Origin of the sequence: Streptomyces sp. NPDC005728, from assembly GCF_040630895.1 — a bacterium.
Classification (GTDB): Bacteria; Actinomycetota; Actinomycetes; order Streptomycetales; family Streptomycetaceae; genus Streptomyces.
In genome coordinates this window covers 1-57,208 of record NZ_JBEXYL010000057.1, presented here as the reverse complement: position 1 = coordinate 57,208, position 57,208 = coordinate 1, and the positions used below count along the sequence as shown (strand labels likewise).

General features: G+C 70.6%; 48 protein-coding genes and 5 pseudogenes (1 of these 53 cut by a window edge). 27 read left to right on the top strand and 26 right to left on the bottom strand.

Annotated features, from left to right (window positions below; genetic code table 11):
• The 4 genes and pseudogenes from sulP to ABZ471_RS31090 all read left to right on the top strand — a co-directional run.
• On the top strand, positions 1-1,196 hold the 3' portion of the coding sequence (gene sulP, locus ABZ471_RS31105; protein WP_359071034.1) for a sulfate permease. The gene continues 472 nt to the left of window position 1, outside the view; only the last 1,196 of its 1,668 coding nucleotides appear in the window; its start codon lies beyond the left edge, outside the window; its stop codon occupies positions 1,194-1,196.
• A gap of 127 nt (positions 1,197-1,323) precedes the next feature.
• A complete protein-coding gene (locus tag ABZ471_RS31100) occupies positions 1,324-1,983 on the top strand; it encodes a CBS domain-containing protein (protein WP_359071033.1) in 660 nt (219 codons plus the stop codon).
• 353 nt (positions 1,984-2,336) lie between these two features.
• A pseudogene (locus ABZ471_RS31095) lies at positions 2,337-2,519 on the top strand (DUF1918 domain-containing protein); the annotation flags it as partial.
• Positions 2,520-2,595: 76 nt separating this feature from the next.
• The gene (locus ABZ471_RS31090) at positions 2,596-2,937 is read left to right on the top strand and encodes a hypothetical protein (RefSeq protein WP_359071032.1); all 342 of its coding nucleotides are present in this window, start codon (positions 2,596-2,598) and stop codon (positions 2,935-2,937) included.
• Positions 2,938-3,261: 324 nt separating this feature from the next.
• Here ABZ471_RS31090 and ABZ471_RS31085 read toward each other — a convergent pair whose 3' ends face one another.
• Positions 3,262-4,113, bottom strand: coding sequence for a LysR substrate-binding domain-containing protein (locus ABZ471_RS31085; RefSeq protein WP_359071030.1), 852 nt, complete (start codon positions 4,111-4,113; stop codon positions 3,262-3,264).
• A gap of 80 nt (positions 4,114-4,193) precedes the next feature.
• Here ABZ471_RS31085 and ABZ471_RS31080 point away from each other — a divergent pair, with 80 nt between their 5' ends.
• Complete coding sequence (locus ABZ471_RS31080) at positions 4,194-4,688, top strand: cupin domain-containing protein (RefSeq protein ID WP_359071028.1); 495 nt, start codon at positions 4,194-4,196, stop codon at positions 4,686-4,688.
• Positions 4,689-4,809: 121 nt separating this feature from the next.
• Positions 4,810-5,169, top strand: coding sequence for a DoxX family protein (locus ABZ471_RS31075; protein ID WP_359071027.1), 360 nt, complete (start codon positions 4,810-4,812; stop codon positions 5,167-5,169).
• A gap of 374 nt (positions 5,170-5,543) precedes the next feature.
• Here the strand turns inward: ABZ471_RS31075 and ABZ471_RS31070 are convergent, their stop codons facing one another.
• Positions 5,544-6,722 (bottom strand): acyl-CoA dehydrogenase family protein, encoded by a 1,179-nt coding sequence (locus ABZ471_RS31070; RefSeq protein ID WP_359071026.1) that lies wholly within the window; start codon positions 6,720-6,722, stop codon positions 5,544-5,546.
• A 193-nt stretch (positions 6,723-6,915) separates the two neighbouring features.
• Here ABZ471_RS31070 and ABZ471_RS31065 point away from each other — a divergent pair, with 193 nt between their 5' ends.
• Positions 6,916-7,281, top strand: coding sequence for a DUF6479 family protein (locus tag ABZ471_RS31065; RefSeq protein ID WP_359071024.1), 366 nt, complete (start codon positions 6,916-6,918; stop codon positions 7,279-7,281).
• A gap of 100 nt (positions 7,282-7,381) precedes the next feature.
• On the opposite strand, the gene ABZ471_RS31060 is transcribed toward ABZ471_RS31065, so the two are convergent.
• From ABZ471_RS31060 to ABZ471_RS31035, 6 genes are all read right to left on the bottom strand, one after another.
• A complete protein-coding gene (locus ABZ471_RS31060) occupies positions 7,382-7,837 on the bottom strand; it encodes an RpiB/LacA/LacB family sugar-phosphate isomerase (RefSeq protein WP_359071023.1) in 456 nt (151 codons plus the stop codon).
• A 113-nt stretch (positions 7,838-7,950) separates the two neighbouring features.
• Positions 7,951-9,630 carry a SpoIIE family protein phosphatase gene (locus ABZ471_RS31055; RefSeq protein ID WP_359071022.1) on the bottom strand — a complete coding sequence of 560 codons (1,680 nt, stop codon included), beginning with the start codon at positions 9,628-9,630 and terminating at the stop codon, positions 7,951-7,953.
• Positions 9,631-9,859: 229 nt separating this feature from the next.
• Entirely contained in the window at positions 9,860-10,267 is a 408-nt protein-coding gene (locus ABZ471_RS31050) for a hypothetical protein (protein ID WP_359071020.1), read from the bottom strand.
• Positions 10,251-15,950 (bottom strand): amino acid adenylation domain-containing protein, encoded by a 5,700-nt coding sequence (locus ABZ471_RS31045; RefSeq protein WP_359071018.1) that lies wholly within the window; start codon positions 15,948-15,950, stop codon positions 10,251-10,253. The genes ABZ471_RS31050 and ABZ471_RS31045 overlap by 17 nt, the downstream gene beginning before the upstream one ends.
• Before the next feature lie 134 nt (positions 15,951-16,084).
• Positions 16,085-18,370, bottom strand: coding sequence for an ATP-binding cassette domain-containing protein (locus ABZ471_RS31040; RefSeq protein ID WP_359071016.1), 2,286 nt, complete (start codon positions 18,368-18,370; stop codon positions 16,085-16,087).
• A gap of 209 nt (positions 18,371-18,579) precedes the next feature.
• Positions 18,580-18,840, bottom strand: coding sequence for a DUF5132 domain-containing protein (locus ABZ471_RS31035; RefSeq protein WP_359071015.1), 261 nt, complete (start codon positions 18,838-18,840; stop codon positions 18,580-18,582).
• Positions 18,841-20,110: 1,270 nt separating this feature from the next.
• Between ABZ471_RS31035 and ABZ471_RS31030 the strand changes: the two genes are divergently transcribed.
• The 3 genes and pseudogenes from ABZ471_RS31030 to ABZ471_RS31020 all read left to right on the top strand — a co-directional run bounded on the left by ABZ471_RS31030 (position 20,111) and on the right by ABZ471_RS31020 (position 22,341).
• Positions 20,111-21,208 (top strand): hypothetical protein, encoded by a 1,098-nt coding sequence (locus tag ABZ471_RS31030; protein WP_359071014.1) that lies wholly within the window; start codon positions 20,111-20,113, stop codon positions 21,206-21,208.
• Between the two features lie 130 nt (positions 21,209-21,338).
• Positions 21,339-21,611, top strand: a pseudogene (locus ABZ471_RS31025) (hypothetical protein); the annotation flags it as partial.
• 85 nt (positions 21,612-21,696) lie between these two features.
• Positions 21,697-22,341 (top strand): protein-L-isoaspartate(D-aspartate) O-methyltransferase, encoded by a 645-nt coding sequence (locus tag ABZ471_RS31020; protein ID WP_359071012.1) that lies wholly within the window; start codon positions 21,697-21,699, stop codon positions 22,339-22,341.
• 5 nt (positions 22,342-22,346) lie between these two features.
• Here ABZ471_RS31020 and ABZ471_RS31015 read toward each other — a convergent pair whose 3' ends face one another.
• Positions 22,347-22,799 (bottom strand): YbhB/YbcL family Raf kinase inhibitor-like protein, encoded by a 453-nt coding sequence (locus tag ABZ471_RS31015; protein WP_359071011.1) that lies wholly within the window; start codon positions 22,797-22,799, stop codon positions 22,347-22,349.
• Positions 22,800-22,909: 110 nt separating this feature from the next.
• On the opposite strand from ABZ471_RS31015, the gene ABZ471_RS31010 reads away from it, so the two are divergent.
• Together ABZ471_RS31010 and ABZ471_RS31005 are read left to right on the top strand one after the other, a co-directional pair.
• Entirely contained in the window at positions 22,910-23,470 is a 561-nt protein-coding gene (locus ABZ471_RS31010; protein ID WP_359071009.1) for a nucleoside-triphosphatase, read from the top strand.
• Positions 23,471-23,555: 85 nt separating this feature from the next.
• A pseudogene (locus ABZ471_RS31005) lies at positions 23,556-23,976 on the top strand (IS5/IS1182 family transposase); the annotation flags it as partial.
• Between the two features lie 43 nt (positions 23,977-24,019).
• Here ABZ471_RS31005 and ABZ471_RS31000 read toward each other — a convergent pair.
• The 5 genes and pseudogenes from ABZ471_RS31000 to ABZ471_RS30980 form a co-directional block, all read right to left on the bottom strand.
• Positions 24,020-24,442 carry a hypothetical protein gene (locus tag ABZ471_RS31000; RefSeq protein WP_359071046.1) on the bottom strand — a complete coding sequence of 141 codons (423 nt, stop codon included), beginning with the start codon at positions 24,440-24,442 and terminating at the stop codon, positions 24,020-24,022.
• A gap of 262 nt (positions 24,443-24,704) precedes the next feature.
• Positions 24,705-25,868: an NAD-dependent formate dehydrogenase gene (locus ABZ471_RS30995; protein WP_359071007.1), complete on the bottom strand. Its 1,164-nt coding sequence runs from the start codon at positions 25,866-25,868 to the stop codon at positions 24,705-24,707.
• A gap of 242 nt (positions 25,869-26,110) precedes the next feature.
• Positions 26,111-26,484 (bottom strand): annotated as a pseudogene (gene crcB, locus ABZ471_RS30990) (fluoride efflux transporter CrcB).
• Positions 26,481-26,828 carry a DUF190 domain-containing protein gene (locus tag ABZ471_RS30985; RefSeq protein WP_359071006.1) on the bottom strand — a complete coding sequence of 116 codons (348 nt, stop codon included), beginning with the start codon at positions 26,826-26,828 and terminating at the stop codon, positions 26,481-26,483. The pseudogene crcB and the gene ABZ471_RS30985 overlap by 4 nt, the downstream one beginning before the upstream one ends.
• Positions 26,825-27,031 (bottom strand): CrcB family protein, encoded by a 207-nt coding sequence (locus tag ABZ471_RS30980; RefSeq protein ID WP_359071045.1) that lies wholly within the window; start codon positions 27,029-27,031, stop codon positions 26,825-26,827. Before ABZ471_RS30980 ends, ABZ471_RS30985 begins: the two co-directional genes overlap by 4 nt.
• Positions 27,032-27,329: 298 nt before the next feature.
• Between ABZ471_RS30980 and ABZ471_RS30975 the strand changes: the two genes are divergently transcribed.
• From ABZ471_RS30975 to ABZ471_RS30950, 6 genes are all read left to right on the top strand, one after another.
• Complete coding sequence (locus ABZ471_RS30975; protein WP_359071004.1) at positions 27,330-27,890, top strand: FmdB family zinc ribbon protein; 561 nt, start codon at positions 27,330-27,332, stop codon at positions 27,888-27,890.
• 179 nt (positions 27,891-28,069) lie between these two features.
• A complete protein-coding gene (locus tag ABZ471_RS30970) occupies positions 28,070-28,696 on the top strand; it encodes an AmiS/UreI family transporter (protein ID WP_359071002.1) in 627 nt (208 codons plus the stop codon).
• Positions 28,697-28,720: 24 nt separating this feature from the next.
• A complete protein-coding gene (gene fmdA / locus ABZ471_RS30965) occupies positions 28,721-29,968 on the top strand; it encodes a formamidase (RefSeq protein ID WP_359071000.1) in 1,248 nt (415 codons plus the stop codon).
• Positions 29,969-30,568: 600 nt separating this feature from the next.
• Entirely contained in the window at positions 30,569-31,561 is a 993-nt protein-coding gene (dhaK, locus tag ABZ471_RS30960) for a dihydroxyacetone kinase subunit DhaK (protein ID WP_359070999.1), read from the top strand.
• A gap of 46 nt (positions 31,562-31,607) precedes the next feature.
• On the top strand, positions 31,608-32,210 hold the full coding sequence (gene dhaL / locus ABZ471_RS30955; RefSeq protein WP_359070997.1) for a dihydroxyacetone kinase subunit DhaL: 603 nt from the start codon (positions 31,608-31,610) through the stop codon (positions 32,208-32,210).
• 1 nt (position 32,211) lies between these two features.
• Positions 32,212-32,622 (top strand): PTS fructose transporter subunit IIA, encoded by a 411-nt coding sequence (locus ABZ471_RS30950; protein ID WP_359070996.1) that lies wholly within the window; start codon positions 32,212-32,214, stop codon positions 32,620-32,622.
• Between the two features lie 359 nt (positions 32,623-32,981).
• Here the strand turns inward: ABZ471_RS30950 and ABZ471_RS30945 are convergent, their stop codons facing one another.
• Complete coding sequence (locus ABZ471_RS30945; RefSeq protein WP_359070994.1) at positions 32,982-33,674, bottom strand: glycoside hydrolase family 75 protein; 693 nt, start codon at positions 33,672-33,674, stop codon at positions 32,982-32,984.
• Positions 33,675-34,052: 378 nt separating this feature from the next.
• On the opposite strand from ABZ471_RS30945, the gene ABZ471_RS30940 reads away from it, so the two are divergent.
• Positions 34,053-35,036 (top strand): fibronectin type III domain-containing protein, encoded by a 984-nt coding sequence (locus tag ABZ471_RS30940; RefSeq protein WP_359070992.1) that lies wholly within the window; start codon positions 34,053-34,055, stop codon positions 35,034-35,036.
• Positions 35,037-35,217: 181 nt separating this feature from the next.
• Positions 35,218-35,760: a hypothetical protein gene (locus ABZ471_RS30935; RefSeq protein ID WP_359070991.1), complete on the top strand. Its 543-nt coding sequence runs from the start codon at positions 35,218-35,220 to the stop codon at positions 35,758-35,760.
• 76 nt (positions 35,761-35,836) lie between these two features.
• Here ABZ471_RS30935 and ABZ471_RS30930 read toward each other — a convergent pair whose 3' ends face one another.
• From ABZ471_RS30930 to ABZ471_RS30915, 4 genes are all read right to left on the bottom strand, one after another.
• Entirely contained in the window at positions 35,837-36,424 is a 588-nt protein-coding gene (locus ABZ471_RS30930) for a PadR family transcriptional regulator (protein WP_359070988.1), read from the bottom strand.
• 30 nt (positions 36,425-36,454) lie between these two features.
• Positions 36,455-38,470: an NADPH-dependent 2,4-dienoyl-CoA reductase gene (locus ABZ471_RS30925; RefSeq protein ID WP_359070987.1), complete on the bottom strand. Its 2,016-nt coding sequence runs from the start codon at positions 38,468-38,470 to the stop codon at positions 36,455-36,457.
• Between the two features lie 234 nt (positions 38,471-38,704).
• Positions 38,705-39,073: a hypothetical protein gene (locus ABZ471_RS30920; RefSeq protein WP_359070985.1), complete on the bottom strand. Its 369-nt coding sequence runs from the start codon at positions 39,071-39,073 to the stop codon at positions 38,705-38,707.
• Between the two features lie 126 nt (positions 39,074-39,199).
• Entirely contained in the window at positions 39,200-40,084 is an 885-nt protein-coding gene (locus tag ABZ471_RS30915; protein ID WP_359070984.1) for a hypothetical protein, read from the bottom strand.
• Positions 40,085-40,417: 333 nt separating this feature from the next.
• On the opposite strand from ABZ471_RS30915, the gene ABZ471_RS30910 reads away from it, so the two are divergent.
• Positions 40,418-42,496 (top strand): SpoIIE family protein phosphatase, encoded by a 2,079-nt coding sequence (locus tag ABZ471_RS30910; RefSeq protein WP_359070982.1) that lies wholly within the window; start codon positions 40,418-40,420, stop codon positions 42,494-42,496.
• 1 nt (position 42,497) lies between these two features.
• Here the strand turns inward: ABZ471_RS30910 and ABZ471_RS30905 are convergent, their stop codons facing one another.
• A complete protein-coding gene (locus ABZ471_RS30905; RefSeq protein WP_359070980.1) occupies positions 42,498-43,286 on the bottom strand; it encodes a putative protein N(5)-glutamine methyltransferase in 789 nt (262 codons plus the stop codon).
• Between the two features lie 367 nt (positions 43,287-43,653).
• Between ABZ471_RS30905 and ABZ471_RS30900 the strand changes: the two genes are divergently transcribed.
• From ABZ471_RS30900 to ABZ471_RS30880, 5 genes and pseudogenes are all read left to right on the top strand, one after another.
• Entirely contained in the window at positions 43,654-45,039 is a 1,386-nt protein-coding gene (locus tag ABZ471_RS30900) for a hypothetical protein (protein WP_359070978.1), read from the top strand.
• A gap of 104 nt (positions 45,040-45,143) precedes the next feature.
• Complete coding sequence (locus ABZ471_RS30895; protein WP_359070976.1) at positions 45,144-46,397, top strand: MoxR family ATPase; 1,254 nt, start codon at positions 45,144-45,146, stop codon at positions 46,395-46,397.
• Complete coding sequence (locus ABZ471_RS30890; protein ID WP_359070975.1) at positions 46,394-47,647, top strand: VWA-like domain-containing protein; 1,254 nt, start codon at positions 46,394-46,396, stop codon at positions 47,645-47,647. The genes ABZ471_RS30895 and ABZ471_RS30890 overlap by 4 nt, the downstream gene beginning before the upstream one ends.
• 62 nt (positions 47,648-47,709) lie before the next feature.
• A pseudogene (locus ABZ471_RS30885) lies at positions 47,710-48,279 on the top strand (helix-turn-helix domain-containing protein); the annotation flags it as partial.
• Between the two features lie 239 nt (positions 48,280-48,518).
• A complete protein-coding gene (locus ABZ471_RS30880) occupies positions 48,519-49,403 on the top strand; it encodes a nuclease (protein ID WP_359070974.1) in 885 nt (294 codons plus the stop codon).
• A gap of 274 nt (positions 49,404-49,677) precedes the next feature.
• Here the strand turns inward: ABZ471_RS30880 and ppk2 are convergent, their stop codons facing one another.
• From ppk2 to ABZ471_RS30850, 6 genes are all read right to left on the bottom strand, one after another.
• Complete coding sequence (gene ppk2, locus ABZ471_RS30875) at positions 49,678-50,481, bottom strand: polyphosphate kinase 2 (protein WP_359070972.1); 804 nt, start codon at positions 50,479-50,481, stop codon at positions 49,678-49,680.
• Between the two features lie 488 nt (positions 50,482-50,969).
• On the bottom strand, positions 50,970-51,671 hold the full coding sequence (locus ABZ471_RS30870; RefSeq protein WP_359070970.1) for a hypothetical protein: 702 nt from the start codon (positions 51,669-51,671) through the stop codon (positions 50,970-50,972).
• Positions 51,672-51,808: 137 nt separating this feature from the next.
• Positions 51,809-52,201: a hypothetical protein gene (locus ABZ471_RS30865; RefSeq protein ID WP_359070969.1), complete on the bottom strand. Its 393-nt coding sequence runs from the start codon at positions 52,199-52,201 to the stop codon at positions 51,809-51,811.
• Complete coding sequence (locus tag ABZ471_RS30860; protein ID WP_359070968.1) at positions 52,201-54,696, bottom strand: DUF4132 domain-containing protein; 2,496 nt, start codon at positions 54,694-54,696, stop codon at positions 52,201-52,203. Before ABZ471_RS30860 ends, ABZ471_RS30865 begins: the two co-directional genes overlap by 1 nt.
• Positions 54,697-54,835: 139 nt before the next feature.
• Positions 54,836-55,510, bottom strand: a complete 675-nt coding sequence (locus ABZ471_RS30855; RefSeq protein WP_359070966.1) for a serine/arginine repetitive matrix protein 2 — start codon at positions 55,508-55,510, stop codon at positions 54,836-54,838.
• A 113-nt stretch (positions 55,511-55,623) separates the two neighbouring features.
• Entirely contained in the window at positions 55,624-56,700 is a 1,077-nt protein-coding gene (locus ABZ471_RS30850; protein ID WP_359070964.1) for a hypothetical protein, read from the bottom strand.
• An 83-nt stretch (positions 56,701-56,783) separates the two neighbouring features.
• On the opposite strand from ABZ471_RS30850, the gene ABZ471_RS30845 reads away from it, so the two are divergent.
• The gene (locus ABZ471_RS30845; RefSeq protein WP_359070962.1) at positions 56,784-57,197 is read left to right on the top strand and encodes a MarR family winged helix-turn-helix transcriptional regulator; all 414 of its coding nucleotides are present in this window, start codon (positions 56,784-56,786) and stop codon (positions 57,195-57,197) included.
• The last annotated feature ends 11 nt before the right edge of the window (positions 57,198-57,208 follow it).

Below are 57,208 nucleotides of genomic sequence, written 5' to 3'. Positions count from 1 at the left end.
TCTTTCCCCAACTGTGGTCGTTCTTCACGCATCTGTCGCAGGTTCACGCCGCGACCCTGGCCCTGTCCGCCACCGCGCTGGCCTTCCTCGTGGCCACGGCCCGCTTCGTCCCCGCGCTGCCCGGGCCCCTGATCGCCGTGGTTCTGGGTACGGCGGCCGTGGTCGCCTTCGACCTCGACGGCCGCTACGGCGTCACGGTGATCGGCCCGGTACCGTCCGGTCTGCCGTCTCTCGCCGTGCCCGACCTGGCCGAGCTACCACGCCTGGTGCTTCCCGCGGTCGGTGTGCTTCTCGTGGCGTACACCGACTTCATCCTCACCGCGCGGGCGTTCGCGGACCCTGGCGACCACGGGAACACACTTGATGCCGACCGTGAGTTCCTGGCCCTGGGCGCGGCCAATCTGGGCGCCGGCGTGCTGCACGGCTTCCCCGTCAGCAGCAGCGCCAGCCGGACCGCGCTCGCCTCGTCCGCGGGTGCCCGCAGCCAGGCGTACTCGCTGGTCGCGGGGGTGGTCGTCCTGGCCGTCCTGCTGTTCCTCAGCCCGCTGCTGACCCGCACCCCCGCTGCTGTCCTCGGCGCGCTCGTCGTCTACGCCGCGGCTCGCATGACCGACCTCGCGGGCTTTCGCCGGCTCGCCTCGTTCCGGCGCCGCGAGCTGCTCCTCGCCCTGGGCTGCCTCGCAGGCGTGCTCGCCCTGAACATCCTCTACGGAGTGCTCGTCGCCGTCGGCCTGTCGGTGGCCGAGTTGCTCACCCGGGTGGCGCGGCCGCACGACGCGATCCAGGGACTGGTGCCCGGGCTCGCGGGCATGCACGACGTCGACGACTACCCGCAGGCGCGCACGGTTCCGGGTCTGCTGGTGTACCGCTACGACTCGCCCCTGTTCTTCGCCAACGCGGAGGACTTCCGGCGCCGGGCCCTGGTTTCGGTCGACGAACAGACCGAGCCGGTCCGCTGGTTCGTCCTGAACACCGAGGCCAACGTGGAGGTCGACATCACGGCCCTGGACGCCGTGGACGGCTTGCGCCGGGAGCTCACGGGCCGCGGCATCGTGTTCGCCCTCGCCCGGGTCAAGCAGGACCTGTTGGACGACCTACAGGCGTACGGCCTCGCAGACTCCGTGGGTGCGGACCGCATCTTCCCGACGCTGCCGACAGCAGTGGCCGCATACCAGGCCTGGTGCCGCGACCAGTGACCTCATGTACCAGGCCAGCGAGAGGCCGAACGGCCCGGCCGGGGGACGAGGAGCCCCTGTCCCGCCCCTTCCGTACCGGCACATGCTGGAAGCGGCAGGACTGCACCGACGACCATACGGAGTGATCATGTACGGCTCCCCGCACATCGTCAGCGATGTCATGACCCACACGGTCGCCGCCGTCGGCCGCTGGGCCTCGTTCAAGGACATAGTGGGCATGATGCAGGACTGGCGGGTCAGCGCCCTGCCCGTGCTCGAGGGCGAGGGCCGGGTCGTCGGCGTGGTCTCCGAGGCCGACCTGCTGCCCACGGAGGAACTCCGGGACAGCCCCGAGAAGGGCTACGCACTGCTGCACCCGGCCGACGTGGCGAAGGTCGGCGCGGTGACCGCGGGGGACCTGATGTCCTCGCCCGCCATCACCGTCCACGCGAACGCCACCCTGGCCGAGGCCGCGCGCATCATGGCCCGCGAGAAGGTCAAGCGGCTGCCCGTGGTCGACGAAACCGGTCTGCTGGAGGGCGTCATCAGCCGCGCAGACCTGCTCAAGGTCTTTCTGCGCGACGACGAGGACATCGCCGAGGAGGTCCGCCGCGAAATCGTGTCGTACCTCTTCCCGCCACCGGCATCCACTATTCACGTGGACGTGCACGACGGTGTCGCCACTCTGACAGGCAGGGTCCGCGACACCTCCCTGGTACCGGTGGCCGCCCGTCTGGTGCGGGCCGTCGAGGGAGTGGTGGACGTCGAGTTCGACCTTGCCCAGGGCGCGGGCACGCGCCCGTCGTGAGTAGCGTCCGGTCCCCGGCCCTTGAGGGGCTGACCACCACGGTGCGCGTCGGCATCGGAGCCCGACTGGCCTGCGGCATCACGTCGCACCCTCGGGGAAGACGGCTCCCGCACCTCGGCGCTCGCGGAACGCACACGGTGAGCCACAGCCCCCGCGCCGCGGGGGCCGCCGGAACCGGCCCGGGGACCAACGGCCTCTGGCGGGTCACTCGTGCCGCGGCCGGCAATGGAATCGGCGGCAGCACTCGTCGGCGCAGGCACAGGGAGGAGGCGAGGGCAATGTCCGCTCCCGCACCAGCGAAGAAGAACGACCAGGCCGTGCCCAGTGCCGGCCCAGAGGCGACCGGTACCTCCATGCGCGCCCACCTCGGCGACGAACTCGTCGTACGCGGCACCACGGCCGGAGTCGTCGCACGAGACGGCGAGATCGTCGGACTCCACCATCCTGACGGCAGCCCGCCCTATGACGTGCGATGGGAGGACAACGGACGGGTGACGCTGTACTTCCCCGGCCCGGACGCCTGCATAAGGCACCTGACGGCTGTACCGCACCCCGCAGGCGCGTCGGCGGGCGCCCGGCCGACCCCCGACGGGTCGGAGACCGGAGGCGGCCATGACCCGGACCACTGACCACCGGCCGATCGTGGTGGATGCCGATCCCGATCCCGCCCACCGGACGGCGCCGGCGTGGGCGGCCGAAGAGGCCACTCGCCGTCGGCTGCCGTTCACCGGTCACACCGGCCCGGTGGAGGCGGTGGCGATCTCACCCGACGGCACCTGGCTCGCCGGCGTGAGCCAGAACGGGGAGATCTGTGTGGGGAACGTCCGCAGCAGACGAATCGCGACACTTGTGCGCACCGATGACTCCTTGACGACATGCAAGTGGGCGAGCCACGACCGGACCTTCGTAGCCGCTGGCACCCGTGGACTGCACCTCTTCGAGCGACGCACCTGACAGCACAACTGAGGAAGGCTGCCGCCGCACGGTATACGGAGCACACCAGGCCGCACTCACTACACAGCCGGCAACGCCTGTTCTCCGACGACCACTACGCCCTCTCCGAGGCCGCGCTCAACAGCCTTCGCCCCCTGCGCTGGCATCCCGCCACCGAATGCCACGACTAAAGACCCATCACTGGCTCTGTACGCGAGAAGGGGCTCTGGCGAGAAGTGGACCAGAGCCAGAAGGGACAGCAGATGTTCACCACATCGGAAGGCAGTCCCGAGGGTCGCAGCGCTCGAATTGTTCACGAACTGCGGCAGCACCGGCTGCCGGCGCTCAATGACGGTACGCGGCTGTGGCGATCTCGATGAAGGATCTGATCAACGGGTTGGCATCACCTTCGTTCCACACCGCCACCACTCGGCTCGGCGTCATGTCGATCAGCGGTACCACGGCCAACTCCGCGGGCAGGTCGTGTCCGAGCGGGGCCAGGCCGACCGTGCCGTTCCACAGCACGGCCTGCAGGCATTCCTGGACGGCGCGCACCACGGGGCCCTCGCGCGGCCTGCCGCCGTTCCAGAACGACTGCCAGACGGGGTCGGTGCCCTGGGGGAACTGGAACCAGCGGCGGTCGTTCAGGTCGGCCAGCCGCAGCCGGTCGCGGCTGGCCAGCGGATCGTCGGCGCGCAGAACCACGCCGACCGGATCGCTCCGCAGCGCACGCACCGTCAGGGCGGTCTCGTCGAAAGGCGCCCGAGTCAGGGCGACGTCGACCAGTCCGGCGCGCAACCCGCACGTCGGGTCGGTCAGATCGGTGTCGCGGATGCGGATGTCGATGCCGGGGTGGCTTCGGCGGTAAGCGGCGGCCAGCCTGGTCACTCCCGGGTCGGTGCCGTCACCCAGGATGCCGACGGTGATGGTCGCGACGCCGGCCGCCGCGCTCACGCGTACACGGACGCGGTCGGCATGGTCGAGCAGGGCCCGCGCCTCGTTGAGCAGCACCGTGCCCACCGGAGTGAGCACGACGCCGGCAGGCGAGCGGGCGAACAGCAGGGCCCCGACATCGGCCTCCAGCTGCTTGACCGCCCGGCTCAGCGGCGGCTGACTCATGTGCAGTCGGGTGGCGGCCCGGCCGAAGTGGAGTTCCTCAGCGACCGCCACGAAGTAGCGCAGGGTACGTAGCTCCACGCTGCAACGATACCCGCAGGGTATCGGCCTGGCGAAAGATGTCTTGGACACTCCCAGGGCCCTGACGGTGGACTCGGAGCATGACCGGAGAAGCAAAGACCAACGCACCGCAGGTCGCCCCCGCCGTATCGGTGGTGGGTCCCGACGACGGCGAGATGATCGTCCTGGGCGCCACGCGCATGCGCGTCCTGGAGGACGGCAGCCACACCGGGCACCGCCTCGCGATCGCCGAGTCCGTCCTCGCTCCGCACACCCAGGGACCGCCGCAGCACCGCCACGCCCAACACGATGAGGGCTTCTACATCCTCTCCGGCACCGTGCGGTTCACCGTCGGGGACGAGGACTACGACGCCACCGTCGGCACGCTCGTGATGGTTCCGCCCGGTACCCCGCACACCTTCGCCAACCTGACCGACCGACCCGCCGTCATGCTCAGCACGTTCACTCCCGACCTGTACGTGCAGTACTTCCGAGACCTCCAGGATGTGCTCGCCGGCGGTCGGCCGCTGACGCCACAGGCCAACATCGACGCGATGAGCCGCTACGCGACCGAGCCCGCCACCGACCTCGCCTGAAGCCGGCGAGACGGTGCGGCCCGGCCGCCCTCCTCTCGACCGGCGGGCCGTGGGGGCCTGCTCCAAGGCTCTTCTGGCAATCGACGGGTCCCCGGGAACCGGTGGCCCATGAACGGGAACTATGAACATCGCCTATTGGATCGTCGCGGGACTGCTCGCCCTCTTCTACTTCTACGCAGGCGCGCTGAAGGTGATCCGCAGCCGCGATCAGCTCCGACCGATGATGGCCTGGGTTGACCGCATGCCCTTGCCCGCCGTCAGGGCGTTGGGGACGGTCGAAATACTCGGTGCGACCGGCCTGATCCTGCCGCCGCTGACCGGCATCGCTCCCTCGCTGGTACCGGCTGCGGCCATCGGCTTCGTACTCCTGCAGACCGGTGCGATCGCCGTCCATCTGACCGGCGAAGACCGCCGGATCACACTCAATGTCGGGCTCACCGCCACCGCGGCCGTGACCATCTGGCTGGCCACCGGGCTGTGATCGAGCACAGCCCTCGACCGGTGGATGCGCCTGAGGGCCGGTCGCCCCACGGCCGCTGTCGTTTCTCATGAACATCGAACACGCCGCTACCCACACGCCGCCCGGCAAGGTGTACATCTGCTGTCGCAACTCGTGAACAAAGCCACATCACCCACGGACATGCCCGCGGTCCGGCCCCCAACCGACAAAGACTCTGCCGACCCACTGTCACCGCGTTGCCGTTCCCACCGACACCTGCGCTGCCGCTCGCAGGTGGCAACCAGCTCGATCCGAAGTCATCTGTCTCGAAAAGTCGCATCCCAGGAGGTCAGGCCAACCGGCTGGTGCCGACTACCTTGCTCATGCGCCAACCAAGATGCTTGGTCACAAGAGGGTCACCGCCGTACGCGAGGCATCCCCAGCCCGATCCACGAGATGATCTCGCGCTGGATCTCGTTGTTGCCGCCGCCGAAGGTGAAGATCACCGCCGAGCGGTAGCCGCGCTCCAGGTCCCCGTGCAGGACGGCGCCGGCGGAGCCCTCCTTCAGCGGGCCGGCGGCGGCGACGGCCTCCATGAGCCAGGCGTAGGCGTCCCGGCGGGCCTCGGAGCCGTAGACCTTGACGGCGGAGGCGTCCTGCGGGGTCAGCGTGCCCTCCTGGACGGCCGTCACCATCTGCCAGTTGAGGAGCTTCATCGCGTCGAGGCGGGTGTGGGTCCGGGCGAGCAGCCGGCGCACCCAGGGCAGGTCGACCACCCGGCGGCCGTCGGCCAGCTTGGTCTCCATCGCCCAGCGCTGCACGTCGTGCAGGGCGCGGATGGCCATGGTGCCGTGGGCGGCGAGGGTGACGCGTTCGTGGTTGAGCTGGTTGGTGATCAGCCGCCAGCCCTGGTTCTCCTCGCCGACCCGGCGGGTGACGGGGACACGGATGTCCTCGTAGTAGCTGGCCGTGGTGTCGTGCGAGGCGAGGGTGTTGATGAGGGTGCAGGAGTAGCCGGGGTCGGAGGTCGGTACCAGGAGCATGGTGATGCCCTTGTGCGGCGGTGCCCCGGGGTCGGTGCGCACGGCCAGCCACACCCAGTCCGCGGTGTCGCCGTTCGTGGTCCAGATCTTCTGCCCGTTGACGACGTACTCGTCGCCGTCTCGTACGGCACGTGTCTTCAGGGAGGCGAGGTCGGTGCCGGCGTCGGGCTCGCTGTAGCCGATGGCGAAGTCGATCTCCCCGGAGAGGATGCGCGGCAGGAAGTACGCCTTCTGCTCCTCGGTGCCGAACTGCATGATGGTCGGCCCGACGGTGTTCAGCGCCATCAGCGGCAGCGGTACCCCGGCCTGCGCGGCCTCGTCGAAGAAGATGAACTGCTCCATCGCCGACATGCCGCGCCCGCCGTACTCCTTGGGCCAGCCCACGCCGAGCCAGCCGTCCACCCCGAGCCGCCGGACGGTCTCGCGGTAGAACCGCTTCTGCGCGGCCGGGTCGGTGTACCGGGCATAGGCGCCCGCGGGCACCAGCTCGGCGAAGTAGGCGCGCAGTTCGCTGCGCAGTCGCTGCTGCTCGGGTGTGTGGTCGAGGTGCACGGCGCCTCCAGGGTCCCCAAGGCCGGTCCTGACGGCGCACACCGTAGAACGTGTTTCAGAAATAGGGAATGGCACACCCGGGTCGCGCAGGACGAATCCGATTCATGTCGCTGTCCGTAGCCAAGACATCACCCAAGGCTCCTCGTTCAGTTATGTCCGATTCATTCCGGTCTGGGTGGGGTATTCCTGTGCTATGAGTACCGCACAGATGCAGCTGGCCGCGGCGAGCGGTCTGTTGAGCCTTGTGCTCTTCGTGGTGGCCATGGGCGTCCTGGCGCTGCTCGCCGGCGGCTTCTGGATGAACTCCCGCATCAAGTACCGCGAGCCCCCTCGGCCGCGTCCCGAGGAGCAGCCTCACCTGCCACCGGAGGGCGCGGTGCGCGAGATCCGGGAGAACAGGGAGCCCGACGAGATTCCGCACATTCCCAAGGGCGGTCGCCCGCTCACTCCGTACGAGCTGACCAACATGCACACCAGGCCGAGCGCCTCCAAGGACCGCCCGCGCTGGAGCAAGGGGTCGAGCGGCTCGTTCGGCGGCGGCGGACTGGGCGCCCACTGACATCCGGCCGAAAACCGAGACAGCGCACGAACACCGAGCGCCCCACAGACCACAGCGAGCGGACGATCGGACCTGGCCCGCGCCGGGTCGCCGAGCGCCTCTAGGGGAGATTCCCGGCGGCGTCGAGGCGACCGACGCGGGCCACGTTCTGCAGGTCCTCAGGGTCCTGGCTCGGCTCGGCCGCGAACCACGCGTCGAGGATCTCCGTCAGCACCGGCGCGGAGGTGAGCCGCAGGCTGAGCGCCAGGACGTTGGCGTCGTTCCAGCGCCGCGCACCCTCGGCCGTGCCGGCGTCCGTGCACAGGGCCGCGCGGACGCCCGGCACCTTGTTCGCGGCGATGGAGGCGCCGGTGCCGGTCCAGCAGCACACGACCGCCTGCTCGGCCTCTCCGTCGGCGACGTCCCGGGCGGCCGCTACCGAGCAGACCGCCCACTGCGGATCGTCACCGGCCCGCAGCGCGCCGTACGCACGCACCTCGTGACCGCGTCGAATCAGCTCCTCGACGAGCAGCCGGGCCACGGGTTCGTCCATGTCGGAGGAGACGGAGATCTTCATGGTTCTCTCTCTTCTCCCCCGCTCAGAGGGCCAAACTCCCCGTGTTGAGCGAATGATCCGCAGACCCGACTTCTTCCAGAGCCGCTTGAAGACACCCGCCAAAGTCTCCTGGTTCAGCATGCGCGCTGGCGAGCGGCGAGGATCGCGACGTCGTCCTCGTACGCACCGTTCGCCAGGCGGGCCAGGAACGTGTCCAGCATGTCGTCGAGAGGGCCGTCTGTCGGCAGGCTCAGCGTCTCAAGCGCCTGCACCGAGATGTCGATGTCTGTGCCGCGTCGTTCCACCAGGCCGTCGGTGTAGAGCAGCAGAGTGGTGCCACGGCCCATTCGTACGGTGAGCGATTCGTAGCCACCGAGTCCGGTGCCGATGGGCGGGCCGGCCGGGAGCCACCAGACCTCGATGCTGCCGTCCGGTCGCACGGCGGCGGGCGGCAGATGCCCGGCGCTGGCCGTCGTACAGGTGCCCGCACCGGGATCCATGACCGCGAGAAGACAGGTGGCGAGGCGGTCAAGGCCGAGGTGCGTGACCTGGCGGTCGAACTCACCGAGGATCTTGTCGACGCCCGCGCCGGAGGCGGCAATGGTGCGCAGCAGGGAGCGGTACTGGCTCATGGCGACAGCGGCCTGGAAGCCGTGGCCCATCACATCGCCCATGACCAGCAAGGTGCGGGAGTCCGGCAGCGGAATCGAGTCGTACCAGTCCCCACCGACGAGGACGCTGCGGCCGGAGGGAAGGTAGCGGGCGGCCACTTCCACAGCGGGGTGGGGCGTGCGAGGTTCGGACAGCAGGGCCCGCTGGAGTTCCAGCGCCATGGTGTGTTCGTAGCTGTAGCGGCGCGCGCTGTCGATGGAGACGGCGGCCCGGCTGGCCAGCGCCTGGAGCGTCACGAGGTCGTCGTCGTCGAACGGCTGCGATGCTGCGGCCCGACCCAGAAGGACGACGCCGACCGGGCGACCTGCCGTGATCAGCGGGGTGATGAGAAGCGAGTGGATGCCGGCCGCGCGGAAGATCTTGGTCCGTTCAGGGTCCACGGTCACCTTCTGGAACAGCTCGTCCGAGGCCAGGTTGCCCAGCCATGGCCGCCCGCTGTCCAAGCAATGCCGTGTCGCGACGCCGCGGGGAACGTCGACGTACGGTCCTGGTCCGCCCAGCTGGTGCAGCACCCACTCCATCCCAGGGGGCGCCGAGCCCCTCACCTTGCGCAGCCGCAGGAAGCCAGGAGGAGGCGGGGGAGCACCGGTGAACTCGTCTTCGACGATTCCCACCGCGGCCATGTCGGCGAGCGAGGGGGCCAGGAAGTCGACCAGCTCCTGGCAGGTGGTTTCCATGTCGAGTGTGGTGCCGACGCGGGCAGCCGCGGCATCCAGCAGGGCGAGCCTCTGATGCGCGGTCTCCAGGTCGTCCAGATAGCGGCGCAGATTGCTGATCTCCACACCGATCCCGCACAGACACGCGTCCCGTCCCGGCAGATCCACCCGGTGATAGACCGCTCGCCAGAGCCTCTGCCCCAGCGGAGAGGAGACCCCTGTCGTCCCTGCGATGGTTGCCTCCCGAGGTTGCCCGTCCGCGAGTACCTCGAACAGGACGTCGTCCGGCCTCTGGAGGTCCGGCAGCACTTCCCCGAGCGTTCGTCCCAGGAACTGAGCGGCAGGCACGCCGCTGACCCGGACCCATGCCGGGTTTACGTACAGATGGCGCAGCTGCGCGTCGAGAACGACGATGGGGGCCAAGGTCCCCTCTACAAGCTGACGCGCCGGAAGGCCATCACCCTCCGGAAGCGGCCACTGCGGCATGGGGCCCTCACCGTTCACCGTTCACCGTTTCCCTCTCGCTGTCTTCACCGGAGCCCATGCATACCCCGTCGATGAAGTGACGTCCCGCGGTGAGTTTGGGCGCAGTGACGTTGCCGACAGCTGCCGGGGTGGGCACGCCGCCGCTTCGTCCCGCTGCCCGTCGCGGCGGGCCCCGCCCCGGGCCCGCCGGGTCCCCGAAGCCGGGTGACGGACGCTGCCTGCGGGTCCGTCAGATGCGTACCCGCAGGTGGGGCAGGCGCGGGGCCGCCCCCGGGATGGCGGTGCGGAGCAGGCTCTCGGGGCCGTCGGCCAGGCGCAGGCCGGGGTGGCGTGCCAGCAGGGCCGTCAGCGCGATCTCGCACTGGAGCCGGGACAGGGCGGCGCCGACGCAGTAGTGGATGCCGTGGCCGAAACCCATGTGGCCCTCGGTGCCGTCCTGGGAGCGGCGGGCGTCGTCGGCGCGGTCCTGCCGGGCCAGTACGGCGACCTGGGCGACCTCCGGCCGGGCGACGAGGGCGGCCTCGATCTCGCCCGGCTCGATCCGGACGCCACGCACCTTCACCTGGTCGTCGGCACGGCCCGCGTACTCCAGGGCACCGTCGGCCCGCCGCCGGGCCAGGTCACCCGTGCGGTACATACGGGTCCCCGGGACCCCGTAGGGGTCGGAGACGAAGCGCGCGGCGGTCAGACCGGGGCCGGTTCAGATAGCCGCGGGCGAGGCCGGGGCCGGCCACGTACAGCTCACCGACCACACCGGGCGGGACCACGCGCAGCCGGCGGTCGAGGACGTACGTCCGCAGGTCCGGGATGGCCGTACCGATCGCACCGGCCGGCTCCTCGGCCGCCGACGCGTCCAGCGCGGTGTGGGTGACGTGGACGGTGGTCTCCGTGATGCCGTACATGTTCACCAGCACCGGCGCATCGTCCGCGTGCCGCGTGAACCAGTCCGCCAGCCGGGCCGGTTCGAGAGCCTCACCACCGAAAATCACCGTACGCAGAGCGAGTTCGCCACCCGGATCCTCACGATCGGCCTGCGCGAGCTGATAGAAGGCCGACGGCGTCTGGTTCAGCACCGTCACCCGCTCACGTGCCAGCAACCGAAGAAACTCCCCCGGCGCCCGCGAAACCTCGAAGGGAACCACGACCAACCGGCCCCCGTGCAGCAACGGACCCCACAACTCCCACACCGAGAAGTCGAAGGCGTACGAGTGGAACAGCGTCCACACATCCCCACGACCGAACCCGAACCAGTGATCCGTGGCCGAGAACAACCGGACCACATTGCCGTGCGGAACCACCACACCCTTCGGCCGACCCGTCGAACCCGACGTGTAGATCACATACGCGGGATGCTGCGGGCTGAGCCGCACGCCCGGGTCCGTGTCCGGGAACGTGGGCCCCGGATCGACCGCGGCCGGATCGTCCAGCACCAGCACCGGCCGGGCGTCCTCAACCATGAACCGACGGCGCGCCGCCGGATACTCCGGGTCGAGAGGCAGGTAAGCCGCACCGGCCTTCAAGACGCCCAGGATCGCCACGACGAGGTCCGCCGAACGGGGCAGGGCGAGAGCGACCACGTCCTCCGGCCCCACCCCACGCCCGATCAGCCAGTGGGCGAGCCGGTTGGCACGGGCATTCAGCTCGCCATACGTGAGCCGGGCCTCTTCCGACACCACCGCCACCGCGTCCGGGCGCTCACGCGCATGTCCCTCGAACACCGCCGGAATGCACTCGGCGGGTAGGTCCGGCGCGCAGGGGGCGGGCAGCAGTTCGGCACGCTCGGCCTCCGAGAGCACGTCCGCCCGGCTCAGCCGCAGGTGCGGATCCGCGACCACCGTCCGTAGCAGCCGCTCCCAGCGGGCCACGATCTGCTCGACCGTGGCCGGGTCGAACAGGTCGGTGCTGTACTCCACCAGGCCCGCGAGGCCGGCCGGAGTGCCGTCCGTGCCGGTGCTCTCGGCGAGGTTGAAGGTGAGGTCGCACTTGGCGGTGCGGGTGGCGGCCAGACCGGCCGTGACCTGCAGCCCGGGCAGTTCGAACGTGCCGAGCGGCGCGCTCTGCAGGGCGAGCATGGTCTGGAAGAGCGGGTGGTGCGCAAGGGTCCGGGTGGGATTCAGCTCCTCCACCAGGTGCTCGAACGGGAGGTCCTGATAGGTGTAGGCGGCCAGGGCGTTGCGCCGGACGCGGTGCAGCAGCCCGGCGAAGTCCGGGTCTCCGGACAGATCGGTGCGCAGGACCAGGGTGTTGACGAAGAAGCCGACCAGGTCGTCGGCTGCCTCGTCGGTGCGGCCGGCGACGGGGGTTCCGATGGCGACGTCCTGTCCCGCGCCGAGCTTGCCGAGGAGGGCGGCGAGCGCGGCCTGGAGCACCATGAACAGGCTCGCCCCGTGCCTGCGTGCGAGGTCCCGCAGGCCCTGGTGGAGGTCGGCGTCCAGACGCAACGGGAGCTGGTCACCGCGGTAGGTCGTGGCGGCGGGCCGCGGGCGGTCGAAGGGCAGCTCGGTCTGCTCGGGCAGACCGGCCAGGTTCTCGGTCCAGAAGGCCAGTTGGCGGGCGGCGAGGCTGTCGGGGTCGGCGGCGTCGCCGAGGAGTTCCCGCTGCCAGAGAGTGTAATCGGCGTACTGCACGGGCAGCGGTGCCCACTCCGGTTCCGTACCGCGGCAGCGGGCCGCGTAGGCACGCGTCACGTCGTCGGCCAGCACCCCGACGGACCAGCCGTCCCCGACGATGTGGTGCAGGACGAGGAGCAGTACGTGCTCGTCCGCCGCCGACTGGAACAGCTGGGCCCGGAAGGGCAGTTCGACGGCCAGGTCGAAGGTGCCGCGGGCCGCGTCGAGCAGCCGCTCGGGCAGCTCGGCCTCGGTGGTGCGGGTGTGGGGCAGGGGCACCCGGTCCACGTCGAGGATCCGCTGGCAGGGCACTCCGCGGTCGTCGGGGAACACGGTGCGCAGGCTCTCGTGCCGGGTGGCCACGTCGGCGATGGCCTGTCCCAGGGCCGTACGGTCCAGGGTGCCGGACATCCGCAGGGCGAGCGGGATGTTGTAGGTGGGGCCGGTGCCCTCCATGCGCTGGAGGAACCACAGGCGGCGCTGGGCCGAGGACAGCGGCACCGTGGCGGGCCGCTCGTACGGGGTGAGGGCGGGCCGGGCGCGACGGTGGCCGCTCGCCGCCCGGGCGTCCGCGGCCGCGGCCAGTCCGGTCGGCGTCGGCGCGTCGAACAGGTCGGCGAGTCGCAGTTCGACGTCGAAGGCCGGCCGGATGCGGGCCAGCAGGCGCATCGCGAGCAGTGAGTGTCCGCCGAGGGTGAAGAAGTCGTCGTCCGCGCCGACGTCGCGCACGCCGAGTACGTCGGCGAACAGGCCGCACAGCAGCTCTTCCGCGGGCGTGCGGGGCGTCCGGGCCGCCGGACCTGCCGCGGGTGCGGGTGCGGGCAGCGCGGCGCGGTCCAGCTTGCCGGAGGTCGTGAGCGGCAGCGCGTCCAACGTCACGAAGGCGGCCGGGACCATGTGGTCCGGCAGGCGCTCGCGCAGCTGCCCGCGCAGCTCTTCCGGTTGCGGGCGGGCATCGTCCGCCGGGACGACGTAGGCCACCAGCCGGTCGGCGCCGCCCTCGTCGGCGACGGCCACGACGGCCGCCTCGGCGAGCGTGGCGAGGGCGGTCAACTGTGCCTCGATCTCGCCGGGTTCGATGCGGAAGCCGCGAATCTTGACCTGGTCGTCGGCGCGGCCGAGGTACGCCAGGACGCCGTCCGGTGTCCGCCGCACCACGTCGCCGGTGCGGTACATGCGGTCGCCGGGCTCCCCGTGGGGATCGGCGACGAAGCGTCCGGCCGTGAGCGCCGGCCGGTCGAGGTAGCCGCGGGTCAGTCCGGCACCGGTGAGGTACAGCTCGCCGGGTACGCCGTCCGGGACGGGCTGCAGGGCGCTGTCCAGCACGTGGGCGCCGGCGCCCGGGACGGGGTGTCCGACGGCGGGGCGTGCGGCGGCGGTGACGGCGGTCGTGAGGGCGTCGACGGTGCACTCGGTGGGGCCGTAGAAGTTGAGGCAGCGGACCCCCTCTGCGGCCCTCAGCTCCGCCCACAGCCGCTCCGGCACGGCTTCGCCGCCCGTGACGACGACGGACGGCCGCGGCCGCTCCGGGTCGAGCAGCCCGTGGTCCAGCAGGGCCCGCAGGTACGACGGCGTGGCGTTGACGAAGTCCAGCCGGTGCCTGCGCAGATACGTCACGAAGGCCTCGGGGTCGGCCCAGGTGGCACGGTCGAGGACGTGCAGTTCGTGGCCGGTGAGCAGGCAGCCGAGCTGGTCCCAGGAGGCGTCGAACGACGCCGACGTCGTGAGCGGTACCCGCATCCGACGCTCCGTCTCCGGTGGGAACAGGACGTCCCGCTGATGGCGGACGAGGTTGAGCAGGCCGCCGTGGGTGGCCACCACGCCCTTGGGCCGCCCGGTGGAGCCGGAGGTGTGGATGACGTATGCGGTCTGGCGCGGGTCGACGGACACGCGAGGGGCGTCCGCAGGGCTTCCGGCGAGGCGGGCCGCGGTGTGCGGCGTGTCCAGGACGAGGGTGCCGGCCGACAGGTCGTGCGGCAGTCGCCCGTCCGTGGTGGCGTCCGTGACGAGAACGGCCGGGCGGGTGTCGTCGAGCAGCTGGGTGAGGCGGGCGGCCGGGTGGTCGGGGTCGAGCGGGACATAGCCCGCACCGGCCTTCAGGGTGGCGAGGATCGCCGTCACCAGGTCCGTCGTACGGGGCAGGGCGAGCGCCACGAGCCGCTCCGGAGCGGCGCCGTGGGCGATCAGCAGGTGGGAGAGGCGGTTGGCGCGGGCGTCGAGTTCGGCATAGGTGAGGGTGGTGTCCGGGCCGACGAGGGCCACGGCGTCGGGGGTGCGGTGCGCCTGCTGCTCGAACAGGGCGGCGATGTGGGACGCGGTGGTGGGAGCCGAGGTGGCCGAGACGGTGGGGGCCGTGGCGGGCGACGGTGAGGGACGCCTGTGCCGCGGGGCGGCGAGCAGGGGGGAGCGGCCGAGGAGTTGCCCGCCGTCGGTGTCCGCCAGGTTGTCCAGGAGGGTGGCCAGACCCCGGGCGTGGGCGTGGTGCTCGTCCTCGTCCCACCGGTCGGCCGCGGTGAGCAGCGCGACCTGCGTGCCCCTGCCGTCCTGCCGGTTCACGGCCCACAGGGCCACGTCGGCCGCGGGACTTTCCGACAGGTCCTGGACAACGGCCCGGTGTCCGGCGAAGGTCACGTCGCGGGCGAAGGAACGCGTGTTGACGACGGCGGACCAGGCGGAACCGGGAGCACCGGGCAGGCCCAGGTCGCGGTGGATGTCCTCGCCGCGGTAGCGCTGGTGCCGCAGCGCCTCGCCCACTGCCGTGTCGACCTGTCCCAGAAGAGCGGTCCAGCTCTGGGCCGGACGGAGCGCGAGCCGCAGGGGTACGACGTTGGCGACCACGCCGGGCGTGGACTTGAGGACCGGGTCGGCGGGGTCCCGGCCGGTGACGGGGAGGCCGAGCACCAGGTCCTGTTCACCCGTGATGCGGTGCAGGTACAGCGCGGTCGCCGCGAGCAGCACCCGGGAGCTGCGCACGCCCGCACGTTCGGCCGCCGCCTCGAGTGACCTGCGGCCGCTCTCGAAGGTGACGGGTGTCCGGCGGGGCCTTGCGGTGGGATCGCCGGTCGCCCGGCCCAGCCGGACGGGCGTGGGGGCACCGGCGAGTCGGTCCGCCCAGTAGGCGCGGTCCTCGGCGAACCGCGCGGAGGAACGGTAGGCCGTGTCGCTCGCCACCAGGTCCGCCGTCGGTGCGAAGGTCGTGCCCGGCACGGTGCGTCCCTCGGTCAGCGCCGTGTAGACCTCGGCGACCCGCCGTGCCACGAGGACGAAGCCGAGCCCGTCGCACACCAGGTGGTGGTAGGTCTGGTACCAGAGCCAGCGATCGTCGGCCAGCCTGATCAGCGCGTGGCCGAACAGGGGGTCGCCGGCCAGGTCCAGGGTCCGGAGCCGGTGGGCGTGCATCCATGCCGTGGCGGCTCCGACCGGGTCGGGTTCGGCACCGAGGTCGTGCCGGTGCAGGCTCCACTCCACCGTCTCCCGCAGGACTTGCCGCGGTCCGTCGCCGCCGTCGGTGAACCCCATGTGCGCGGCCTCGTTCTCGACCACGACCTGCCGCAGCGCGGTCTCGAACAGGTCGGGGTCCACGGGCCCGCGGATGTCCAGGTACTCGCCGATGCGGTAGGTCGGCAGCAGGCCGTCCGTCCGCTGCTCGGCGAGCCAGATTTCGCGCTGGGCCGCCGTGAGGGACAGAGCGGCTCCGTCGCGAGAAGACATGGGGGTACCTCCGAAAGGTGCAGGAAGGGTGCGGCCGGCTGCCGACGGCGGCGGGGCCGGGGCATGCGCGGGCCTCGTCCGGCCGGGGAGCGGCTGCCGGACGACGGGGATTCAGCAGATGAGGTGGTGAGGGGCTACGCGGCCTTCTCGCCGGCCTGGAGATCCCACAGGGACGCGTACAGTCCGTCGCGGGCGAGCAGTTCGGCGTGGGTGCCCTGTTCGGCCATGACGCCGCCCTTGTCCAGGACGTAGATCCGGTCGGCGTTGCGAATGGTGGACAGGCGGTGCGCGATCACGATGAGGGTGCGGTCCTCGGCGAAGCTGCGCAGGGCACGCTGGATGGCCGCCTCGGTCTCGTTGTCCACGGCCGAGGTCGCCTCGTCGAGGATGACGACGGGCGAGTCCTTCAGGACGGCGCGGGCCAGGGCGATGCGCTGCTTCTGCCCGCCGGAGAGGGCGGCGCCGCGCTCGCCGATCATGGTGTCGTAGCCCTGGGGCAGGGCCGCGACGAAGGCGTGGGCCTCGGCCGTGCGGGCGGCGCGCTCCACCTGTTCGTCGGTGGCGTCGAAGCTGCCGTAGCGGATGTTGTCGGCGATCGTGCCGTCGAACAGGAAGGGGTCCTGGGCGACGAAGCCGACGGCGGTGCGCAGGTCGTTGCGGGCGAGGTCGCGAACGTCCTGCCCGTCCAGCAGCACTCGCCCGGACTGGGCGTCCTGGAACCGCATGAGGAGTTTGGCGATGGTGGTCTTGCCGGAGCCGGTGGCGCCGACGACACCGGTCACCCTGCCGGGGGCGATGTCCAGGGAGAAGTCGTCGAGCACGGGGGGCCGGCCGGGGTAGGCGAAGGTGACCTTGTCCAGGGTGATGGCGCCCTGGACGGTGCCGGTCTCGAGGGGCGTCTCCTCGCCGACGGGTTCGGCGGGCAGGGCGTGCAGGTGGCGGACCCGGTCGTAGGCGGTCAGGGTGCGCTGGTACTGGTCGACGACCGCGCCCAGCCGGGTGAGCCGGAGCAGGACCTGCTGGGGCAGGCCGATGAGCGGGCTGAACACCTCGAAGGGGAGCGCACCGTCGAGGACGGAGCGGCCGCCGAGCAGGAGCATGCCGACCATCGACGCGGTGGTGCAGGCGCGGATGGTCTCCGCGTGCCGCACGGTGCTCCGGTCGGTGCGCTGGTTGCTCTGCCGGAACTCCTCGCCGAGGCGGTCGACGCGCTCGGCCTCGTAGTCCTCGGTGCAGAAGCTCTTGACGGTGGCGCCGGCCTCCAGGCTGTTGACCAACTGGCTGTGCAGTTCGGCCCGGTGTTCGCTGGAGACGGCGTAGTCGGCTGCCACGCGGTCCTGGTAGTGGAAGGACAGCCAGGCCACGATCGGCATGGGCAGGAAGGCGATCCAGGCGATCTGCGGGGCGAGGAACAGGAAGGCGGGGACGAGCACGAGGAAGCTGGCGGCGAGCTGGACGATGTCGTTGGCGGAGGTCGCGAAGAACGAGCCGAGCTGGGCGACCTCGTCGGTCAGGACGCCCGCGATGCGGGTGGTGCGCTCGCCTTCCAGGTGCCGCAGTTCCAGCCGCTGTACGTGGGCGTAGGTCTCGTTGCGCCAGTCGTGCTGCACGGCCTGGCCGAGCCTGCGCCACTCGACGTTCGCGGCGTACGACAGTCCGGCGACGGCGGCGCAGGCCACGGCCGCGGCGGCCGCGAGGAACCACAGTTGCGCGGAGGCACCGGTGAGGCCGAGGGCGACCAGCGGTGGAGCCGAGCCCTTGATCAGCACGAGCGCGATCCAGCCGAGGAAGAGCCCGCAGGCCACCTCGGCGAGCTGGCACACGGCGGAGAGGCCGGAGGCGAGGGCGAGGCGGGGTTTGTGCGGGCCGACGATGTCGAGCAGGGAGCGCAGGGAGGCGCGGGGCGGGTGCGTTGTGCCGGGCGCGGTGTCGGCCGTGCCCGGGGTGTCGGCCGGTCCTGCGGCCCGGGACAGGGAGCGGCGTACGACGACGGCTGTGGCGGTCACGACCGCGCCGAGCGCCAGCAGGGGTTTGCGCAGCGTCCTGTCGCGGCCGAGTGCGAGGACGGCGGCCCCGGCCACACCGCCGGTGACGGCGAGTGCCGGGCGGAGGGGCCGCCGGGCGGGTCCGGCCGTGGTCTGCGGCCCTGCGGTGGGGTGTTCGGCGGGGGCGGGGTCCTCGCGCGGTCCGGTGGAACTCCCGGAGATCAGCGCCAGGGCGCGGCGCAGCAGGGCACTGATGTCCACGCTGGTGAGATTCGCCTCGTGGAGTACGAGGACGCTTCCGGTGATGGAATTCGCCCGGACCGACTTGATTCCCCTGATGTTTCGGAGAGCGCCCGCGAGTACGTCCGCGACGCGCGGTTTTCCCACCAGAGCCGGAACGCTCCACCGCTGTCGTCCGGGTACGTTCGAGCGCATTCTGACGTCGTTTCGGACAGCCGTTTCGCCGGCCGCCGCCCCCACCAGTAGTGCCATGTGCAGAAGATTCCCATTTCCTTGACGACGCCACGTCGAGGGCGTCGTTCAGTTGCCGCGCAGCAATGCGTCGGAATTTGTCGCTGCACCGACCCGATCCGGGCCGGAGAACCGACCGGAGTCGGGCCGGGAATGCGGTCCTGCCGGGACGGTCAGCGCGCCTTGGCGGCGCCGCCGCCGGCCGTCCGGCCCTTCGCCGGCGCCTTGGCCTCGGCGGCCGGCGCGTCGGCCGCCGGTTCCGGGGCCGTGCGCTGTCCGTCGCTCTGCGCGGGGACCGTCGCGGTGGCCTGACCGCCGGCGAGCTGTGCGGCCACGACTTCGGCGGTCACTTCGGCGGCGAGGTCGTGCAGCCCCTCACTCGCCTCGTGGGCTGCCCTCTTCACCTCCATGGCGAGTCCGACCGAGGTTTTCACGATGCCTTTGACCAGGGGGTGACGAGTCGCTTCGCCAACGGTGCTGCGATGAGACCGATCAGAAACGGGGGAACCAGCGGCGGCATGATGCAATTTCCCTTTCGCAGGAGGCCATTTCAGGGGGAGGGTACGCTGAAATTCTGGACGAATAAGGAAACGCAGGAAAACATATCCTGCGGAAAATTCCGGCGCCCAGCCGGGACGGGTTCCCGGGGACTGCGCGGCATCAGGAGCAGCCTATCCGATTTACTTCAGGTGGGGCCAAGTCTGTTCACCCCCCTTCACCCGACCGAGTTCGGACGCCCGGGCAAACCGTTTCGTTCCGGCCAGACGACGAAGCGGTCTGTTTTTTCTGGCCATCGATCCCACCATTCCCCATCGTTCACGGGGAAGGATCACCCCGGAGGGGTAATTCCGGGTTCATTTTCCGCCATACCCGATATTCGGCGGCGAGGAGGGCGGGGCACGGTCCGGCGCCTGCCGATAGGGCCGGACCGTGCCACCGCGGCCTCCATGGGCTGCTCATGCGTCACTATCCGGACAACTCTCCTCCGCTTGCGCCCCGCAAGGACGGGCAGAGACGTCCGCCACCTCCGAGAGCTTCCGCACCCGGCTCATCAGCGACATGCACGCCGTGAGCACCACGATCCCGCGTCCTCGGCACAGCCGTCCGCCCCACCTCCGCGTTTCCGAGCAATGAACCTGAGCAATCGGCCATCTGGAAATGGCCGCCGAACGACGGTCATGCGGCTTGATGACACATCCGGGCATCCGCACCGGGCAGCACCTGTTCACACCAGATCGTTTTGCTGTGGTGGTCTGCCGGGTGCTGGCCCCCGGCCCGGATGGCAACGGGCCCGGGCCGATGGCAGGCTCCCCGTTCGTGGTGGGCAAGGCGCAGGCCGCCCCGCACCTCGGCGACGTCACCGGTGAGATCGCCGACATCACGTACCTGCCCGACTCGGACTGCTTCGCCACTCCGGTGGAGCGGCGTGGCCGGCCGGCCATGAGGTCGGCCTCGTGCAGGACCCTTTCGGCGGCGGCAGCCGCAGCCAGGAACGCTGCGCGTTCGACGGTGCGTTCGACGGGGCGGTCGCCGAAGCCCGGATCAGCGGCTGGTACGCGCACAACCTCGGGCGAAGATCTCGGCCGACTGCCGCCGGCCCGCGCCTGACCGCCCCGCGTTCCGCACCGCTTTGCGCTCGTCGAGCTCCATCGCCCCCGGAGCGCGCATCATCAAAGGAGGGGAGACCATCGACGAGGAGTGGCGATGAGGTTGTCGTTCCTTGAACCCCTCTACGCGGAGCCGGGCCCGTTCGCCTCCGTGTACCTGGACACCTCCCGAAACGTCGAGCATCCCGAGCGGGCGATCGCGCTGCGCTGGGGGCGGCTGCGCGAGAGTCTGTCCCGTCAGGGCTCGGACCGGGCGCTGCTGAACGTACTGGAGGAGGTGGTCGGCGCCGACACAGAGGTGCCGGGGGTGCACGGTCAGGCCATCTTCGCCGCCCACGGCACGCTCGTCCTGGACGGGGAGCTGCCCAGGCCGCCCGAGCACGACTCCGCGCGCTACAGCACCCTGCCGGACGCGATGCCCCTGGTCACCCAGCGCGTTCCGGAGATCCCCTACATGGCCGTAGTCGTCCACTACGGCGGCCTTCCGACCGCCGAGACCCACGGCTGGGTGACTCTGGAGGCGGAGACCGGCACCTGGCCCGCGTCCACCGTCACCCCGGGTGAGCGGCTGCACCGCAGGGTCGCGGTGGCGACGTGGCACCACGCCTCCGTCCGGCTCGGGCACCGGCTGGACGAACGAGCCCGGCGCGCCCATGCCGACGCCGTCGTCGTGGGCGGGGACGAGTGGGCGTGCAACGTACTGATCCGCCGCCTGCCGCACACCCTGCGGGACAAGGTCGTACGCGTGGGCGGCCGGACCCCCACCGACACCGGACGCGCCCTGTTGGAGCCGCAGCTCGACGGCGTCTTCCGCGGTCGCATGGCCGCGCACGACCGGGAACTCGTGGACATCTTCATCGGCCGGCGTGCCCTGGACGGGCCCATGACCGAGGGGCTGGCCGCCACCGTCGCCGCCCTCCAGCGCGGCCAGGTCGCGGCACTGCTGCTGAACCGGCCGCCAGGGTCTTCGCTGCGGCTCTGGGCGGGCTCCCAGCCCACTCAGATCGCCCTGACCGAGGCGGAGCTGATGTCCTTCGGCGTGCGGGCCCCGCGCGAGGAACGCGCCGACGAGGCCCTCGTCCGGGCCCTGGTCGGCACCGGTGCCGAGCTGGTCGTCGTACCGGAGAGCGAGCTGAGGCTGTACGAGGACGTGGGCGCCCTGCTGCGGTACACCGACCCCGGGACCACGTCCTGACGCCGACGCGCTGCACCTCCCGGATCACGGGTCGCCCCTTGCACCCGACCGCCCCGGATCGCGCCGCGCGCGGAACATGCCGACACTGGGCTGGAGCGGCAGCGCGGCGTATGAGCGGCGGGTGGGGCACATGGACAGGAGCAGGAGCGGCGCGGAGGAGACGGACGTTTCGATCACGCCGCCCAAGACCTGGGCGGTAGGCGTGCCAGCGGTGGCCGACCCGCTGCGGTACTCCCTGGAGCCGACGACGGTCCGCCGTACGGCGTTGACGCTGCCCAACCTCAACCAGACCAAGGGCTTCGACTGCCCGGGCTGCGCCTGGCCGGAACCGGACCCCGCTCACCGGCACCGCAACGAGTACTGCGAGAGCGGCGCCGAGCACGTGAGCGACGAGGCGCCGTCGGGCGGCGAGCACGCTCACGCCGCGCGGCATCTGGAACGCACCACGACCGGGGCCGCCGGCGCCACCGCCACGGCCCCGCGGTCCGATGGCCCATGAAGGGACCCCCGAGGACCTGGTCCGCGCGGCCCACGCCGTGGGCGTGACCGACGCCGGTCTCCTGGAGGCCGTACGGAGCATCCCCCGGGCGGAATTCGTCCCCGCGGACGAGGTGGCATCCGCGTACCGGGACACGCCCGTTCCGCTCCCCCACGGGCAGGTCACCACCCAGCCCTCGCTGATCGCCATGATGGTCTCCGCTCTCGGCCTCACCGGAGACGAACAGGTCCTGGAGGTCGGGACCGGATACGGCTGGCAGACCGCGCTGCTGGCCCGCCTGGCCGCGTACGTCGTCAGCGTCGAGCGCTGGCCCGACCTGGTCGACGAGGCCCGCCTGCGGCTGGCCGGGCAGGGCGTCGGCAACGCCGAGGTCGTACTCGGCGACGGCACCCTCGGGATGCCGACCCGTGCCCCGTACGACGCCGTCATCGTCTGCGCGGCCTTCCCGCGAGTGCCTGAACCGCTCGTGGATCAGCTCCGCACCGGTGGCCGGCTCGTCCAGCCGATCGGTCAGGGCGGGCAGGAGCGCGTCGAGCTGTACGAGCGGCAGGCCCACAGCCTGGTGCACCGCAGGACCGTCACCGCGGCCCGGTTCGTGCGGCTGTACGGCGCCCATGGCTACGACCAGCGGTGACGCGCTCAGCGCTGATAGGTCCCGACCAAGGTGCCGGAGGCCAGCTCCCTGCCCTTCAGGGCACGGTGCACGTCCTCGACGCCCGGGTGGTCGTGCAGCGGCAGCGGCTCGGACAGGGCGTACAGGCGGAAGAAGTAGCGGTGCGGCCCGTGCCCCGGTGGAGGCATCGGCCCTCCCCAGCCCACGCGGCCGAAGCCGTTGGGCCACGGCAGGCCTCCCTGGGGCTTCTGGCCCTCCGCCGCCCCGGTGGTCCCCGGATCGATGCCGGTCACCAGCCAGTGCAGGAAGGTCGTCCCCGGCGCGTCCGGGTCCTCGCACACGAGCACCAGCTCGGTGGCCTCGTCGGGCACCCCCGACCAGGTCAGGGGCGGTGAGATGTTCTCACCCTCCCCGCTGTACCGACGGGGGATCACCGTTTTGTCGTCAAACGCGGTGCTGCTGAGATCAATTCCGCTCATGTGCGCCGCCATACCCGCAACGGCGGCACCGGCACCGGTCCGCACCCCAAAACCCCCGCTCGGCCGAGCCCACCCGGGCCGCCCCCCGGAAGCGGAGGGAGGATGGCAGTGTGCCGACAAGGATCCTGCTCGAGGGCCGCCCTGGCGCGGGCAAGACGACCGCCCTGCGTCGGCTCGCCGCGCTGCTGCCCGCCCACGCGGCCACCGGCTTCACCACGGAGGAGATCCGGCAATCCGGCACCCGCGTCGGCTTCGCCCTGGAGACCCTGGCAGGCCGACGGGAAGTGCTCGCCCATGTCGACCTGCCCGGTCCGCCACGGGTGGGGAAATACGGCGTCGACCCGCGCGTCATGGAACGACTGGCGCTGCCGTCGCTTCGGTCGGCAGCAACCGAGGAGGCAGCAGGGCGGCTGGTGCTCATCGACGAGCTGGGGCGGATGGAACTGGCGTGCGCGGCGTTCCGGCACGCGGTCGACGCGCTGTTCGTCGCAGAGGTCGACGTCGTCGCCACGGTCCACACACACCGCGATCCGTTCACCGACGCCCTCAAGCGGCGCGCCGACATCGAGGTCGTCCAGCTCACTCCGGCAAACCGGGACGGCCTGCCGGGGGAGCTCGCGGCCCGGCTCCAGCAGCCCGAACCCCATGGAGGGCCTCCCTCTCCCGGCTGAGAGACCGGCCTCCGACCTGCAGAAAGCAGAGTCGGGGCGACAGGATGTGAAGTCGCCCGGTCGATGCGACCTGCGGCACCCACCGAAGACGGCACATGACAGGCATCGCCGCTGGTCGGCGGATGGGACGTGGGACAGGATTCTGCGAGCCGTCCAGGCTGATGCCGACGAGGAGGGTCGCATCGACTGGTCCATGGTGAGCGTGGACTCCACCGTGTGCCGCGCCCACCAGCACGCTGCCGGGGCTCGTCACCGGCCAGCGCGGATACCGGGACAGCGCACACTCCCTGCCGGGCATCGGCCCGACGAAGCGGTGGGCCGCTCACGCGGCGGGCTCGCCACGAAGATCCACCCGGCAAGCGAAGGCGGCTGCCGCCCCCTGACCCCCTTGACCACACCAGGGCAACGGGGTGACGCCCCTCAATTGATCCCGGTCATGGAACGCGTCCGACGTCCGTATCCCGCGTCCAGCCGGAGGGCACCCCCGGGACCGCCCGGACTACCTGTGCGAGGGACAAGGCGTACAGCTCCCGCCCGGACTCGGGCTCGTCAGAGCTTCCCGCCGATCTCACACGCCCGGCACGGCGGCCGGCCGCAGGTGCACTGCATGATGGCGTCGAGGACCTCGCGGTCGTGGTACAGGCACTCGTCCCGACAGGTGTGGCGCGGGATGAACCCCGCCGGGATCTCACCGGGCCACGGCTCGTGACCATCCCGGCAGCGGGCGAACCGCTCGGGGTCGGTGGAGTGCAGGTCGTGCATGTTCGACCGCGCCTCGTCCTCCAGCTCCCGCACCCGCTCCACCAGGCTCTTGAGCTCGGCGGCGAGGCCGGAGTACCGGTCGGCGCCGGTCCTTACGTGTGCGGCCCGCAGTGCCATCGCTGCGTTGCCCAGAAACCTGCTGGCATCCTGAAGATCGGTCACGTGATGCAATTGAATGCCGTTCACGCCCCGTACCCATACGGCGTCCATGCTGCTCACTGATCCACCTTCCCGGCGTACACCTTGGTTATGTGCGAGACAGTATGCGCGGCGCCGGTGCCTTCGCATAGGGAAAAATCAATCTATTTAAGGACGCTAAAGGTATTGGTCGCGCCCGTCCAGTAAGTTTGAGGTGAATCGGATCACAGCAGGCATGGGTTCGCAGCGGGCATGGGGCACCGGGAAGACCCATTACTCCTTGTGAATCTTCCTCTGAATCTTCTGCTGATTTCTTGTCCGCCGGCGCTCTTCGTTATCCGGCGACCGTGTAGGAGCGCGCTCCCGTTCCGGCAAGTCCACCGCCGTCGACGATCAGGTACTCGGGGCGGATGGGGCGCCCGTCGAACCAGCACTCCAGGATCTCCCGGGTACCGGCCGCGTAGCGGGCCTGCGCCGAGAGGGTCGAACCGGAGACGTGTGGCGTCATCGCCTCGTTCGGCATGGTGCGCCACGGGTGGTCCGGCGGTGGCGGTTGCGGATACCAGACGTCACCGGCGTAACCGGCCAGCCGGCCGCTGTTGAGGGCCCGTACCACGGCGTCCCGGTTGACGATGAGCGCACGTGCCGTGTCGACGATGTAGGCGCCCCGCTTCATGACGCCGATCAGGTCTTCGTCGAAGAGGTTCTGCGTCTGCGGATGCAGCGGAGTGTGGATCGACAGCACGTCGATCGAGGATGCAAGCGAACGCGCGTCGGGATGCCAGGTCAGCTCCAGTTCCTCCTCGACCTCCTTCGGCAGCCGGTGCACGTCGTGGTAGTGCAGGTGGACGTCGAACGGCTTGAGTCGGCGCAGTACCGCCTGGCCGATACGGCCGGAGCCGAGGACGCCGACGTCCATGCCCTCGATGTCGTAGGCGCGCGCGACGCTGTCTGCGATGTTCCAGCCCTTTTTGGCTGTCACCCACTCGTGGGCGGGCACGAAGTTGTGCACCAGGTCGAGAATCTGCATCACGGCGTGCTCGGCCACGCTGATGCTGTTGCTGAAGGTCACCTCCGCCACGGTCATGCCGTGGGCGATGGCGCTCTGCAGGTCGACGTGATCCGAGCCGATACCCGCGGTGATCGCGAGTTTGAGCCGGGGAGCCGAGGCGATCCGCTCAGAGGTCAGATAAGCGGGCCAGAAGGGCTGCGAGATCACCACGTCGGCGTCGGGCAGCTCGCGGTCCAGAGTGGAGTCCGGTCCTTCCTTGTCGCTGGTCACGACATAGGTGTCGCCTCGTTCCTCCAGGAATCTGCGCAGTCCCAGTTCTCCCGAGACGCAGCCCAGAAGCTGGCCCGGAGTGAAATCTATGGCTTGCGGGGTCGGCGCGGTCTGTCCGCTCGGATAGCCGGTGATGGTGGGAATCTCATCGCGAGCGTAGGCAGGAGGGTAACCGCCCACAGGGTCGGGATAGAGCACCGAAAGGATCTTTGCCATGGCCGTCCTCCATCGATGAGGCCACAGCTCCGGTAAACGGGGCCGAGTACCGATGATCTTGTAATTTTAGTCGAGCGTGCGTCGGCGCTGCAATCCCCATCGGAGTTCGGCGCTGTAACCCCGCGGAAAATGTGGGTGGGTGGCCACTGGATAGGCATGCGGTTGGATAGGGATGCGGTTGTTTTTTCGGTGCAAGAGCCTGAAGGCAGTGCCGGCGGTGTCTCGCGGCCCGGTGGTGCCGACTATCCGAACACAGCCTGCACGAGGGCGAGGCCGACGAAAACGGCCCCGAGCCCGGCGATGACCGAGGCGACCGGGTTGGCCGCCGCGAGAAATCGCGCTCCGGCTTCAGTCAGAATCAAAGTCTCGTAGGAGAACGTCGAGTACGTGGTCAGGGCACCACACCAGCCGGTGCCCAGAAGGAGCTGCACATCCTGCGGGGCGGCCGAGGCCATGGCCGCCCCGGTCAACGTGCCCAGGATCAGCGACCCGGTGACGTTGGCGGCGAAGGTGCCCCATGGAAGGTGGTGTCGTGGCTGGCCTGGACCGTCCGGTCGATGCGGTACCGCAAGGAGGCGCCGACGGCGCCGCCGATTGCGACGAGCAGGAACCTCATGTGTTCGTGCCCTCTCGACCTTGGTAGTGGACCACTTCGACCTCTTCCACGGTGACCAGGCCCTCGAGGGGCAACTCCTCCGGCTGCGCCATGAAGGAACGGATCCGTTCCTCCTCATCGACGATGACGACCGCCGCCGGCAGGTCGTCGGCCATGGACAGCAGCCGTGTCGTGTGGACGACCGAAGACGCCCCAAAGCCCTCCACGCCGCGGAACACCGACGCACCGGCCAGCCCGGCCGCGTGGGCCCGGTGCACAATCTCCGTGAACAGCGGCTTGCGATGCCATGTGTCGGTGTCGTCCACGAAAATCGTCATGCGGAGCGCGCGTCCACTGAGTCTCATCTCGATCTCCTCCTCACCATGGCGACCCGGCGGGTGCCGACCACGCCGATGCTCACGGCGACCATGGCGACGACCACGGTCGCCACCAGGTACGCCAAAGCGACGCCGGCCCGTTGCTCCCGCACCAGACGCTCGATGTCGGCGCAGTACGTGGAGAAAGTCGTGAAGCCCCCGAGGACCCCTGCGCCGACGAACGGGCGCAGGCGTCTATTGCCCCACCCACAGCGATCACGGCAAGCCTGTGGCGGGCGTCACGGCGCTGACGCGCCTCTGGCACAGCGGTACTTTCCACCATTGCGGTCGCCACGGAATGCTTCGCGGAATGGTCACTCACGTCGCCCGTTCCAGACGTCGCGACATATCTACCTGCAGGGCAGCTCCTGTCCTGCTCTGCGCGAACGGCTGCCGGTGAGAGACTGCTCGGAGCCCCGCCGGCCAGCCGCTCCATGATGAATTCCGCCCTAAGTCTTGGGCCGGACAGTGCGGCAGGACTGGAGTCGCATGCGTCTCGGCGTACGGCCGGCTGTCGGGCAGGTCGTGACAGTTGTCGGCATCGGTTTCTGTGGCGGCTATACGGGGTTCTTCATATTCAGTTACCAGGTGGCCACGTGTTCGAGACATGACAGGTCAGAAAATCCGCGCCGTACAGCGCCACGACTTGACATGTGGATTTACGAGACGTCTCCTGAAAGGGAGGAAAGTAAAAAGGCTGTGATGTGCCCTTTTCAGGGGTGCCGCAGACACTCGGGTTGGCCAGCGTCCACCGGCGTCCGGAGCCTGCTGATGGCAACCTATGAATATCTATGCAGCCGCTGTGGGCCTTTCGATGTGAAGTTGGCGATCGGAACGGCGCCCAAAGCTTATGGCTGCCCTGATTGTGCAGGCGCTGCGAGACGTGTGTACTCCTCGCCCGGCTTCTCGCGGACCTCGCACGCGGTCACCGCCCTCCATGCTCGGGAGGAGCAGGCCCGTGAGGCCCCCGAAGTGGTCTCCGAAGTGCCGCCAGGCAGGACGGTGCGACAGCAAGTGCACCCCGCACTCTCGCGGTTGCCGCGTCCCTGAGGGCGGTGATCGACAAGGCAAAACGTATCCTGCGTCGACGTCCGAACACGGACGTCGGTCGCGTAGCGGTGCGAGGAATGCGCCATCGCGCCAGCCTGGCCGGGAGTCGAGACGCAATTCATGGACGACCCGGGGCGACGCGATTCCGCTCCCCACGCGGACTTAGGAGGTGCGTCCCCGTGGGAAACGTGGGACTGCTCTTTGTCGGTGCCGTTCTGTTCATGAACGGTCTGCTACTGCTGGGGAAAGCCGACGCCAAGTCCGCAGCAGTGTTCAACCTCTTCGTGGGTGGGCTGCAGGTACTGACACCGACCTACCTCATCTTCACGGCCGGCGATGACCCCATGAAGATTCTGGCAGCGTCCGGGATCTACCTGTTCGGATTCACCTATCTGTATGTGGGAATTGTCCTGCTCGCCGACATCGACAACATCTGCGTCGGCTACTACTCCCTCTTCGTGGCAATCGTCGCCCTAGGGTATTCGTTCGTCAATTTCCACCTCTTCAAGGACTACCCGTTCGGAGTCATCTGGATCTACTGGGCCTTCCTGTGGTTCCTGTTCTTCCTGGTGCTCGGTCTCAAGAAGAATGAGCTGTCCACGTATGTGGGCTGGGTGACGGCGATCGAGGGCTGGGTCACCGGTGTCATTCCCGCGGCGCTGCTGCTGTCCGGCTACTGGAAGCACACCACGGAGATCGCCATCGCCCTCGGGGTCTTCGGTGTCGTCGTATTCGCGGCGCTGTGGCCGCTCACCAGGAAATCGCGGCAGCCGGCCACGGCCGGAAGCACGGGCACAACGTCCTGACCGGATCAGAAATGAGGAGCTGTCATGCCCGAAATTCTCTTCAGTGTGGACCACAGCAAGTCGATGCGGGACCAGGACGTTCCCGGACACAACAGGTGGCACCCGGACGTCCCCACCGTCGCCATGGTGAAGCCAGGAGCGGAGTTCCGCATGGAGTGCCGCGACTGGACCGACTGCCAGGTCGGCAACAACGACTCGGCCAACGATGTACGCGACATCGACCTGACCATTCCCCACATGCTCAGCGGCCCGATAGGCGTGGAGGGCGCCGAACCCGGTGACCTGCTTGTCGTCGACATCCTCGACCTCGGCCCCGTGCCGCAGCAGACCGGCGACGCCGCGGGCCAGGGCTGGGGCTACACCGGCATCTTCGCCAAGGCCAACGGCGGAGGCTTCCTGACCGACTACTTCCCGGACGCCTACAAGGCGATATGGGACTTCCACGGACAGCGGGCCGTATCCCGTCACCTGCCCGGGATCAGCTTCACCGGAATCACCCACCCCGGGCTGTTCGGAACAGCACCGTCGACCGAGATGCTCGCCCGTTGGAACGCCCGCGAGAAGGCGCTGATCGACACCGACCCGAACAGGGTCCCCCCGCTCGCCGTACCACCGGACGCCACCAACGCACTCGCCGGCACGGCCACCGGAGACCTCGCACAGCGCATCGCCGCGGAGGGCGCACGCACGGTGCCGGCCCGCGAGAACGGAGGCAACCACGACATCAAGAACTTCACCCGGGGCTCGAGGGTCTTCTACCCCGTACACGTCAAGGACGCCAAGCTTTCGGGAGGCGACCTGCACTTCAGCCAGGGCGACGGAGAGATCACGTTCTGCGGCGCCATCGAGATGGGCGGCTTCATCGACTTCCACGTCGACCTGATCAAGGGCGGCATGGAGACGTACGGCATCTCCACCAACCCCGTGTTCATTCCGGGCAACGTCGAGCCGCGGTACACGGAGTTCATGACCTTCATCGGGATCTCCGTCGACCACGACACGGACACGAACTACTACCTCGACGCGACACTGGCCTACCGCCGGGCCTGCCTCAACGCCGTCGAGTACTTCAAGAAGTTCGGCTACAGCGGAGAGCAGGCCTACCTGCTGCTCGGCTCCTCCCCCATAGAGGGACGTATCAGCGGCATCGTCGACATCCCCAATGCGTGCTGCTCGCTGTACGTACCCACCGCCATGTTCGATTTCGAAGTCCGGCCCAGCGCCGCCGGCCCGATGAAGGCCGACCGCGGCCAGTGCGCGTTGAGCACCTGACCGGTCAACGACGGCCCCGCAGCACGCACTGCGGGGCCGTCCGACGCAGGGCTGGGGCAGGTTCGGCTCCCGAGCCCGGAATTCGGACCGGGGAGCGGCACCACGTATCTCAGCTCATGGGCGTACACGTCGTGGCGGTCTCGAGGAGACGGACGGCACCGGTCAACCATGCGGATGTCGGTCGCAGTCGGCGAGGGGGCGCAGGCGGCGGGAGCCCACACCGGCCGTCCGGCCGGCGCGGCACCGACGCCACGCCGGCCCATTGGTGTACCTCATGCGGCGCTACCGCATACGGGCAGCGAGCACCGTCGGCCGACTGGACGCCACGCACCGTTAAGCCGCACAGTCGCAGGTGACCTTCGCTGCTACAAGGTCGATACTGCCAATAGACGGGACAGGCGACCACCTCCACCAAGTGGCGGTCAGTACCTGACACCCCGTCACCGAAGTCAGCATGGAGTCAGCAACAGGCCCGCCACGACCCGCCCTGCACCGCTACGAAACGCCACGAACTGCCGAGATCAAAAACCGCCGTCAGCGCCGGTGACCTGGGAAGACGCAGGTCATGAGCCTCAGTGCCAAGCTCACGAGGAGACACCCATGAAGATGCTGATCAACGTCCCGGAGACCGTGGTGGCAGACGGACTGCGGGGGATGGCGGCCGCACATCCGGAGCTGTCCGTGGACGTGGAGAACCGGGTGATCGTCCGCCGGGACGCTCCCGTGGCCGGGCAGGTCGCGCTCATCTCGGGTGGCGGGTCGGGGCACGAGCCGCTGCACGGCGGATTCGTCGGGCCGGGCATGCTCTCGGCAGCCTGTCCCGGAGAGGTGTTCACCTCGCCGGTACCGGACCAGATGGCGCGGGCCGCGGCCGCCGTCGACAGCGGGGCCGGCGTGCTGTTCATCGTGAAGAACTACACCGGCGACGTGCTCAACTTCGACATGGCGGCCGAACTCGCCGAGGACGAGGGCATCCAGGTCGCGAAGGTACTGGTCAACGACGACGTGGCGGTCACCGACAGCCTGTACACGGCCGGCCGGCGCGGCACCGGAGCGACCCTGTTCGTGGAGAAGATCGCGGGTGCCGCCGCCGCCGAGGGACAGCCGTTGGAGCGGGTGGAGTCCATCGGGCGCCAGGTCAACGAGAACTCCCGCAGCTTCGGTGTCGCGCTGAGCGCCGTCACCACCCCGGCCAAGGGCACGCCGACCTTCGATCTACCGTCCGGCGAGCTGGAGTTGGGCATCGGCATCCACGGCGAGCCGGGCCGTGAGCGGCGGGCGATGATGACCTCCGGGGAGATCGCCGACTTCGCGGTGCATGCCATCCTGGAGGACATGCCTCCGCGCAACCCCGTGCTGGTCCTGGTCAACGGCATGGGCGCCACTCCGCTGCTGGAGCTGTACGGCTTCAACGCCGAGGTGCAGCGGCTGCTCGCCGAGCGGGGCGTGGCGGTGGCCCGCACGCTCGTCGGCAACTACGTCACGTCCCTCGACATGGCGGGCGCCTCGGTCACGCTCTGCCAGATCGACGAGGAACTGCTGCGACTGTGGGACGCACCGGTGAAGACCCCGGCACTGCGCTGGGGGATGTGATAGGGCGGAGGAAGCGGTCAACACCCCTACCACGCGAGGAGATCCAGTGCTCGACGCCGAATTCTTCCGCCGCTGGATGACGGCGACCGCCGCGTCCGTCGAACGGGAGGCGGAACGGCTCACCGCCCTCGACTCGGCCATCGGCGACGCCGACCACGGCAGCAACATGCAGCGCGGGTTCACCGCGGTCCTGGCGAGCCTGAAGGAGGAGGCGCCGGACACTCCGGGTGCCGTGCTGACCCTGGCCGGGCGGCGGCTGATCTCGACCGTGGGCGGGGCGTCAGGGCCGTTGTACGGCACGCTGCTGCGCAAGGCGGGCAAGGCGCTCGGGGATGCCGCCGAGGTCAGCGAGGAGCAGTTGGCCGAGGCGCTGCGGGCGGGCGTGGACGGGGTGATGGCGCTCGGCGGCGCGGCCCCCGGCGACAAGACCATGATCGACGCCCTGGTCCCGGCGCTGGACGCACTCGGCGACGGCTTCGACGCGGCGCGGTCGGCCGCGGAGGAGGGCGCCGCGGCCACCATTCCGCTGCAGGCCCGCAAGGGCCGGGCCAGCTATCTCGGCGAGCGCAGCATCGGTCACCAGGATCCGGGCGCCACGTCCTCGGCCCTGCTGATCGCGGGACTGGCAGAAGCGGCTTCGGGAGCCTGAGGTGAGCGACGAGAAGCTGGTCGGGGTCGTGCTGGTGTCGCACAGCGCGGCGGTGGCGGCCTCCGTGGCCGAACTGGCGAAGGGACTGGCGGGCGGCGCCATCGCGGTGCCGGTCGCTACGGCGGGCGGCACCGAGGGCGGCGGGCTCGGCACCAGCGCCGAACTGATCTCCGCTGCGGCGGCCTCGGTGGACCGGGGTGTCGGGGTGGCCGTGCTCACCGACCTCGGCAGTGCGGTGCTCACGGTGAAGGCGCTGATCGCCGAGGGCGATGAACTTCCGGACGGTGCACGGCTGGTGGATGCGCCGTTCGTCGAGGGTGCGGTTGCCGCGGTCGTCACGGCGGCCACGGGAGCGGACCTCGACGCGGTGGAGGCGGCGGCCACGGAGGCGTACAGCTACCGCAAGGCGTGAGCCCGCGGCCCCAGAAGCTACGCCCCTGGACACCCGTCCTGTGGCCACCCCCCACTAGGCTCGGCAGGTGGAGGAGACATCCGCGCCGGCGCCGTGCTCGACCGCCGCGCGCAGTGCCGCGTCGAACACGGCGGCCTGGATCGTCGGGCGGAGGTCGCCGGCCAGGAGGCGTGGCGCTCCGCCGGGAGGGGGCGAAGGCGGGCGCCGCCTCGTCGTAGGACCGGAGCCGGACGGCCCGCACCCGGGCTCCTTCCGGACGGATGGGGGAGCGGTCGCCTCGATCGGCTCGGCCCCCTCCGTTCCCTCCCGTCAGGCGGACCAGGGCTCCGATGGTGGGGCGTCCGGGGCCCCGATGCACCTCACCGGGCCCGTACGAAGCGCCGGGCCAGCCGCTCCCCCGCCGCTGCCGCTGCGCGGCGGTCCTCGATGGGGGTGACCCTCGAGTCCCTGAAGACGATGTACGTGACGCCGGAGGCGACTCCGCCGCGGCGTGGGTCGGCGTGGATGCCGAGGCCATGGGCGACGGCGTAGGAGGCCTCGCCGATGAGGTCACGGGGGCCGGTGTCGCCGACGACCGCGTACTGCACCCGGTGCTTGTAGATCACGGCCGCCACGGCGCCGCCCCGGATGCCCTGGGCCCAGGGGTTCCAGATGCCGCTCGGGGCCGGGATCACGATGTAGGGCAGGGACTCGGCGTTCAGGTGCCGGCCGTCCGACTGCTGGTAGGCGGTGGCGGCGGAGAAGAACGGGTCGGTGCGCCGGTTGCAGCGGGCGGTGGGGCGTCCGTCGCAGTCCACGTCCAGGTCGGCCTTCCAGAACACCGCCCCACGGGTGCCGCAGACGCGAACGGTCGCACGGGCGTCACCGTCGGTGCGGTACCGACCGCGGGATACCTGGGTGCATCTGCGCACCCGGTCCAGCAGGTCGGCGGCGGTCACGGCGCCCTTGGGGGCCGCGACCCCCTCCCGGGACGGGACGGCGGCGGCGGGCAGCGCCGTCGGGGCGAGCAGGGCGACGCCGGCCGCAGCCAGCGTCAGCGACTGGACACGCACGCTATGAAACCCTCTCTTAGGGGACATTCCGGACACCTTGCCCAATCCAGTGCCGGTCGGCGAGCACAGCCACCCCCCATGGGGCCAGATGGAGCAGTCTCCTGACGCCCTGTGAGAAACCAACAGGGGCCGGGGACCTGAGCCGGTGCCGACCCAGGCCCCTCGGCCGCCCGCGTCGGCGCGGGTTCAGCGACGACAGCGTTTCCGCGCCACGGGCATGAACTTCCCTGCATGCTCGGGGAGTTCAGCCCAAGGGAGATCTCAGCATACGTAACTCCCACACGCGGCCACCAATACGGGCCCCTTGCTACGGCCGCACCGCCCGGGCCATATTGGTCCGGACCTTTGCCGTGATGCCGTCCCATGGGAGGCAGAGCCGTGCGACGCGTTCCCCTCCGTCCCGTGCTGGCCTGCGGAGCCCTGGTGCTGGTCGCGTCCTGCGGCTGGAACGGGACGGCCGACGGCGACGGCGGTCGGGCACCCGGCGCCCCGACGGGCGTCACCGCCGCGGCCGGCAGCGCCACCAGCGTCCACGTCATGTGGAACGACGTGCCGGACGGTCCCGGGATCCGCACCTACGAGGTGTATCGCGGCTCCACGAAAGTCACGCAAGTACCAGGCTCGCAGCACATGGTGGACGTCACCAGGCTCAGGCCGTCCACCATGTATGCCTTCACCGTGCGCGCCCGGGACGAGGACGGCCGCCTCGGGCCGCCGAGCCGCGAGGTGCGGGCCAGGACGCCCGCCATGGTGGCGGCGGACCGCTCGGCACCGACCCGCCCGCTGCAGCCGGCCGGGCGGGCGGTGGGCAGCCGGGCGGTCCAGCTGTCCTGGGCCGCCTCCCGCGACGACCGGGGCGTGGTGTCGTACGACGTGTACCAGGGCGGCGCGAAGATCCACAGTGTCGGCGGGAACCAGACCGCGACCGTGGTCACCGGACTGCGTCCCGGCACCCGGTACGTCTTCACCGTGCGGGCGCGGGACGCGGGCGACAACCTCTCGTCCGCGAGCGCGCCGCTCCGGATCACCACGCCGGGCACCGACGACGGCCGGGACACCGCACCGACCGGCTTCACGGCCACGACGCACCGGTCGGACGGGGCGTACTACGTCGACCTGTCCTGGGATCCGCCGCCCGTGGACGGGGTGATCACGGAGTACCAGATCCAGCTCGACGGCTCCACGGCCACCTCCCTGGTGTGGGGCGGCGAGCCGCCGCACGGCCGGTCCCGCTACAGCTTCTACATCGGCCGGGACGCGGGGGCCGAGCACCGGGTACGAGTGCGAGCGCGCCTCCCGGACGGCACCTGGGGCGGCTTCTCGGCGCAGCGGACGGTGACCACGGGCTCGGCGGGCGGCTGACGGGGCATCGCCGACACGGTTGTCTGCGCCGGACGGAGGGCATCGCGTCACCTGATCGGGCGCGGTCCGGGTGCGGCGCGGCGTGGCGCCGCGTTTGCTGCACTTGAGGCAGCACGGACGTTTCCCCACCCCTCGGCGGCGCATGGGACGTACCGCCAACCGTGCCGCTGGAGGCCAGCCAATGCGAAACTCCAGACTTATCCTCCGCTCCGGCCTGACCCTGGCGGCCGCCGCCACGCTCCCGACCGCACTCGCCGGGGCATCTGCCGCGGTCTCGGGAATCTCGGTGAGCACCATCGGGTCCACGGTCTCGGTCGTCACCAGCGCATGCGCCCAGAACAACGGCAGCTGGGGCAACGCCTCGCTCCTGAGCAAAGGCCAGGCGAGCTACGCCCAGGGCCGGCAGGTGGCCCTGTCGGGCACGACCGTCAGCCAGTCCGCGGCCTGGTCGGGGGTGAGCCCGGGGACGTACACGGTCGTCGTGGTCTGCTCCAACGGCATGACCGCGGGCTCCCAGTCCGTCATCGTCTCCGCGCCCACCACCCCCACGACCTCCTCGACGTCCACGGCCGCCGCGCCGGCGCGGGGTGTGATGGGCGGGATCGGCGGCGCGGCGCGCGACTACGGGCCGCTCACCCTGGGCGTCGGAGCGGCCCTGGTGACCACCGGCGTCGTCGCCACGGCCTGGTTCCTGCGCCGCCGCTCGAAGCCGTACCGCCTCTGAGCCGACACCGCCGGGCACCCGGACCTCGGCCGTTCCGGCCGGGTGCCGGCCGGGCGTCGACGGCAGGTGGCGGTCGTCAGCCGGACGACCCGTCGTCCGCCGGGTCCGGTCCCTGTGCGGGTGCGTCGCCGGGCAGGTCGGTGAACTCCTTCAGGGCGTGGGTGAGCCACTGGGTCCAGAAGGTCTCCAGGTCGATGCCCGCCCGCAGGACCAGGTGGCGCAGCCGGTCCTGCGGGGCGGCCCGGTCCGGCGGGAAGTCGCGCCGCTCGATCTCCTCGTACTCGGCCAACTGCCGCTGGTGCAGGTCGAGATGGCGGCGCAGGTCGGCCTCCAGGCCGGCTGTGCCCACCACCGCGGCGGCGCGCAGCCGCAGCAGCAGGACATCCCGCTGCGGCTTGGGGTCCTGGGCGGCGGCGGTCCAGCGGGCGAGTTCGGCGCGGCCCGCGGGCAGGACCTCGTAGCGCTTCTTCTGCCCGCGGGCCGGCTGCTCGGCCGGCAGGGTGCGGATGTGGCCCTCTGCCTCCAGTTTCGCCAGCTCGCGATAGATCTGCTGGTGCGTCGCGGACCAGAAGTAGCCGATCGACTTGTCGAACCGGCGGGTCAGTTCGAGACCCGACGACGGCTTCTCCAGCAGGGCGGTGAGGATGGCGTGCGGGAGTGACATGGCCTCATCCTAGGGACGCGCCGGCGGCCCCTACAGGGCCGCCGCCAGCTCGGTGCCCTGCTTGATGGCCCGCTTGGCGTCCAGCTCGGCCGCGACGTCCGCGCCGCCGATCAGGTGGGCACTGCGCCCGGCGGCGACCAGCTCGTCGTACAGGCCGCGGCGCGGCACCTGGCCGGTGCACAGCACGACGGTGTCGACCTCCAGGACCGTGCTCTCCTCGCCGACGGTGATGTGCAGTCCGGCGTCGTCGATCCGGTCGTAGCGCACGCCCGGGACCATGGTCACGCCGCGGTGCTTCAGCTCGGTGCGGTGGATCCAGCCGGTGGTCTTGCCGAGTCCGGCGCCGACCTTGGTGGTCTTGCGCTGGAGCAGGTGGACCGTGCGCGGCGGGGCCGGCCGCTGCGGGGCGGCGAGGCCGCCCGGTGCCGCGTAGTCCATGTCGACGCCCCAGTTCCGGAAGTACGTCTCCGCGTCCTCGCTCGCCTTGTCGCCGCCGTCGGTGAGGTACTCGGCGACGTCGAAACCGATGCCGCCGGCGCCGAGGATGGCGACGCGGTCGCCGACGGGGGCGCCGTCGCGCAGCACGTCGAGGTATCCGAGGACGCGGGGGTGGTCGACGCCGGGGAGGTCGGGCGTGCGCGGGGTGACTCCGGTGGCCACGACGACCTCGTCGTAGTCGGCCAGGTCCGTGGAGGTGACCCAGGTGTCGAGGCGTACGTCCACGGCGTGCTCGTCGAGCTGGTGGCGGAAGTAGCGCAGGGTCTCGTCGAACTCCTGCTTGCCGGGGACCTTGCGGGCCACGTTCAGCTGGCCGCCGACCTCGCTCGCGGCGTCGAACAGGGTGACCTGGTGGCCGCGTTCGGCGGCGGACACCGCGCAGGCGAGGCCGGCCGGGCCGGCGCCCACGACGGCGACGCGCTTCTTCACCCGCGTCGGTGCGAGGACCAGCTCGGTCTCGTGGCAGGCGCGCGGGTTGACCAGACAGGAGGTGATCTGCCCGCTGAAGGTGTGGTCCAGGCAGGCCTGGTTGCAGCCGATGCAGGTGTTGATGGCCTCCGGCTTCCCGGCGGCGGCCTTGGCGACGAAGTCGGGGTCGGCGAGCATCGGGCGGGCCATGGAGACCATGTCGGCGCGACCCTCGGCGAGCAACTGCTCGGCGATTTCCGGGGTGTTGATGCGGTTGGTGGTCACCAGCGGCACGGACACCTCGCCCATGAGCTTCTTGGTGACCCAGGTGTACGCACCGCGCGGCACGGAGGTGGCGATGGTGGGGATACGCGCCTCGTGCCAGCCGATGCCGGTGTTGATGATCGTCGCCCCGGCGGCCTCGACGGCCTTGGCCAGGGTGACGACCTCCTCCAGGGAAGAGCCGCCCGGGACCAGGTCCAGCATGGAGAGCCGGTAGATGATGATGAAGTCCTCGCCGACGGCCTCGCGCACGCGCTTGACGATCTCGACGGGGAAGCGCATCCGGTTCTCGTACGAGCCGCCCCAGCGGTCGGTGCGCCGGTTGGTCTGCAGGGCGATGAACTCGTTGATGAGGTAGCCCTCGGAGCCCATGATCTCGACTCCGTCGTAGCCGGCCTGCCGGGCGAGGCGGGCGGCGCGGGCGTAGTCGTCGATGGTCCGCTCGACGTCGGCGTCGGTGAGTGCGCGGGGCGCGAAGGGGCTGATCGGGGCCTGGAGCGCGCTCGGGGCGACCAGGTCCTGGTGGTAGGCGTACCGGCCGAAGTGCAGGATCTGCATCGCGATCCGGCCGCCCTCGCGGTGCACGGCCTCGGTGATGGCCCGGTGCTGCTCGGCCTCCGCCTCGGTGGTGAGCTTGGCGCCGCCCTCGTACGGCCGGCCCTCGTCGTTGGGCGCGATGCCACCGGTGACGATGAGCCCGACGCCGCCGCGCGCACGGGCCGCGTAGAACGCGGCCATCCGCTCGAAGCCGCGCTCGGCCTCCTCCAGACCGACGTGCATGGAGCCCATGAGCACGCGGTTGGGCAGTGTGGTGAATCCCAGGTCGAGCGGGGACATCAGGTGCGGGTAACGGCTCATCGGGCCCTCCGTGCGCGGTGTCGTCGCCTCTGTTGTAGAGGACGCCGACCCGATTGTGCAACAAGTTGCATAACTGCATCGAGGTGAACCCGATCACTCTGTAACTACCAGTATGTACACTGCCGGCGAAACGCAGGACCCCTTCCAGGCCCTGTCGGGGCACGACGGCGAGGCACAGTACGCCCCGGCCCGCACTCAAGCGCAGACGACCGGGGCGCTGCAGCCGGGCCGGCGTCACCGGCTTTCGAGCAGGACGTGCAGTTCCCTCTCCTGGTCCCCGGAGGCCGAGGAGAGGTTGCGCACCGCGAACAGGGAGTCCAGCGTCCTGTGGAGCCGGTTGATCGCCCAGTAGCTGCCCTGCGCGTCGGCCTCGACGCTGGACGCGAGCCGGGCGGGTGGCTTGCAGGCGTGAGTGTCGGTGACTTCGAACGTGCCGAGCCACACCATCGGGCGGGTCTCGTGGAGCTGCTGCGGCACGTCCTCGGCGGACCGGTCGGACTCGAAGCACTCGCACAGCGCGTCGAACACGATCCGGGCGTCTTCCTTGCTGCATCCGCTGATCTCGAGGGAGACGGACTCCTCGTGCAGTCGCTCACGGTCCATCGTGATCGCTCCTCTCGTGACGGTGGCGCGAGCCCACGGGTTCCCCGCGAACCGCGCCACCTCCCCAGAAAACCACCACTTTCCGGGAACGCACCACCTGTCGCCCGCGCCGGAGGCGGCAGAAGCTCAGCTGCGCGAGAACTTGTACGTCTTGCTGTCCGTGAGCACGCAGAAGCCCGGCGATATGACGATCACGCGCAGGACGCCGGTCCGGCGGTCGTAGTCGATGCCCTCCGTCTCGAAGGTGCCCGAGCAGGAGCTGCGCAGCGGCAGCTGACGCAGGGCCGTGACATGGCCGGAGACGTCCGCCGAGCCGGGGGCCGCCGACAGGTCGATCTGGAGCAGCGGCTTGGTCATGCCGAAGAGGGAGCCGTCGGGGTCGTCCGAGGAGCACAGCAGGGTCGTCGGGCCGGAGAAGTCGCAGCCCTGGACGTCGCGCACGGCGTGGTCGAGGTGGACCGTGGAGGCCTGCGGGAGGTTCGCCGACGGCGAGGTGCCGGCGTTCGCGCCCGGTGTCGGGAAGACCAGCAGGCGGTTCATCGTGCCCCACTCGCCCGCGAGCATCCACTGGCCGTCGGGCGAGATCGCGTCCCAGGAGTTGTTCAGGGCCTCGCCGGGGCTGAGCGTGTGCACGTACTCCGACCAGGCGCCACCCGGCGCCTGCACGCGAAACATCTTGGAGTTGCCGGAGTCCTGCTGGTACGGCTCGATGTAGTAGCCGTTGTACGAGGCGTCGGGGTCGCCGACGTGGTTCCAGCCGCGGCTGGAGACGCCGAGCGGGATGGTGCCGATGCCGGTGTACCGGTTCGGGCTGTTCGCCGGGATCTCCACCGAGGTCAGACCCTGGCTCTCGGTCAGCGGGTCGGCGCGGTCGGAGCCGGTCTCGGTCCAGGTGTCGGCGGCGAAGGCCGGAGCGGATGCGGCGAGGGACACGACAGCGGCGGTGGCCAGGGTGACGAATCCGGCGAGGACGGTGTGACAACGTTGCCGGACGGACGGGGACGCGGGCATGGCCGACTCCTGGGACGGGGGGGGTGGGGACACTCGGTCGGCGGACAGTCTGGCCGCGTCGCGTAGTCATGTACAGACCAATAGGGCAACATGAGCGTGAACTTCCCGGCCCCGGGTACGGCCCTGCGCGTTCGGGCAGGTCATTCACCGCGGGAGGCAGCCGCACCGCGGATGCGGCCGGCCCGGTGACTTCGGCGGACGTCCGCCGCTGTGTTGAGAGATGGTGGAGAAAGTCGGCGACGGCGTCGGAGAGACGGGTGTGAGCGCGGTAGAACATGGGGAGTCGGCACGGGCGACGGCGTGCCGGACGGACGGGCGAAGGCGGTGCGTGGCATGAGTGCAGCCGAGGCTCCGGTGACCGAGAGCGGCGAGCCCGCGCGCGGGCCGGTGCGCCCGGGCGGGCTGCTCGACGTGCTGGGCGTCGCATCGGTGGTCCTGGACACCGAGGGCCGCATCGTGCTGTGGAGCCCCCAGGCCGAGGAGCTGTTCGGGTACACCGCGCAGGAGGCACTGGGCGAGTACGCGGCCCGGCTGATGGTGCACGAGCGGCACATCGAACTCGTCGGCAAGCTGTTCGCCGATGTCATGCGGACCGGCCAGAGCTGGGCCGGCGGCTTCCCGGTCCTCCACAAGGACGGCAGCACCCGGCTGGTGGAGTTCCGCAACATGCGGCTGCTCGACGACCAGGGCGACGTGTACGCGCTGGGGCTCGCCGCCGACCAGTCGACCGTACGGCGGCTGGAGCAGGACGTGGCGCTGTCCGAGCGGATGGTGCAGCAGTCGCCGATCGGGCTCGCCGTCCTCGACACCGAGCTGCGGTTCGCCTCGGTGAACCCGGCGCTGGAGAGGATCAACGGGCTCCCGGCCGCGCAGCACGTGGGGCGCACGCTCCGCGAGGTGCTGCCGCTCCTGAGCCCGGACGCCCTGGAGGGTGCGACCCGCCGGGTCCTCGACACCGGCGCCCCGCTGATCGACGACTCCGTCGTGGGCCGGACGCCCGCCGATCCGGACGAGGACCACACGTGGTCGCTGTCGCTGTACCGTCTCGAGGACGCGATGGACAACGTTCTCGGCGTGGCGGTGTCACTGGCCGACATCACCGAGCAGCACCGGGCCTCCGTGGAAGCGGAGGCCGCGCGGCGCCGGCTCGCGGTCATCGCCGACGCCTCCGCCCGGATCGGTACGACGCTGGAACTGGACCGCACCGCGTGCGAGCTGGCCGAGGTCGCCGTGCCCGAGCTGGCCGACGTGGCCGCCGTGGACCTGCTGGACGCGGTCGTGGAGGGCCGGCCCAGCACGCTCGGCCCCTCGGAGGCCGCGGTGATCCGGGCCCTGGCGCTGCGCGCCGAGCAGGAGTCGGACGCCGTCCGGGCAGCCGACCCGCCCGGCCAGATCGCCCGGTACGCGCCCGACCGCCTGGTCACCGAGTGCGTGCGCACGGGTGAGTCGGTGCTGGTGCGGCAGGTGAAGGACGAGGACCTGCCGCGCATCGCCCGCTCACCCGAGGCGGCCGTACTGCTGGGCCGGGCGGGTCTGCACTCGTATCTGGCGGTGCCGCTGATCGCGCGCGGCGAGGTCCTGGGCGCCCTCGACCTCAAACGCACCCGCAATCCGGCGCCCTTCGACGAGGACGACGTTCTGCTGGCCCGGGAGCTGGCGGCCCGCGCGGCCGTGCAGATCGACAACGCCCGTTGGTACCAGAACGCCCGCAACACCGCGCTCACCCTCCAGCGCAGCCTGCTGCCCAGTCATCCGCCGGTGACCACCGGCCTGGAGGTGGCCTCCCGGTACCAGCCGGCGGGCGCCACCAGCGAGGTCGGCGGCGACTGGTTCGACGTCATCCCGCTGGACGGCGGCCGGACGGCGCTGGTGGTCGGCGACGTGATGGGCAGCGGCATCAGCGCGGCCGCCACGATGGGCCGGCTGCGCACCGCGACCACCACGCTGGCCTCGCTCGGCCTCGACCCGGCGCTGCTGCTGGAACACCTGGACAAGACGACCTCGGCCCTGGACCACTCCATCGCCACCTGCGTGTACGCGGTCCACGACCCCCATCTGCGCCAGTGCCGGATCGCCAACGCCGGCCACCTGCCCCCGGCCCGGGTCCGCCCGGGCCGGCCGCCGGAGCTGCTCGACCTGCCCACGGGGGTGCCGCTGGGCGTGGGCGGGGTCGAGTTCTCCACCGTGACGGTCGACTTCGAGCCGGGCGACGAGCTGGTGTTCTACACCGACGGGCTGGTGGAGACCCGCTGCCACTCGCTGGACGAGCGCCTGGACTTCCTGCTGTCCTTGCTCGACGACCCCGCCCGCCCCCTGGAGGAGGCCTGCGACCTGCTCCTGCGGACGCTGCACCACCCCGACAACCACGATGACGTGGCCCTGCTCATCGCCCGGGCTCAGGAGCTGCTGTAGGTCACTGCTCCCGTACGCCGATCACCACATGCGCGTACGCCTCCTCCGACACCGCCAGACGGGCCGTCAGGCCGGCGTCGGTGAAGGCCGCCAGGGCCGCAGGGGCCTGGCGTTCGCTGGTCTCGGTCAGGAGGCAGCCGCCGGGCGCGAGCCACGCGGGGGCCTCGGCGACGACCCGGCGCAGCAAGTCGAGGCCGTCCGTGCCGCCGTCGAGGGCGGCCGGCGGCTCGTGGTCGCGGGCCTCCGCCGGGAGGAGCGCCACCTCGGCGCTGGGGACGTAGGGCACGTTGGCGGTGAGGATGCCGACGCGACCCCGCACGCCGCCAGGCAGGGCGTCGAACAGGTCGCCGACGTGGGCCCGGCCGCCGTACGGCGTGAGATTGCGTTCGGCGCAGCGCACGGCTGTCGGGTCGATGTCGGCGGCGTACACCTCGATGTCGCCGAGCGCGGCGGCCAGCGCCGCCCCGAGCGCACCGGAGCCGCAGCACAGGTCGACGACGATCCGTGCGTCCGGGGCCTGCACCAGGGCCTGGTCGACCAGGTACTCGGTACGGCGGCGGGGTACGAAGACACCCGGTTCCACGGCGATGCGCAGGCCGTGGAACTCGGCCCAGCCGAGGACGTGTTCGAGCGGGAGCCCAGCGCTGCGCCGGTCCACCATGGCGGTCAGTTCACCGGGGGTGCGGGCGGTGGCCAGGAGCAACTCCGCCTCGTCCTCGGCGAAGACGCACCCTGCGGCGCGCAGCGCGGAGACGACGGCGGAACGGGAGAGAGGGGAAGGAGAGGGCATGGAAGCCGAGGGCCTTTCGGGGTTCTGGAGCCGAAGGGCGCTCGCGCGGTCACCGGTGCCGGTTTCCGCGCTGTCACGGACAACTGTCACGGATATCCGTCACAGACATCCGTCACACACAGCTGTCGCAAGGAGTGAGCACCCCAGCTGACACAGCGGTAATGGGTCTCACCTCCTCGGCGGTCTGGGGCCGCGAACCGTCCGCGACCGGACGGCCACGATACCCCAGGGTCCCGGATCCGCCGTCGTCCGCGCCCGGTTCGGGGAATCTCCCTGGCGCGGCCGGGCGGGTGCCCGTTACGATCGCCGCGATGACGACTCACTCTGCTGACAGATTGGGGGACCCGTCCGCGCAAGGTGAGTGCTGATGCTCACTCAGACCGCGTACGGGAACACCCGACACTCCTTGTGGCTGCGCGTGCGCGAGTTCGCCGTGCCGCCGTCCATGATCGAGACCGCGACCGTCCGCCGCCGTGCCGGGGACTGGGCGGGGGCGTGCGCCGCCGCCGGTGTCGACGTCGACCTCGATCTGCGGTATGTCGCCCGCACCCACGGCCGTGACCTCGCGGCCCGGGTCCGCGCCGACCTCCGCCATCTCGCTCCCGACCTGCTGCGCTGGCACCTGCCGAGGATCGCGCCCGACGGGCTGCTGCGCCCGGGGCTGACCCTCACTCTGGCCCGGTACGACGGCGAGGGGTGCGCCCGGGACCGCCCGGTGCATCTGGTGGCCCGGACTCCGCCGGCCTGGGCGGACGCCGGCCAGCGGATCAGCCTCGCCCTGTGGGACGGGTCCCGCTCGGACACCGCCGCCCGGCATCCGCACCCGCGCCCCAGCCGGCGCTACCGGCTCGATCTGCACCGGCACCTGTGGGATGCGCGCAGGGCCGGTGAGCTGGGGGTGCGGTCCGGGGCCGACCGGCCGGCGCCGGACCCGGAGCCGCCGGACCTGGCACCGCCGGGACTCGGCTGTGCCGTCGACCGGTGGGCGGCCGAGGCCGGCCTCCTGCTCGGCGCCGAGGGGCGGTCCGCCGGCACCTTCGTGGTGCGACTCGGCGGGCGGCGCCGTCTGGTGCTGGACCTGGTCGCCCCCGGCGACGGCGGGGCAGTGCCCGCCCTGCGGGTCGCGGAGTCCCTGCCGGAGGGCGGTGTACCCGCGCTGCCGGTCCTGCCGGATGCGGCGACCCGGGTCCTGCCCGACCTGGAGCTGCTGCGGGCCGGTCTGCTCGCGCCCGACCGGCTGCATCCGCTGGTCGCGTCCGCACTCGTACCGGATCACGCGCCGGCCGGTCCGCTCCGCCGTCCCGGCCCGGCGGATGGATCACGCCTCGTGGAGTGCCGGGGAGCCCGGCACCGGATCGGCCTGGTCGATGGCGTCCTGGTCCCGCTGGACCACGGCCCGGAGGAGATCCGGCGGGAGGAACTGCTGGTCGCGCTCGGCGGACCGCCGCTCCCCTGTCTCCAGGCCATCGACGAGGCGCACCGGCGTCCGGACTGCCTCACGGGTGTCCGCGAGCGACTGGACCACGGCGACACCGCGGGCGCGCTGGCGGTGGTCGAGGGCCTGCTGGGTCGCGAGGCGCTGCTGCGTGACGGTTCCCTGCGGGACGCGTTGGAGGCGGCCGCGGCGCGGAAGATCACGTACGGGCTCTACCGGGCCGGTCTCATCGGCCCCGGCCGCACCCCTCCCGACCCGAATCGGCGCACCACCCGGCACCACCGCCGCCGTCCGCGCCACGCGACCTTCCTCCACTGATCCCGCTTCTCGTCCCAGCTCCACCTCCCCACCTCTGCTCCTTCCTCGGCCCCCTCTGCTCCTGCTTCGCCTCCTGGCGACTTCACACCCTCAGGTGATCACATATGTCTGCATACGCTCCCTCTGTCGCGCCCGATGCCCCCTCTGACACTCGTCAACTCGACGTAGCCGCGGACCTGTTGGCCCTGCTACGGGACGCGAGCACCGAACCTCGCACCGACATCCAGCTGGAGGCACTGACCCTGGCCGTGGCCGCCGATCTCCCGGTGCTCCTGTGGGGGGAGCCGGGCATCGGCAAGACGGCGGCGCTGACGCAGTTGGCGACGGCCCTCGACCTGCCGCTGACCACCGTGATCGCGAGCGTCCACGAGCCGTCCGACTTCTCGGGGCTGCCCGTCGTAGGGGACGATCCCGCGGAACAGGGGGTGCCGATGGCCCCGCCGGACTGGGCGGTGCGGCTGGTCCGGGCCGGGCGCGGACTGCTGTTCCTGGACGAGCTGTCCACCGCTCCCCCGGCCGTCCAGGCGGCCCTGCTCCGGCTGGTGCTGGAGCGGCGGATCGGCGCGCTGCAGCTACCGCCCGGCGTGCGGATCGTGGCCGCCGCCAATCCGCGGTCCTCCGCTGCGGACGGCTGGGAACTGAGCCCGCCCCTCGCCAACCGGTTCGTGCACCTCCAATGGACGCACGACCACGACGTCGTCGTACGCGGCCTGGGCGGAACCTGGCCACGGGCCACCCTGCCCCGGCTCGATGCGGGGACACTGTCCGGGGCCGTGGACTTCGCGCGGCGTGCGGTGTGCGGTTTCCTCACCGCGCGTCCGGGGCTAGTGCACCGGCTGCCCAACGGTGAGACCCGCCGGGGCGGTGCCTGGCCGTCGCCCCGCAGCTGGGAGATGACCCTGCATCTGATCGCGTTCGCGACCGCCGCCGGCTCCTCCCGCGAGGTGCTGTCCCTGCTGGTCCGAGGGACGGTGGGGGACGGACCTGGCCTCGAACTGCTGGCGAGCCTGGACCGGATGGAGCTGCCGGATCCCGAGGCGGTGTTGGCCGACCCCGGGGGTGCTGTGCTGCCCGAGCGCGGGGATCTGCGGCAGGCGGTTCTGGACGGTGTGGTGGACGCGGTCCGCAAGCTGCCGGAGCGGGACCGCTGGGACGCGGCGTGGACGCTGCTGGTCCGCGCGATGGAGAGCGGGGCCCCGGACGTGGTGGTCGTTCCGGCGAGCACCCTGGCCTCCCTGCGCCGGGAGGACTGGGACGTACCGGCGGCGATCGAGCGGCTCGCCGGCGTGGTGTCCTTGTCCCGGCGTGCCGACGAAGCCGGCCGGCGGGCCGCCGCCGCGACCGGGCCCCGCCGATGACGGCCGATGTACCGGGGGCGCTGGACCTCGGCAAGCTCTTCGCCGCCCGGCTGCACGCGGCGCGGGCGCGGCCCTACTTGGCGACGGCCCTGTTCGCCCTGCACACGGTGGAGTCGCGGCAGGTGCCGACGATGGCCGTCGACCGGCACTGGCGGTGTTACGTCTCACCGGGTTTCGTGGACCGGACGCCCGTGGAGGACCTGGCCGGTGTCTGGGTGCACGAGGTGGCACACCTGCTGCGCGACCACCACGGACGCAGCGACCGGGTCGCCCGGGAGCGCGGGCTGACGGGCCTCGGGGAACGGCTGCGGATGAACATCGCGGCGGACCTCGAGATCAACGACGACGTGTACGGTGACGGGCTGGTGCAGCCCGAAGGAGCCGTGCGGCCCAAGGATCTCGGGCTGCCCGAGGGCGAGTTGATGGAGGACTACCTGCGGCAGTTCCGGCTCGGTCCGCGGCTGCAGGCGCTGGCCTGGCTGGACTGCGGCAGCGGCGCCGACGGGCTGGACCGGGAGTGGGACCTGGGGCCGGACGGCGCCCATGGGCTCAGCGAGCAGGAGCGGGACGCGGTGCGCTTCCGGGTGGCGCAGGGCATCACCGGCCGGCCGGGGAGCGCCCCCCAGGGCTGGCAGCGGTGGGCGGAGGAGGTGTTCCATCCGTCACAGCCCTGGCGGGAGTTGCTGGGTGCAGCGGTCCGCTCGGCGGCCTCGGGCGCGGGCTCGGGCGACGACTACAGCTACGGCAGGCCGGCGCGGCGTTCGGCGGGGGTGCCGGGTGCGATCCTGCCGAGTCTGCGGCGCAGGCCCCCTCGGGTCTCGGTGGTCGTGGACACCTCCGGGTCGGTCAGCGACGCCGAACTGGGCAGTGCGCTCCTGGAGGTCGCCGCGATCTCCCGTGCCGTGGGCGGCCGTCGTGATCTGGTCACCGTGGTGTCGTGCGACGCGGCGGCCCAGACCGTGCAGCCGCTGTGCCGGGCCGAGGGGATCGAGCTGGTGGGCGGCGGCGGAACGGATCTGCGGACGGGCTTCGCCCGGGCACTGCGGGCGCGGCCTGGGCCCGATGTCGTCGTGGTCCTGACGGACGGACAGACGCCCTGGCCCAAGACGCGGCCGCCGTGCCGGACGGTGGTGGGCCTGTTCCCCCGGCAAGGGCCGGGGCGGCGCGTGAACGAGAACAATCCCGAGTACCGGCCGGATTCTCCGCCGGAGTGGGCACGAGTGGTGACGATCGGTCAGGCCGGCCGGTGAGCTGCGCACGGGAGGGACTGCGTTCATGGCCGAAGTGCGCGCCCCTGCTCCCCGTTCCATGCGTGCGCCAGGGCCGCACCAGCTTGGTGCGGTACTGGCGCGCGATGATGCTGCTCGCTTCGGCCGGCGGCAACCGAGTGCCGGTGATCGCCCAGCTGGTGCAGGCCGCTGAGGACACCGTCGGGGATGTGATCCACCGGTTCGATGAGATCGGGCTCGCCTGCCCGGACCCTCAGTGGGCGGGAGGCCGCCCCCGCCTGCTCAGCCTGACGGCGAGGACTTGGCCATCCAAGCGGCCACCTTCCCCCCGACCGGGCTCGGCCGGCCGTTCACTCACTGGTCCGTCCGCAAAACCGCCGCCTACCTGCGGAAATTGCACGGCCGCTTTGTCCGGATCGGCCGCGAGGCATTGCGGGTCCATTTTCCCCTCGCGGCCTCACCTTCCAGCGCACCAAGTCGTGGAAGGACTCCCCCGATCCCGAGCGCGACCCAAGTCCGACCGCATCGAGCAGGTCCTGGCCCCCTTCCCGGACCGGTTGTTCTCGCTCGGCGAGTCCGGGCAGTTCGGCATCCGGCCCACCGCCGGGTCGTGCCGAGTCGGGCGGGGCCGGCCCGAGCGAGTCTCTGCGACGGGCCGCGAACACCCTGGCCGCGCAGAAGTCGCCGTTGCCCGTACTGGCGAGGGATCCAGGTGGCCCGGCCGCGGCGGTCCGGTGAATCTGGCGGCCTCACGGATGGCGGTCCCCCGGCGACCTGGCCCTGCTGCTGATACTCCCCGGCTCGACGGGCGCGGAATGACCTCGACAACCGACCGAATGTGTACTCTGCGTAATCAATAGGCACTCACAGTGACACCGTGAGGGGAGTCGCCATGCCCATGCTGCTGATCAGAGGAAAGTTCAAAGTGGAGGGGGGCTCCAAACCGGATGGCGACACCCTCCCGTTCATCCCGGACAACGTGGCCGACTGGAAGCTCGTGCCCGGGGACGGGCAGATCGTGCCCAAGGCCGACGGCCGCGCGAGCATCCGGCTCGAAGGGATCGACGCCCTGGAGACCCACTACGGCGAGAAGCCGCACGTGGAGCACCAGCCGCGGGGCCTCGCCCACGAGGCCGCGGACGAGCTGCTGAAGTTCCTCGGCTTCGACACCGTCCTCCGGGACGACGACGAGACCGTCGCCACCACGCCGGACGCCGTTCCCGGCTGGATCCTCACCCGGGGCGCCGACGTCTTCGGCCGCTGCGTGGCCTTCGTCGGCAAGGGCACCCCGCCCGTGTACAGCGGCTACTGGACCGGCGTCGACGACGACCTACTGAAGCGGACCGCCAACCACCGCCTACTCCTGCTCGGCCTGGCCTACCCGACCTTCTACTCGGGCCTGCCGGTATACCTGCGCGAGCTGCTCACCGACGCCTCGGAGAAGGCGAGGGCGTCCGCGAAGGGCGTGTGGAAGCCCGACAGGACCCTCGACGGGGCGAAGGTCACCGGAATGACCTCACTCACGGACGACAGGACCGGCGCGGTGATCCTGCCGAAGCTGTTCCGCCGCCTGAAGGACTACCTGGACTTCATGGGTACCGAGTCGTCACTGGCCTGCTTCCGCGCTTTCCTGGCCGGGGCCACGGACGACGAGTACCGCCTCCTCCCGGACTCCGAGACGCTCTACAGAGGTCTGCACCACATCGTCGAGGTCACCGCCGACAACACCGTGAAGATGACCCGCCCAGCCAGGGAGATCGTCTTCAACGAAAAATGAGCGGGAACCCGCCGGGGCTCACGGCCCCGGCGGGTCGGTGCCCACCCGGCTCGGTCGTACAGCGCCCTGTCCGTGGTCCACACCGAGGACCACTGCCCGGCCACGAATGGCGAGGCACGGGTTCTCCGGAGCCTGAGCCCGCTTCTCGACACAGCACAACAGCCATGACCACCAGGAGGGTCCGCTCGACCTTCAATGACACACGCTCAGGTTTTGATGGCACGGGACAGCCCGGCAGACATCACCTGCTACTGCAACGGACGCGGCTCGGGGCTCAGAGGCTCGACGCGTGATCGGGGACGTAGGTCTGCAGGTCGCGCGGTGGACGCTCGTAACCGGTCGCTGGAGGCCGCGGCGGAAGCTCAAGCACCGGAGGCGGCACGTCACGGTAGGGCAGGGTGCTCAGAAGGTGGGCGATCATGTTCAGGCGGGCCCGGCGCTTGTCGTCGCTCTCCACGATGTACCAGGGCGCCTCGGAGATATCGGTGTGCACCAGCATCTCGTCCTTGGCCCGGGAGTACGTCTCCCACCGAGTGATCGAATCCAGGTCCATCGGCGACAGCTTCCAGCGGCGCAGAGGGTCCTCCAAGCGGCGCCGGAACCGTTCCTGCTGCTCGGTGTCACTGACGGAGAACCAGTACTTGCGCAGCAGGATCCCGTCCTCCACCAGCATCCGCTCGAAGATCGGGCACTGACGAAGGAAGAGCTGATACTCCTCCTTGGTACAGAAGCCCATCACGTGCTCCACACCGGCCCGGTTGTACCAGGACCGGTCGAGCAGCACGATCTCCCCAGCGGCCGGCAGGTGCTCGACGTACCGCTGGAAGTACCACTGGGTGCGCTCGCGCTCGGTGGGCTTGGGCAGCGCCACGATCCGGGCGATGCGGGGGTTGAGGTACTGCGTGACCCGCTGGATGGTGCCGCCCTTGCCGGCCGCGTCCCGGCCCTCGAAGATCACCACCAGCCGAGCACCCTCGGAGCGCACCCACTCCTGCAGTTTCACCAACTCGGTCTGCAGGCGCAGCAGCTCCTCCTCGTACGTCTTGCGCGGCAGTTTCGCCGTGTGCTTGCCTGCCATCTCGACTCCCCGCTCGGCGACTCACGGAGTCGCCACGCTCAAGGTCAAACGCCTGGACGCCAAGGTACTGATCGAAGAGTAGCCGCGCATTCCAGACACCCAATGATCTCGCCGGGCACGGCATCGCTCCTGAGCGTCCCCGAATGATCTTCGAGAGGGCTCCTACTCGTGCGTTTCGCCTGCACCGCCATCGTCATCCAGGGTTGTCAAGCATCTGCACCGGCAGAAGCCGCACAAAGCCACGAGTCACGTTAGGCACGTACGTACATGGCACGTCCTGGGATTCCTGGACGGTGGATTTCCTTGGCCGTGCCGAGTTTGTTGCGGATCTCGGCGATGCCTGCGATGACATGGTTCATGCCGCAGAGAGACGCCGAGGCCTTCCGCCGAGGGCGCAGAGTGCGGACCAGCCTTCCCGCCCCGCCGGCCGCGGCCCCGTCTCCGGACGGGCGAAACGAGCTGGTGGACGGATCTCCCCACGATGACTGTCAGGAACCGTCGACGCTCCGAAGTGCACCCGTGACGAAGCCCTTCGTCAGTGCGGCGGCCGACTCGATCGGCACGTACTGCCCATCCGGGGGGAAGAAGTCGAGGGTGCCGACCGCTCCGTAGTTCGCCCAGAAACAGGTGGTCATAGGAAAGGTGTCGGTGACGTTCTTCTGGCACTTTGTCGCCAGGGTGCGGCTCGTGACGGCCTGGGGCTTTCCGATGAGGTTGCGGCCGTAGCCTTCACTGAGCTGCATGGAATGGTTGAAGATCTTGTCAAGTGATGCCGTCGGGGCCGCGACCTTCTCGTACAGCGTTGTCCTGGCGGTGAAGGTGGGCGCCGACACCGACAGCGTGCCCTTGCGGAGAATGATCCGTGGGCTGCCGAAACAGGAGACTTCACCCGCGACATCACTGCCGCCGTCGATCTCCTTCAGCCCGTCATCGCCATAGACGCCCATGTCCAGGTCGCTGCCGAACCGGAAGCCCCCGTCACCCTCATCGCATACCAGGCCCTCCATCGCTGGCACGACGACCTTGGTGTAGCGGATGCCCGGATCGGCTGCCAGCTTCTGCACCGTCGCCGACTCGGCCTTGCCGGAAGCCTTCGAACTCCGGTCCGCCTGCGTATCGGAGCCGCATCCGACGACGACCGCTCCCACCGCGATGACGGCCGCCGTTGCCCTCGGTATGGTCATGTCCACTGATTCCCCCGGGAGTTGCCGTTAATGATCAAGGAAATGGTGATCTTACGACAACCGGTCACGTTTCGAATGCCGGCAGCCGCGGGCCGGGGCACGGAAGACACCTGGTTGGCAGTAGAACGTCGGTGACCAGTCCCTCAGCCGCCGACGAGGGCCACGAGTTTGATGAAGACCAGGTGGGGATCGACGGTGAGATCCACGACGTCGTCGAGGTCCTCGACCTGGCGATCGCCGGCCAGCACGAAGAATCCGTTGGCCAGGAAGGCACGTTGGGCGATCTCGGCCTGGCGCTCCCAGTCGATGCGGCGGGGCTCGCGGAGTCGGTAGCCGTTCAGCTCCGTCTCGGCGTCGTCGGGGCGGACAAGACCGTGGAAGCGGTCGCTCGGGCGGGCGTTGTGCCGGGCGACCTCCTGGCGGACCCGTAGTCTGATCAGATCCCGTACGGTCATCCGATCCGGCAGCCCGGCGACCTCCCATTCGGTGACCGGCTTGCCCGCCGCGGTCTCGTCCCGGAACCTCACAGTGGCCATCAGGCACCTCGCTTGATCTGCGTGAGGATGGACTCGTCAGTGATATCGGTGTCGGCGGCGAGCAGCACTGCCTTGCTGAGGATCAGCGACAGCCGTTCGTCCTCGAACGGCAGGAACACCTTGCCGTCAGCCCTGCCGCGCGACGGGACGATGCACAGGTAGGCGTCGTCCGGTTCCATCAGGATGTTGGCCGACCCCAGATGGATCTTGTACGTGCGCAGATCGCCACGGACGATCAGGAAGCGACCGTCGAGCGTGCACCGTTCGGCGATCTTCAGGCGCGGCAGGATCCGTTCGAGCGCCTCGCGGCGCACCTCGGCGCTCGCCGTCAGCGCACCGAACGTGGCCGTCCGCCAGTACCCGGCATAGTGGTTCTCACCCCGATCGGTCCAGTCGGGATCGGCGGCGATCGAGGTCACGCCGACGAAGAGGTCCACGTCGCGCATCGCCTCGCTGAACACCAGCGGGGGCACCTCCGACGGCGGAACTTCCCGCCAGCGTCGGCCCTCTCGCCGCTCGAAGCGGACCTGGTCCGTCGCGGCGTAGTCGGGCGCGTAGCCGCCGCCGTCGTCCGCGGCAGGCTCGTGGTGGAAGCAGGCTCGCCACTCACCGTCGCCGAACTCGGCCCGCGCCACCCCGGCGTAGCCGCCGTCGTACCGGCCGAGGAAGTCGGCCTGCCAGCCGCGCTCCTTGAACAGCGCGTAGAGCTGCCGGTAGTGGACGATGTGGGCGGCGAACCGGTTGGAGTAGCCGCTGGTCTCCTCCTCCGCCGGAGTGAGCAGGTAGATCTCCCGGAAGGCCTGTTTGAAAGGCTGCCGCAGCCGCTCGGCGATGAACCGCTCCCGCCACGCCCTGATGTCGTCCGTCGACGCCCGGATCGGATGCCACAACCGGACGCGCTCGGGCCGGCCGGGAGGCTCAGCCATCGGTGCCATCGCACGCCACTCGCCGTCGGCGTCCTGGAACTCCCAGATCAGGCCGCGGACGAGAGTCCCGGTGACCGGATGGTCGCGGTAGTGGCGACACCACTCGTCGTACGGCCACTCGCGCCCGGCCGACATCAGCGCCTCGACCCGGGCCCGCTCACCCGACAGTGTCGCCCGCACCTCCTTGGCCAGGACCTTCAACTCCTGCAGCTCGTCCGGGAAACCGTCCTTCAGTGCCGTCGGAGCCGTGCGGGACGTCCCCCCGTCGAGGCGTGTGAAGGTGAGCCGCACGGTCGCCGCTTCCTCGACGGCCACCCGTATCCGGTGTCCGGCCAGATCCCGTTCCAGCGAGCCGTCCGGCGCCAGGCCGTGGTCCGGCACACTGCGCTCGATGAGCTGCTCCGCTGTGACGCCCTGTTTCCCGGCCGCCGTCACCAGCGCGGTGTCGAGCTGCTTGCGCAGAGCCCGGTGCTTGATCCGGGACTGCAACCGCCACAGGGCCTCCAGAGAGGCCGGATCGCCGGTCTCTGCCAGCGCGTTGATCGCCGCGCCCGCGAGCTTGAGGTCCTCGATCACGCCGGTTCCGGGGCCGCCGGTCCGCAGAGCGAGCGCGCCGAGGTGCTGCGCCGCCGCCGGGCCGCCGGTCAGCGCGGCCGCCCAGACGACGCCGCGCGCCAGGTCCCCGTCGTTCTGGTGGACGACGTAGTGGTAGTGGTAGTCGCCGTGGAGCCAGCCGGTGTGGGCGCCGCTTCCTCTGCTGCACAGCGGATCGTCCTCGGCCAGCGCTCGCAGGACGTCGGCCACCAGGTCCCGCGCCGACGCCGCGTCCGCGAGTTCCAGGCACGTCCGCCGCCACCTCTGCGCGGGACGCGGTCCCGACAGACTCGCCAAGTGCCGTACGAGGCGTGCGAGTTCCGGCGTCGGAGAGGTCTTCGCGTGGTCGCTCAACGGGGTGGCCCAGTGAGCGTGGGCCGGGATCAGTCCCTCGGGGATGTGCGCCTCGTCCCCGCTCGCGAGCAGCGAGCCGAGGCGCTGGACGAGCGACGCGCGCCGGCGCGCCTCGACCGTGGTGCCCATGAGCTCCGTGTGTGCGTGCCGCAGCCAGGGCACGACCGCACGGCGGCCGTCGGCGTCGAGCTGGTCGGCGGCGTTCAGCACGGTCCCCAGCGAATCGGCGAACCAGAAACCCATGTCGTACTCGGTGGCGCGGAGCAGCATCACCGCGACCTCGTCGGGCGTCCAGCCGCGCACCCGCGAGATCAGGGTCCCGATCTCGGCGTCGTACTGCCACAAACTCGTGTCGTCGAAGCAGGCGGCCAGCATCAGGCACAGGACCGCGGCCCTGCCCTCCTCGTCCGCGCAGGCCGCGAGCCGCCCGTCGATCTCGGCCTGCGTCGCCGCGCCCGCCGCCTCGAATCCCCGGTGCTCGTGCCCCATGGACCGCCGGAACTCGGTCCGCTGCCGTTCCAGGAGGCCGACGAGCCAGCGGACGCGTTCGAGCGCGGCGGACCTCACGTCGTCGAGCGAGTCGTTCCTACGGGATTCGGCCACCAAGGCGTCGTACAGCATGGCGGGATGATGACAGAGGGGACTGACAATCCGATCGGCTCAACTGCACGGCTGTACACGCGACCTGTGGATCCGACTGCTGGGGCCCGGAGGTGGGCGGAGACGAACCACAGCGACCGACAGCCATGCAGGGCACGGCCTAGAACAGCGGGCCGGGCGGAGGTCCGGGGGTGGGGCCGTAGGGCGGTGGGCCCCACTGCGGCGGAGGGGCCCACATGGCGGCGAGCCGTCGACGGTGACGGCTGCGGCGGACGGCGGTGACGACGACGATGGTGACGGTTGCGGCAAACGCGGCGAGGAAGCAGCCGATCCCCGCGGCGATGCTGCCGATCGTCGCCCCCACCTGCGGCTTGTCTCCCAGCGCGAACTCGGCCGGCAGCTCTGAGGTGCAAGTGAGCGTGTAGTCACCGCTGCCGGCGGGCTTCACCTCGAAGACGCGCTCCCAGGTGCGGGACCCGACGCTGATGTGGAAGGTGCTGTCCGGCTGGGTCAACGACCCCGGCTGCATCCCCGGGATCCAGCAGTTGACCCGGCCCTCCCCGGACTGGGAGACGTAGATCGCCTTGGTCTTCCCCTGGACGAAGCTGAACGTCTGGGAGTCGCCGCTGGAGAAGCTCCGGGCGGTGTCGATCGAGTCCACCGTGTTCTTCACCGTCACCACGATGAAGGCGGTGCCGACACCAGCCAGTAGGAGCCCCAGCACCGCAGCTACCAGGTACCAGATGCGCCGAGGCCGCAAGTCCTTTGCCGGGATGTTCGGCGACGGAGGCGGCGGGCTGCCGTACGGTGCTCCCCAGGGGGTCTGTATTGCCACGACGTCGCATCGTACGGCAGTCGCATGGAGCGGCGGGCTCTCCAGCAAGTCGCGGACCAGCAACGCGTCCTTGTGGGCGGCGAGCTTGGACCCCAGGTCGTCCAACCGGCCGCTCAGACGCCCACCGTCTCCTCGACCTCTTCCTCGGCCTCTTCCGCGTTCCGGTGCTCCGCCATCTGCCTTGCCTGCTCCGCGTTCGGTGCGGGCTCGGGCAAGGCGGTCGTCTGCACAGTTCCCCGGGACCGCTCGTACACGGCCGCGACCGCGGTCACGGCGAGGCCGACGACCAGCCAGACGAGAAGCGTCCCCACGTTGCGCGCGAGGCCGTCGTCGGCGAAGTACAGCCGGCTGCGGATGCCCTCGACGAAGCCGGCACCGTTCCAGAAGGCGTGCAGGGTGCCGAAGAATCCGTTCTGCAGCTCGGGCCTGAACAGGCCGCCGGAGCTGGTGAAGTTCAGCATCACGAACAGCACCATCATGGTCAGCGTGGTCCACCGCTTGAGGAAGGTGTGCAGGCCGACACCGATGAAGAGGATGCCCGCGGAGTAGAGCCAAGCCATGCCCCACACGCTCACGAGCCCGTGGTGCGCGAGGTGGAACACCGGCCCGGCGAGCAGGGTGCCGATGCCGCCGACCACGACGGAGACGCCGAGCGCGAGCAGCGCCCGTATCCGCATCGGGAGCGTGGCGCCCGCTGCGCCGAGGGCGGCGACCGAGGCGTAGGAGCCGATGCTGAGCGCGATCAGCAGGAAGAACAGGCCCTGTCCGGTGGGGTCGTCGGCGACCGGCGCGGCCACGTCGGTGACCTTCAGCGGGACGCCCTCCTTGGCGGCGACCGGTGTGAAGACCTTCTCGACGGCCACCGCACCCATGTCGGACGCGGCGGTGGCCACCAGCAGTTCGGGCACCTTGGCGCTCGGCACATACGCGCCGGTGACGTCGCGGGACTTCAGCAGGTCCACGGCGTCGGCGCGAGTGGCGACGGTGCGTACGTCGAGCTTGTCCCCCGCGGTGTCCTTGACGGTCTGGGCGAACACCTTTGCCGTGGGCCCGGCGCCGACGACGGCCACGGGCAGGTGGTTCGGCTCCGGGGTCACGAAGGCCCCCATGTACGCGAGCCCCATGCCCAGGCACATCAGCAGCGGGGTGATCAGGTGCGTGAGCACATGGCGCAGTGCCGGTGACCTCATCGCGGAGAACCTCCAGTAGTTGGCTTATACAACTTTCACTTCAAGTTGTACTATACAACTAGAACGTCGGAGGAGGTATTCCCGTGACAGCAGCGGAGACGGCCGTCGAGACCATCCAGCGCGAGATGACGATCTTCGCCCGCCGGGCCCGCGCCTCGGCGGGCCGCATGCACCCCGAGCTGTCGCTGGTGTCCTACACGCTGCTCGGGCACCTGGAGGAGTGCGGCGGCTGCCGCGCCACCGACCTGGCCGCGCACTACGCCCTGGACAAGTCCACCGTCAGCCGCCAGGTGGCCGCGCTGGAGCGGGCGGGGTTGATCGAGCGGCGCCTGGATGCGGAGGACCACCGGGTCCAGGTGCTGCACCTGACCGAAGCCGGCCAGGAGATCCTCGCCCAGGTCACCCGCAGTCGGGGGGGGGGGCGGCCGGGGGGGGGGGCCCGGCGCGGCAGGTGCCCCACAACCCGGACACACAACCCAAAAAAAAATAACACATAGTTTTGGTGGTG

Excerpts from the sequence above, each read along its gene's own strand:
- ABZ471_RS31100 (WP_359071033.1), top strand. The coding sequence starts at position 1,324 with ATGTACGGCTCCCCGCACATCGTCAGCGATGTCATGACCCACACGGTC.
- ABZ471_RS31090 (WP_359071032.1), top strand. The coding sequence starts at position 2,596 with ATGACCCGGACCACTGACCACCGGCCGATCGTGGTGGATGCCGATCCC.
- ABZ471_RS31080 (WP_359071028.1), top strand. The coding sequence starts at position 4,194 with ATGACCGGAGAAGCAAAGACCAACGCACCGCAGGTCGCCCCCGCCGTA.
- ABZ471_RS31075 (WP_359071027.1), top strand. The coding sequence starts at position 4,810 with ATGAACATCGCCTATTGGATCGTCGCGGGACTGCTCGCCCTCTTCTAC.
- ABZ471_RS31065 (WP_359071024.1), top strand. The coding sequence starts at position 6,916 with ATGAGTACCGCACAGATGCAGCTGGCCGCGGCGAGCGGTCTGTTGAGC.
- ABZ471_RS31060 (WP_359071023.1), bottom strand. The coding sequence starts at position 7,837 with ATGAAGATCTCCGTCTCCTCCGACATGGACGAACCCGTGGCCCGGCTG.
- ABZ471_RS31055 (WP_359071022.1), bottom strand. The coding sequence starts at position 9,630 with ATGCCGCAGTGGCCGCTTCCGGAGGGTGATGGCCTTCCGGCGCGTCAG.
- ABZ471_RS31050 (WP_359071020.1), bottom strand. The coding sequence starts at position 10,267 with ATGTACCGCACGGGTGACCTGGCCCGGCGGCGGGCCGACGGTGCCCTG.
- ABZ471_RS31045 (WP_359071018.1), bottom strand. The coding sequence starts at position 15,950 with ATGTCTTCTCGCGACGGAGCCGCTCTGTCCCTCACGGCGGCCCAGCGC.
- ABZ471_RS31040 (WP_359071016.1), bottom strand. The coding sequence starts at position 18,370 with ATGCGCTCGAACGTACCCGGACGACAGCGGTGGAGCGTTCCGGCTCTG.
- ABZ471_RS31030 (WP_359071014.1), top strand. The coding sequence starts at position 20,111 with ATGAGGTTGTCGTTCCTTGAACCCCTCTACGCGGAGCCGGGCCCGTTC.
- ABZ471_RS31020 (WP_359071012.1), top strand. The coding sequence starts at position 21,697 with ATGGCCCATGAAGGGACCCCCGAGGACCTGGTCCGCGCGGCCCACGCC.
- ABZ471_RS31015 (WP_359071011.1), bottom strand. The coding sequence starts at position 22,799 with ATGAGCGGAATTGATCTCAGCAGCACCGCGTTTGACGACAAAACGGTG.
- ABZ471_RS31000 (WP_359071046.1), bottom strand. The coding sequence starts at position 24,442 with ATGGACGCCGTATGGGTACGGGGCGTGAACGGCATTCAATTGCATCAC.
- ABZ471_RS30995 (WP_359071007.1), bottom strand. The coding sequence starts at position 25,868 with ATGGCAAAGATCCTTTCGGTGCTCTATCCCGACCCTGTGGGCGGTTAC.
- ABZ471_RS30985 (WP_359071006.1), bottom strand. The coding sequence starts at position 26,828 with ATGAGACTCAGTGGACGCGCGCTCCGCATGACGATTTTCGTGGACGAC.
- ABZ471_RS30975 (WP_359071004.1), top strand. The coding sequence starts at position 27,330 with ATGCGTCTCGGCGTACGGCCGGCTGTCGGGCAGGTCGTGACAGTTGTC.
- fmdA (WP_359071000.1), top strand. The coding sequence starts at position 28,721 with ATGCCCGAAATTCTCTTCAGTGTGGACCACAGCAAGTCGATGCGGGAC.
- dhaK (WP_359070999.1), top strand. The coding sequence starts at position 30,569 with ATGAAGATGCTGATCAACGTCCCGGAGACCGTGGTGGCAGACGGACTG.
- ABZ471_RS30935 (WP_359070991.1), top strand. The coding sequence starts at position 35,218 with ATGCGAAACTCCAGACTTATCCTCCGCTCCGGCCTGACCCTGGCGGCC.
- ABZ471_RS30930 (WP_359070988.1), bottom strand. The coding sequence starts at position 36,424 with ATGTCACTCCCGCACGCCATCCTCACCGCCCTGCTGGAGAAGCCGTCG.
- ABZ471_RS30925 (WP_359070987.1), bottom strand. The coding sequence starts at position 38,470 with ATGAGCCGTTACCCGCACCTGATGTCCCCGCTCGACCTGGGATTCACC.
- ABZ471_RS30920 (WP_359070985.1), bottom strand. The coding sequence starts at position 39,073 with ATGGACCGTGAGCGACTGCACGAGGAGTCCGTCTCCCTCGAGATCAGC.
- ABZ471_RS30915 (WP_359070984.1), bottom strand. The coding sequence starts at position 40,084 with ATGCCCGCGTCCCCGTCCGTCCGGCAACGTTGTCACACCGTCCTCGCC.
- ABZ471_RS30910 (WP_359070982.1), top strand. The coding sequence starts at position 40,418 with ATGAGTGCAGCCGAGGCTCCGGTGACCGAGAGCGGCGAGCCCGCGCGC.
- ABZ471_RS30905 (WP_359070980.1), bottom strand. The coding sequence starts at position 43,286 with ATGCCCTCTCCTTCCCCTCTCTCCCGTTCCGCCGTCGTCTCCGCGCTG.
- ABZ471_RS30900 (WP_359070978.1), top strand. The coding sequence starts at position 43,654 with ATGCTCACTCAGACCGCGTACGGGAACACCCGACACTCCTTGTGGCTG.
- ABZ471_RS30895 (WP_359070976.1), top strand. The coding sequence starts at position 45,144 with ATGTCTGCATACGCTCCCTCTGTCGCGCCCGATGCCCCCTCTGACACT.
- ABZ471_RS30890 (WP_359070975.1), top strand. The coding sequence starts at position 46,394 with ATGACGGCCGATGTACCGGGGGCGCTGGACCTCGGCAAGCTCTTCGCC.
- ABZ471_RS30880 (WP_359070974.1), top strand. The coding sequence starts at position 48,519 with ATGCCCATGCTGCTGATCAGAGGAAAGTTCAAAGTGGAGGGGGGCTCC.
- ppk2 (WP_359070972.1), bottom strand. The coding sequence starts at position 50,481 with ATGGCAGGCAAGCACACGGCGAAACTGCCGCGCAAGACGTACGAGGAG.
- ABZ471_RS30865 (WP_359070969.1), bottom strand. The coding sequence starts at position 52,201 with ATGGCCACTGTGAGGTTCCGGGACGAGACCGCGGCGGGCAAGCCGGTC.
- ABZ471_RS30860 (WP_359070968.1), bottom strand. The coding sequence starts at position 54,696 with ATGCTGTACGACGCCTTGGTGGCCGAATCCCGTAGGAACGACTCGCTC.
- ABZ471_RS30850 (WP_359070964.1), bottom strand. The coding sequence starts at position 56,700 with ATGAGGTCACCGGCACTGCGCCATGTGCTCACGCACCTGATCACCCCG.